General features: G+C 70.4%; 48 protein-coding genes, 1 tRNA gene and 2 pseudogenes (1 of these 51 running past the window's edge). 20 read left to right on the plus strand and 31 right to left on the minus strand.

The features are described 5' to 3' along the window. Positions 1-238 precede the first annotated feature (238 nt). A complete protein-coding gene (locus tag ABH940_RS07590) occupies positions 239-751 on the plus strand; it encodes a putative immunity protein (protein WP_370104883.1) in 513 nt (170 codons plus the stop codon). Positions 752-806: 55 nt separating this feature from the next. Here the strand turns inward: ABH940_RS07590 and ABH940_RS07595 are convergent. Together ABH940_RS07595 and ABH940_RS07600 are read right to left on the minus strand one after the other, a co-directional pair. Then, positions 807-1163 (minus strand): annotated as a pseudogene (locus ABH940_RS07595) (glycosyltransferase family 2 protein); the annotation flags it as partial. 325 nt (positions 1164-1488) lie between these two features. Further along, a complete protein-coding gene (locus tag ABH940_RS07600) occupies positions 1489-1914 on the minus strand; it encodes a hypothetical protein (RefSeq protein WP_370104884.1) in 426 nt (141 codons plus the stop codon). Positions 1915-2271: 357 nt separating this feature from the next. On the opposite strand from ABH940_RS07600, the gene istA reads away from it, so the two are divergent. Then, positions 2272-3543 (plus strand): IS21 family transposase, encoded by a 1272-nt coding sequence (istA, locus tag ABH940_RS07605; RefSeq protein WP_370104885.1) that lies wholly within the window; start codon positions 2272-2274, stop codon positions 3541-3543. Beyond that, positions 3540-4361, plus strand: coding sequence for an IS21-like element helper ATPase IstB (gene istB / locus ABH940_RS07610; RefSeq protein ID WP_370104886.1), 822 nt, complete (start codon positions 3540-3542; stop codon positions 4359-4361). The genes istA and istB overlap by 4 nt, the downstream gene beginning before the upstream one ends. 27 nt (positions 4362-4388) lie before the next feature. Here the strand turns inward: istB and ABH940_RS07615 are convergent, their stop codons facing one another. Further along, complete coding sequence (locus ABH940_RS07615) at positions 4389-5885, minus strand: serine/threonine-protein kinase (RefSeq protein WP_370104887.1); 1497 nt, start codon at positions 5883-5885, stop codon at positions 4389-4391. A gap of 153 nt (positions 5886-6038) precedes the next feature. Between ABH940_RS07615 and ABH940_RS07620 the strand changes: the two genes are divergently transcribed. Together ABH940_RS07620 and ABH940_RS07625 are read left to right on the plus strand one after the other, a co-directional pair. Next, a complete protein-coding gene (locus ABH940_RS07620) occupies positions 6039-10136 on the plus strand; it encodes a restriction endonuclease (protein ID WP_370105028.1) in 4098 nt (1365 codons plus the stop codon). Positions 10137-10482: 346 nt separating this feature from the next. Next, positions 10483-11358: a glycosyltransferase family 2 protein gene (locus ABH940_RS07625; protein ID WP_370105029.1), complete on the plus strand. Its 876-nt coding sequence runs from the start codon at positions 10483-10485 to the stop codon at positions 11356-11358. 11 nt (positions 11359-11369) lie between these two features. Here ABH940_RS07625 and ABH940_RS07630 read toward each other — a convergent pair whose 3' ends face one another. From ABH940_RS07630 to ABH940_RS07660, 7 genes and pseudogenes are all read right to left on the minus strand, one after another. Continuing rightward, a complete protein-coding gene (locus ABH940_RS07630; RefSeq protein WP_370104888.1) occupies positions 11370-11981 on the minus strand; it encodes a DUF6262 family protein in 612 nt (203 codons plus the stop codon). Next, positions 11978-14518, minus strand: coding sequence for a tyrosine-type recombinase/integrase (locus ABH940_RS07635; protein WP_370104889.1), 2541 nt, complete (start codon positions 14516-14518; stop codon positions 11978-11980). The genes ABH940_RS07630 and ABH940_RS07635 overlap by 4 nt, the downstream gene beginning before the upstream one ends. Further along, complete coding sequence (locus ABH940_RS07640; protein WP_370104890.1) at positions 14515-15597, minus strand: tyrosine-type recombinase/integrase; 1083 nt, start codon at positions 15595-15597, stop codon at positions 14515-14517. The genes ABH940_RS07635 and ABH940_RS07640 overlap by 4 nt, the downstream gene beginning before the upstream one ends. 232 nt (positions 15598-15829) lie before the next feature. Further along, positions 15830-16321: pseudogene (locus ABH940_RS07645) on the minus strand (glycosyltransferase family 2 protein); the annotation flags it as partial. 113 nt (positions 16322-16434) lie between these two features. Continuing rightward, positions 16435-17166 carry a CDP-alcohol phosphatidyltransferase family protein gene (locus ABH940_RS07650; protein WP_370064419.1) on the minus strand — a complete coding sequence of 244 codons (732 nt, stop codon included), beginning with the start codon at positions 17164-17166 and terminating at the stop codon, positions 16435-16437. 184 nt (positions 17167-17350) lie between these two features. After that, positions 17351-18412 carry an iron-containing alcohol dehydrogenase family protein gene (locus ABH940_RS07655; RefSeq protein WP_370063891.1) on the minus strand — a complete coding sequence of 354 codons (1062 nt, stop codon included), beginning with the start codon at positions 18410-18412 and terminating at the stop codon, positions 17351-17353. Beyond that, positions 18400-19155 carry a sugar phosphate nucleotidyltransferase gene (locus tag ABH940_RS07660; RefSeq protein ID WP_370063893.1) on the minus strand — a complete coding sequence of 252 codons (756 nt, stop codon included), beginning with the start codon at positions 19153-19155 and terminating at the stop codon, positions 18400-18402. The genes ABH940_RS07655 and ABH940_RS07660 overlap by 13 nt, the downstream gene beginning before the upstream one ends. Before the next feature lie 191 nt (positions 19156-19346). On the opposite strand from ABH940_RS07660, the gene idi reads away from it, so the two are divergent. Continuing rightward, a complete protein-coding gene (gene idi / locus ABH940_RS07665) occupies positions 19347-19913 on the plus strand; it encodes an isopentenyl-diphosphate Delta-isomerase (protein ID WP_370104891.1) in 567 nt (188 codons plus the stop codon). A 140-nt stretch (positions 19914-20053) separates the two neighbouring features. On the opposite strand, the gene ABH940_RS07670 is transcribed toward idi, so the two are convergent. Beyond that, a complete protein-coding gene (locus ABH940_RS07670; protein ID WP_370104892.1) occupies positions 20054-21103 on the minus strand; it encodes a calcium:proton antiporter in 1050 nt (349 codons plus the stop codon). Between the two features lie 192 nt (positions 21104-21295). Between ABH940_RS07670 and ABH940_RS07675 the strand changes: the two genes are divergently transcribed. The 3 genes from ABH940_RS07675 (at position 21296) to ABH940_RS07685 (ending at position 23860) form a co-directional block, all read left to right on the plus strand. Then, positions 21296-21784, plus strand: a complete 489-nt coding sequence (locus ABH940_RS07675; RefSeq protein ID WP_370104895.1) for a MarR family winged helix-turn-helix transcriptional regulator — start codon at positions 21296-21298, stop codon at positions 21782-21784. After that, positions 21781-23238 (plus strand): MFS transporter, encoded by a 1458-nt coding sequence (locus ABH940_RS07680; protein ID WP_370104896.1) that lies wholly within the window; start codon positions 21781-21783, stop codon positions 23236-23238. Before ABH940_RS07675 ends, ABH940_RS07680 begins: the two co-directional genes overlap by 4 nt. Positions 23239-23314: 76 nt before the next feature. Further along, positions 23315-23860: an isochorismatase family protein gene (locus ABH940_RS07685; protein WP_370063903.1), complete on the plus strand. Its 546-nt coding sequence runs from the start codon at positions 23315-23317 to the stop codon at positions 23858-23860. A 47-nt stretch (positions 23861-23907) separates the two neighbouring features. On the opposite strand, the gene ABH940_RS07690 is transcribed toward ABH940_RS07685, so the two are convergent. Further along, positions 23908-24672, minus strand: coding sequence for an SDR family oxidoreductase (locus tag ABH940_RS07690; protein WP_370063905.1), 765 nt, complete (start codon positions 24670-24672; stop codon positions 23908-23910). Between the two features lie 234 nt (positions 24673-24906). Here ABH940_RS07690 and ABH940_RS07695 point away from each other — a divergent pair, with 234 nt between their 5' ends. Beyond that, positions 24907-25611, plus strand: coding sequence for a L,D-transpeptidase (locus tag ABH940_RS07695; RefSeq protein ID WP_370104897.1), 705 nt, complete (start codon positions 24907-24909; stop codon positions 25609-25611). A 12-nt stretch (positions 25612-25623) separates the two neighbouring features. Here ABH940_RS07695 and ABH940_RS07700 read toward each other — a convergent pair whose 3' ends face one another. From ABH940_RS07700 to ABH940_RS07710, 3 genes are all read right to left on the minus strand, one after another. After that, on the minus strand, positions 25624-26835 hold the full coding sequence (locus tag ABH940_RS07700) for a trans-acting enoyl reductase family protein (RefSeq protein ID WP_370104898.1): 1212 nt from the start codon (positions 26833-26835) through the stop codon (positions 25624-25626). A gap of 16 nt (positions 26836-26851) precedes the next feature. Continuing rightward, entirely contained in the window at positions 26852-27562 is a 711-nt protein-coding gene (locus ABH940_RS07705) for a class I SAM-dependent methyltransferase (protein WP_370063911.1), read from the minus strand. 98 nt (positions 27563-27660) lie between these two features. Next, positions 27661-28242 carry a helix-turn-helix domain-containing protein gene (locus ABH940_RS07710; protein WP_370104899.1) on the minus strand — a complete coding sequence of 194 codons (582 nt, stop codon included), beginning with the start codon at positions 28240-28242 and terminating at the stop codon, positions 27661-27663. 92 nt (positions 28243-28334) lie between these two features. Here ABH940_RS07710 and ABH940_RS07715 point away from each other — a divergent pair, with 92 nt between their 5' ends. Next, on the plus strand, positions 28335-29381 hold the full coding sequence (locus tag ABH940_RS07715; RefSeq protein WP_370104900.1) for an NAD(P)/FAD-dependent oxidoreductase: 1047 nt from the start codon (positions 28335-28337) through the stop codon (positions 29379-29381). Between the two features lie 26 nt (positions 29382-29407). On the opposite strand, the gene ABH940_RS07720 is transcribed toward ABH940_RS07715, so the two are convergent. Beyond that, the gene (locus tag ABH940_RS07720; RefSeq protein ID WP_370063917.1) at positions 29408-29824 is read right to left on the minus strand and encodes a nuclear transport factor 2 family protein; all 417 of its coding nucleotides are present in this window, start codon (positions 29822-29824) and stop codon (positions 29408-29410) included. Between the two features lie 40 nt (positions 29825-29864). Continuing rightward, positions 29865-30788: a zinc-binding dehydrogenase gene (locus ABH940_RS07725; RefSeq protein ID WP_370104901.1), complete on the minus strand. Its 924-nt coding sequence runs from the start codon at positions 30786-30788 to the stop codon at positions 29865-29867. 166 nt (positions 30789-30954) lie between these two features. Between ABH940_RS07725 and ABH940_RS07730 the strand changes: the two genes are divergently transcribed. Continuing rightward, positions 30955-31977 carry a LysR family transcriptional regulator gene (locus ABH940_RS07730; RefSeq protein ID WP_370104902.1) on the plus strand — a complete coding sequence of 341 codons (1023 nt, stop codon included), beginning with the start codon at positions 30955-30957 and terminating at the stop codon, positions 31975-31977. Positions 31978-32022: 45 nt separating this feature from the next. On the opposite strand, the gene ABH940_RS07735 is transcribed toward ABH940_RS07730, so the two are convergent. The 3 genes from ABH940_RS07735 to ABH940_RS07745 form a co-directional block, all read right to left on the minus strand. Beyond that, complete coding sequence (locus ABH940_RS07735) at positions 32023-32229, minus strand: Rv0909 family putative TA system antitoxin (RefSeq protein ID WP_370063923.1); 207 nt, start codon at positions 32227-32229, stop codon at positions 32023-32025. Positions 32230-32479: 250 nt separating this feature from the next. Continuing rightward, on the minus strand, positions 32480-34333 hold the full coding sequence (gene asnB, locus ABH940_RS07740) for an asparagine synthase (glutamine-hydrolyzing) (protein WP_370063925.1): 1854 nt from the start codon (positions 34331-34333) through the stop codon (positions 32480-32482). Positions 34334-34685: 352 nt separating this feature from the next. Further along, positions 34686-34768 (minus strand) — tRNA-Leu (locus ABH940_RS07745). Between the two features lie 255 nt (positions 34769-35023). On the opposite strand from ABH940_RS07745, the gene ABH940_RS07750 reads away from it, so the two are divergent. Continuing rightward, complete coding sequence (locus ABH940_RS07750; protein WP_370063927.1) at positions 35024-35524, plus strand: ATP-binding protein; 501 nt, start codon at positions 35024-35026, stop codon at positions 35522-35524. A 16-nt stretch (positions 35525-35540) separates the two neighbouring features. On the opposite strand, the gene ABH940_RS07755 is transcribed toward ABH940_RS07750, so the two are convergent. Continuing rightward, positions 35541-36662, minus strand: coding sequence for an MBL fold metallo-hydrolase (locus ABH940_RS07755; RefSeq protein WP_370063929.1), 1122 nt, complete (start codon positions 36660-36662; stop codon positions 35541-35543). A 178-nt stretch (positions 36663-36840) separates the two neighbouring features. On the opposite strand from ABH940_RS07755, the gene ABH940_RS07760 reads away from it, so the two are divergent. After that, positions 36841-38514, plus strand: coding sequence for an ABC-F family ATP-binding cassette domain-containing protein (locus ABH940_RS07760; RefSeq protein ID WP_370104903.1), 1674 nt, complete (start codon positions 36841-36843; stop codon positions 38512-38514). Positions 38515-38544: 30 nt separating this feature from the next. Here the strand turns inward: ABH940_RS07760 and ABH940_RS07765 are convergent, their stop codons facing one another. Beyond that, on the minus strand, positions 38545-39228 hold the full coding sequence (locus ABH940_RS07765) for a winged helix-turn-helix domain-containing protein (RefSeq protein WP_370063933.1): 684 nt from the start codon (positions 39226-39228) through the stop codon (positions 38545-38547). 114 nt (positions 39229-39342) lie between these two features. Continuing rightward, positions 39343-39474 (minus strand): hypothetical protein, encoded by a 132-nt coding sequence (locus ABH940_RS07770; protein ID WP_370104904.1) that lies wholly within the window; start codon positions 39472-39474, stop codon positions 39343-39345. Between the two features lie 186 nt (positions 39475-39660). On the opposite strand from ABH940_RS07770, the gene ABH940_RS07775 reads away from it, so the two are divergent. Further along, positions 39661-41322 carry an MFS transporter gene (locus ABH940_RS07775; protein WP_370063937.1) on the plus strand — a complete coding sequence of 554 codons (1662 nt, stop codon included), beginning with the start codon at positions 39661-39663 and terminating at the stop codon, positions 41320-41322. A gap of 88 nt (positions 41323-41410) precedes the next feature. On the opposite strand, the gene ABH940_RS07780 is transcribed toward ABH940_RS07775, so the two are convergent. Next, positions 41411-41689, minus strand: a complete 279-nt coding sequence (locus tag ABH940_RS07780) for an isoamylase early set domain-containing protein (RefSeq protein WP_370063939.1) — start codon at positions 41687-41689, stop codon at positions 41411-41413. A gap of 147 nt (positions 41690-41836) precedes the next feature. Here ABH940_RS07780 and ABH940_RS07785 point away from each other — a divergent pair, with 147 nt between their 5' ends. Both ABH940_RS07785 and ABH940_RS07790 read left to right on the plus strand, forming a co-directional pair. Next, complete coding sequence (locus ABH940_RS07785) at positions 41837-42625, plus strand: thioesterase family protein (protein WP_370063941.1); 789 nt, start codon at positions 41837-41839, stop codon at positions 42623-42625. Positions 42626-42748: 123 nt separating this feature from the next. Beyond that, positions 42749-43570, plus strand: a complete 822-nt coding sequence (locus ABH940_RS07790; RefSeq protein ID WP_370063943.1) for an exodeoxyribonuclease III — start codon at positions 42749-42751, stop codon at positions 43568-43570. Between the two features lie 195 nt (positions 43571-43765). On the opposite strand, the gene ABH940_RS07795 is transcribed toward ABH940_RS07790, so the two are convergent. Together ABH940_RS07795 and ABH940_RS07800 are read right to left on the minus strand one after the other, a co-directional pair. After that, positions 43766-44167, minus strand: coding sequence for a VOC family protein (locus ABH940_RS07795; protein WP_370063945.1), 402 nt, complete (start codon positions 44165-44167; stop codon positions 43766-43768). Next, the gene (locus ABH940_RS07800; protein WP_370064421.1) at positions 44164-44679 is read right to left on the minus strand and encodes a cupin domain-containing protein; all 516 of its coding nucleotides are present in this window, start codon (positions 44677-44679) and stop codon (positions 44164-44166) included. Before ABH940_RS07800 ends, ABH940_RS07795 begins: the two co-directional genes overlap by 4 nt. A 362-nt stretch (positions 44680-45041) precedes the next feature. On the opposite strand from ABH940_RS07800, the gene ABH940_RS07805 reads away from it, so the two are divergent. Continuing rightward, positions 45042-46100 (plus strand): LacI family DNA-binding transcriptional regulator, encoded by a 1059-nt coding sequence (locus tag ABH940_RS07805; RefSeq protein WP_370104905.1) that lies wholly within the window; start codon positions 45042-45044, stop codon positions 46098-46100. Between the two features lie 28 nt (positions 46101-46128). Here ABH940_RS07805 and ABH940_RS07810 read toward each other — a convergent pair whose 3' ends face one another. The 5 genes from ABH940_RS07810 to ABH940_RS07830 all read right to left on the minus strand — a co-directional run bounded on the left by ABH940_RS07810 (position 46129) and on the right by ABH940_RS07830 (position 53927). Continuing rightward, positions 46129-47805 (minus strand): glycoside hydrolase family 13 protein, encoded by a 1677-nt coding sequence (locus tag ABH940_RS07810; RefSeq protein ID WP_370104907.1) that lies wholly within the window; start codon positions 47803-47805, stop codon positions 46129-46131. Positions 47806-47914: 109 nt separating this feature from the next. Next, entirely contained in the window at positions 47915-50587 is a 2673-nt protein-coding gene (locus tag ABH940_RS07815) for a discoidin domain-containing protein (protein ID WP_370104908.1), read from the minus strand. A gap of 56 nt (positions 50588-50643) precedes the next feature. Beyond that, the gene (locus ABH940_RS07820; RefSeq protein ID WP_370104909.1) at positions 50644-51534 is read right to left on the minus strand and encodes a carbohydrate ABC transporter permease; all 891 of its coding nucleotides are present in this window, start codon (positions 51532-51534) and stop codon (positions 50644-50646) included. 5 nt (positions 51535-51539) lie between these two features. After that, positions 51540-52484 (minus strand): carbohydrate ABC transporter permease, encoded by a 945-nt coding sequence (locus tag ABH940_RS07825; RefSeq protein ID WP_370063956.1) that lies wholly within the window; start codon positions 52482-52484, stop codon positions 51540-51542. Positions 52485-52541: 57 nt separating this feature from the next. Next, on the minus strand, positions 52542-53927 hold the full coding sequence (locus ABH940_RS07830) for an ABC transporter substrate-binding protein (protein WP_370063958.1): 1386 nt from the start codon (positions 53925-53927) through the stop codon (positions 52542-52544). A 260-nt stretch (positions 53928-54187) separates the two neighbouring features. Between ABH940_RS07830 and ABH940_RS07835 the strand changes: the two genes are divergently transcribed. After that, complete coding sequence (locus ABH940_RS07835; protein WP_370063960.1) at positions 54188-55183, plus strand: LacI family DNA-binding transcriptional regulator; 996 nt, start codon at positions 54188-54190, stop codon at positions 55181-55183. Between the two features lie 270 nt (positions 55184-55453). Then, positions 55454-57671 carry the 5' portion of a CBM35 domain-containing protein gene (locus ABH940_RS07840; RefSeq protein WP_370104910.1) on the plus strand. The gene runs 746 nt beyond the window's last position, so only the first 2218 of its 2964 coding nucleotides appear in the window; its start codon is at positions 55454-55456; its stop codon lies beyond the right edge, outside the window.

Here is a 57671-nt window from a genome sequence, read left to right on the forward strand (position 1 = left end):
CCTGGGACTCCGGGGACCCACCCCACCCATGGACGCCATCTCCGTCTTCACACCCGCCCCCGAACATCGAGGCGTCCATAGAACAATTATGACACTCCATTCAGCCCACACCAAGCCCCAGCCATCCCCCACACGAGTGAAAAACCCCAGGTCACAGCGAGTTTGACGCTACCTCGGAAGGACGCCGCGCCCCCGCCCCAACCTTGAGAGCCGCGCAGCATCGCAGTACGGTCGAACGGTGATCCTTCCCAAGGTCCGCGACCCGCGGTTCATCACTGTCCGCCGCGGTGGGACGCTCACGGACCCCGACCATCAGCTCCTGGCGATGTGGGCCGCCGACTGCGCGGAGCACGTGCTGCATCTCTTCGAGTCGGTGCAGCCATCGGACCTCCGACCGCGTCAGGCGATCGCGCAGGTTCGGGCGTGGGCGCGCGGAGAGATCAGGATGTCCGAGTCGCGCGCAGCGGGTGGCCATGCCATGGCTGCGGCACGGGTGTTGAGCGGAGCGCCGCGTCATGCGGCATTCGCTGCCGGCCAGGCCGCGGTGGTGGCGCATGTCGCTGCGCATGAACTGGGCGCTGCAGCCTATGCGATCAAGGCCGTGCAGGCGGCGGCACCTGCAGACGAGGCCGAGGGCGCCGGACGAATCGAGTGCCGCTGGCAGCGCGAACAGCTCCCGGATGCGATCCGCGAACTTGTCCTGGACGACCAGCGCCTGCGCAACGAGATCTGCTGGTCGGTCTTCGACTGAAGCGGAACGGCCGACGCCACCGGACACAGCCGGTGGCGTCGGCCGCAGCCGCGATTCAGATGATCGGCGGGCGGCCCAGGCGGGTCATCCGCCACACCGTCGACCAGCGCATCGGGCGGCGCGGGCCGGCGGGTTCGCGCCAGCCGGCGGCGAAGCCGCGGAGCCAGGCGCGGAGGGTGTCGCCGGACGGACGGCGCGCGACGGTGAGCAGGAACCACGCCCCGAGGTAGATCGGGACCAGCGGCGCGGGCAGGTTGCGCCGGGCGAGCCAGACGCGGTTGCGGGCGACGTTGTGGTTGTAGGTGGCGTGCCGCGAGGGAAGCGTGCGCGGGTGGCGCAGCACGACGTCGGGGCGGTATTCGATATTCCAGCCCGCGTCGAGGGCGCGCCAGGCGAGGTCGGTCTCCTCGTGTTTACCTGCCTCACCAGTGACCACTACCACCCTGAACTGCACGTCCATGTTGCACACATGTATTCATCAATCCATCTGGGCTCGGCATGGCAGAGTATCGGGATTCGGCGATGGCCCGGCGCAGAAGACGTACCTCCTCGTCGCTGAGCAACAGCTGTACTGCCGTCATATCGGTCATGCGGAACCCTTCGGTTCAGATCGAGCAGTGGGACGGGCCACCGGGCTGATGTGCAGTCACCAACTGTTGGACCCGATGAATCGGGGGTCCCCCGGGCATGGAACTTTCTTTTGGCAGGCCGGAGAGGGCGTGGCGTTGAGATGTTCGTTACTTGCTGGCCGTTCGCGCTTCCCATGTCTGCCTGTCCGAGATGCAGACGGAGACGGAGTGCTCGTACCAATTGGAAGCCTCTGGTAGATCGCTGATCATCGAGAGAATCCGCGGCTCGAACCTCAGAAGCGTCAGGGTCTTCCAACCGTGTGGGATCTCGTCCCAGCTGGCCCTGAACTGCTGGGTGACGGCGATGACGGTGATTGTCACCCAGGCGACGTCGCTCTGGTCGGCCCGCTGGAAGCAGCAATCGAAGCGTCTGCCGACTGGTACTTCTGCGTAGTTGAATGAGAGGAAGAGTGCTTCTTCGTTCGCGGCTCGGTGCCGGAAGACCTGGCCGATGGCCGCGAGGGCGTCCTTGTCGGCGCGGCTCTCGACCAGAAGCGTCCGACCAGCGAGCGGCGTGTCGTCTTCAGTCCTCACGCCGCCATTCTCGCCTCCTGCCACCGCCGGCGTCCGTCCGGCTCGGGGCTCTGTGGGGATTCCTCTGGGGCATCACCGTGAATGGTCTCCGGGGGGGGCGTACTTCGTCCAGGTACCTCCGGCTGCTGGCATATACCGTCGTGGCCTGCGCCTTGTAACGTCGGGATCGGTCAAGGTGCAGGCACCAGCCCGAGCCAGCCCGAGGGTTTCCGGTCAGACCGGGCCCTGCCGCCAACTTCCTGCAACCGAGCGCCTCTCGGCGACGGGTGAAAACTGACCGCCGAACGGCGGATCAACGGTGACCCACCTCGCGATCGTCTGATCATCCTGATCTTCATCAAGGGTCAGGAGGAGAGGGTGATTCACGTGGAGGACTGGGCCGAGATCCGTCGGCTGCACCGGGCCGAGGAGATGCCGATCCGGGCGATCGCCCGTCACCTGGGCATCTCGAAGAACACGGTGAAGCGGGCCCTGGCCACCGACCAGCCCCCGGTCTACCAGCGTCCGCTGAAGGGCTCGGCGGTCGACGCGTTCGAGCCCGCCATCCGCGAGCTGCTGAAGCAGACGCCGACGATGCCCGCGACGGTGATCGCCGAGCGGATCGGCTGGCCCCGCGGGCTGACGATCCTGAAGGAGCGGGTGCGCGAGTTGCGGCCCGCCTACCTGCCCGTCGACCCGGTCTCGCGGACCGTCTACCAGCCGGGCGAGCTCGCGCAGTGTGATCTGTGGTTCCCGGCCGTGGACATCCCGCTGGGCTACGGCCAGTCCGGACGGCCGCCGGTCCTGGTCATCGTCTCGGGCTACTCGCGCGTGATCACCGCCCGGATGCTGCCGTCCCGGCAGACCGGGGACCTGATCGACGGCCACTGGCGCCTGCTCGCCGACGGCTGGGGAGCCGTCCCGAAGACCCTGGTCTGGGACAACGAGGCCGGGGTCGGCAAAGGCAGGCTGACCAGCGAGTTCGCGGCCTTCGCCGGACTGCTGGCCACCCGAGTCCACCTCTGCCGCCCTCGTGACCCGGAGGCGAAGGGCCTGGTCGAACGCGCCAACGGCTACCTGGAGACCAGCTTCCTGCCGGGCCGGGTCTTCACCGGACCCACCGACTTCAACACCCAGCTCAGGGCCTGGTTGCAGATCGCCAACCGGCGGATCCACCGCTCGATCGACGCGAGGCCGGCGGATCGTTGGGAGGCGGACCGGGCCGCGATGCTGCAGGTCCCGCCGGTGTCGCCCCCGCACTGGTGGCGCTTCCACATCCGCATCGGCCGTGATCACTACGTCCGCGTGGACACCAACGACTACTCCGTCCACCCACGCGCGATCGGCAAGACCGTGATGGTCCGCGCGGACAACGAGGAGGTCAGCGTCATCGCGGGCAACGACGTCGTCGCCCGGCACACCCGCTGCTGGGCCCGCCACCAGACCCTGACCGACCCCGAGCACGCCGCCGCGGCCCAGGCCCTGCGCGGCGAAGCGATCCACCAACGGGCCGCCCGCGCGGCCACGGCCCGAGCCGCCCTGCTGGCCCCCGACAGCCTCGGCATCGAGGTCGAGCAACGCGAACTCGGCGTCTATGACCGCATGTTCACCCTCATCGAGGGCGGCGCCGGAAGGGAGGACACCCGATGACCGCGACCACGGCCGCCCCGGCCAAGACGGACGGCAAGACGACCCGCACCGGCCGACAGGCCGCCGCCGACCTGGCGTTTTGCGCCCGCGCACTGAATGCGCCGGCCCTGCTGGACGCCGCCGAGCGGCTTGCCGAACGCGCCCAGGCCGAGTCCTGGACCCACCTCGAATACCTGGTCGCCTGCCTGCAGCGCGAGGTCTCCGCCCGCGACAGCCACGGCGGCGAGGGCCGCATCCGCGCGGCCCGGTTCCCCGCGATCAAGACGATCGAGGAACTCGACCTCACCCATCTGCGCGGCCTGACGCGCCAACAACTCGCCCACCTGGGAACATTGGACTTCATAGCCGCCCGCGAGAACGCGATCTTCCTCGGGCCGCCGGGCACCGGCAAGACACACCTGGCCACCGGGCTCGCAGTGAGGGCCTGCCAGGCCGGCCACCGCGTCGCGTTCGCTACCGCCGCCCAGTGGGTCGACCGCCTCGCTGCCGCCCACCACGCCGGCCGGCTCCAGGACGAACTGGTCAAGCTCGGTCGCTACCCGCTGATCGTGGTCGACGAAGTGGGCTACATCCCGTTCGAAGCCGAGGCCGCGAACCTGTTCTTCCAACTGATCTCGAACCGCTACGAGAGGGCCAGCGTGATCGTCACCAGCAACAAGCCCTTCGGACGCTGGGGAGAGGTCTTCGGCGACGAGACCGTCGCCGCCGCCATGATCGACCGACTCGTCCACCACGCCGAGGTCCACTCCCTCAAGGGCGAGTCCTACCGCATGCGCGGCCGCGACCTCGGCCGCGTCCCCACCACCGACAACGACTGAACACGAGCACTGACGACGCGAAAAGGGTCAGATCTCGACCGACCAAAGTGGGTCACGGTTCGGCCGCCGCCGACAGCGCTCGGGCATCGTGGCGGGGTGAACCAGTTGCCGCGCCTGAGCCTCAGCGAGCCAGGTTGCCCATCGAGTGATGAACTCCTCTAGATCCCCGGCTTCTACTTCCGTGAAGGGCCAGGCCACCTGGTGAATGGCGGTCGAGCGCCCCAGCGCGGCTCGTGAGGTCGCGTCGGGGGCCATCGCGAATGGGTCGTACGGCTCGATGTCACCCAGCCTCTTGAGCGGGTGCGTCATGAAGGCCGTTTCGTACCACCGATACTGACCAGCCTGCTTCGCATCGCAGAACCACAGTGAGTGCTTGCGCCCGATGTAGCCACGGACCGGTGGAGTGGCCTTCACGGTGAGGGTAGCGTGTGCGATCACGTCGAACGGCGGCTCGGTCCCGTTACGCCACACGTCGCCGCTCACCGGTTCCACCGCAGAAAGGTGCAGTTCCCCGTCGCCCAGCTGGAAGGTCCATCCCACGCGGTCCGGCGTGAGCTTTCCTTCGCTGGCCTCCTCGGTAAGCGAGGTGCGGAACTCCCTGGAGATCGGGGCGAACGACTCCTGCGCGGACTGCAATAGCCCTGTCCGCCGGTCCTGTTCGGCCTGCTTGGTGGAGGCCTGAGCCTCCGCCGCCGCCCGCTGAGCTGCAACGTTCTGATTGGCCTGAGCCAGCCCGGTGAGGCTGGCGAAGCAGACCGGTTGAGCGATCCTGCCGAGCTTGCCCAGCAGCTCTGCGGGCGTCGGCCGGGACTGCGGGCTCTTGTACAGGCAAGCGGCGACCAGGGTCGCGAATGACGCCGGTGCGTTCGGCAGGGCCGTAGCCGGCTGACCGAGATGCTGGTCCCGGAAGTCGGAGTTGTCAGGTCCCAGGAACGGCCGAGCTCCGGAGAACATCTCGAACGCCATGATGCCGACGGCGTACACATCCGCGGCGATCGTCGCCCGCTCCAGGCGCCACCGCTCCGGCGCGAAATATGCGGCCGTCCCGATGTCCCTGGCGGTGTGGCTCTCGGTGGCGGCGTCGGCGAACCGGGCGGTGCCGAAGTCCGCCAGATGCCACGTGCCGTTCAACATCAACACGTTCGCCGGCTTCAGGTCACGGTGCACGACGTCGCCTTCGAGGTCGGCCAGGGCCGTCACGACGTCCGCCAGGATCGTCACGCACTCCTCCAGCGGCAGGGCCCCGCCGGCCTGCTCAAGGTGCTGGCGCAGCGATTTGTCGGCGCGCGGCATGACGATCGCGTAGTCGTTCCCGTACATGCCGCTGTCGATGATGGGAATGACGTTCCGCTTGCCCACCCCATCGAACAGCAGTTCGCGACTGGCGCCGGGGCGGTTCGCGATCAGCTTGATCGCAACCGGGTCGCCATCGGGGGACCCGGCGAGGAATACCTTGCCGTAGGTGCCGCTGTCCAGGAACGGGCCGAGCACCCATTCCTGCCTGTCGAGCTTCAGCCTGGTCACGAACCAACCCCTTGTCTTGCTCCACCATCGGCTACGTCGTGCCAGCTCCACGCAGGTCGGAAGATGCGGTCATCGCGCGACCGAGTGCTCCGAGATTGCAGCCGACATCCTGGCCAGTGACCGTAGCACATGGGGTGCTACGATATTGGTGTGATGGAAATGGGCTTCGGCGCGATGGTGCGGCAGGCGCGGCTCGCGCATAGCTGGAAACAAGCGGACCTCGCCAAGCGGGTCGGCATGAGCCAGCGCGCGGTGAGCAACTGGGAGCGGGGCGCGGCCGAGCCGGAAGACGCGGTCAAGGACCAGGTGCTCGCCGCGTTGGGGCTGCGCGACCCGGCTGCGGCGGGGGCGGTGCGCGCTGAACCTGTCTATCCGGGGCGTGCTCTGGTCGACGAGCTGCCGTTGGAGCAGCTGAGCCCAGAGGATTTCGAGGAGTTCATCGCCGATCTGATGGCGGCCTCCCATCCGGGGGCGTTCGTCAACCGCATCGGGAAGACCGGCCACACGCAAGACGGCTACGACGTGCACGTCAAGTCCTCGGGCGCGCTGGTGGTCGGGGTGCAGTGCAAGCGTGAGGCGCAGTTCGGGCCGAGGAAGGTCGCCGACGCCGTCGATGAGGTCCGCAAGGCCGCCACGAAGGACGGGGCCGAGCCAGTCGGCGCCTCGGTCATCGCCTTGTCCCGGATCGCCAGCCCGGACGCCCGCAAGGAGATGCGCAAGCATCCGGGGTGGGAGCTGTGGGACCGCAACGACCTGTCGCGCAAAGTGCGCGAGCTCAGCCTGGACCGCGCGGTCCCGATCGTCAGGCGGTTCTTCCCCCTGATGCTGACCGACTTCCTCGGCGTCGTACGCCCCGGCCCCTGGCTGGACAACCGGCAGTACATCGACCGTTGGTACGCCGACAAGATCTACACGCACCGCTGGCGCCTGGTAGGTTCCTCCGACGCCGTCGACATCCTCGCCGGGTTCGCTGCCCGCAGCCAGGGCGGCATCAGGCTGTTGACCGGCCTCGGAGGGTCGGGGAAGACGAAGGTGTTGACGGAGGTGTGTCGTCGCGCTGCCGCGGGCGGGGTCGCTGTCCGGATTCTGGAACCTGACACCGAGGTGGGCCCCGAGTCCTTCGAGCAGTTGCCCAGCGGCGCGCTGCTGGTAATCGTCGACGACGCCCACGACGAGAGCGTCCCGCTAGGCAGGGTCGTCGCCGGCGTTCAGGGGGCGAACCCGCAGGCGAACATCCTGGTGTCGCTGCGACCGTACGGGTCCGCACACGTCCGCACCGAACTGCGTCGCGTCGGCTTTCACAGCGCCGACATGCCGGAGATGAAGGTTCCAGAGCTGGACTTGGAGGCCGCGACGGAGCTGGCGTGTGAAGTGCTGGACGAGTCGTTGCGTCACTTCGGCCCGCAGTTGGCCGCCGCCGCTTCGGACTGCCCACTGCTTATCACGACCGGGGCCGCGTTGGTCAACCGCGGGGAGCTGAACCCGGAAGGATTCCAGGACGATCAGCGGCTGCACGCCGAGCTCATCGACCGCCTCGCCGAAGCGTTGACCGCGCAGTCCGAAGCCGACAATCCGGCACGCCGGGACGTGCTCACCGCGCTGGCCGCCTACCAGCCGGTTGATCTGTCCGATGCGCAGACCCGCACCTCCCTGGAGCAGCTGACCGGCTTGGACTTCGCTCAGACCGGGCCACTTGTGTCGGGCCTGGAGGACGCCGGGCTGGTGCTGCGCCGCGGTGCCACCGTGCGTGTCGTGCCCGATCTGTTGGGCGACGCGCTGCTGAGCCGGGCGGCCCGCCACCGTGGCGCGGAGGTGCCGACCGGGTATTTGGACAAGGCGCTGAGTGCGGCGCAGGGCACTGCGGTCCGGAACCTGATCGTCAACGCCGGGCGGGTCGACTGGCAGGCCGCAGACAGCGGCCCGGACGGCTCCGGCCTGATCGAGCCGCTGTGGCGGCTGGTGGAGGCCGCATTCCGCGACAGCGACGCCGCCGACCGCGCCGCCACCCTGGAACTGGTTGCCAAGATCGCGTTTTACCAGCCGCGCCGGTCCCTGCAACTGGTGCAGTGGGCGATGGCGCACCCGGCAAAGCCGGCAAGCAAGGGCATCGGGTTCGGATTCACCCACGCCTTCACCGACGACGACGTCCGTCAAGCGTTGGCACAGGTTCTGCGCCCGATTGCCTGGTACCCCGAGCTGTTCCCGAAAGCCGCCGAGCTGCTGTGGACGCTGGCGGCCGGTGACGGGCGCGAGCCCCACCGGTTCCCCGACCACCCCCGGCGGGTGCTCCAGGAGTTGGCGTCCTTCACTCGTCAGGGGCCGACCTGGTACCAGCGGACGCTGGTGGGACTGGTTGACCGCTGGCTGAACCGGTATCAGGGCACCGGGATCAGCAGCCCGCTGATAGTGCTGGGACCGCTGCTGGCCACAAGTGGCCACGATGAGCAGTGGACACCCGGTGCCCTGGTGTTCAAGCCCTACGCCCTGGTCCCCGCGCCGCAAGTCCTCGAGCTGCGCTCCGCCGTCCTCGGCCTCGCCTTCGCACAGCTGGGCAGCGACCGCCCGGACTGGGCCGCCGAAGCAGCCGGCCTCATCGGGGCCGCGTTCACGCTCGCCCCCGCCGGCTTCGGCCTGACGATCAGCGAAGAGCTGCAGCAGGACTGGTCACTGCACTTCGCCGAAGTGCTGCAGCGCCTGCACGAATTCCTCACCGATCATCCGTTGGGCCCCACGATGCTCGTCGCCGTCCGCGGCCACCTCCAGTGGACCGGTGAATACGGGCCCGAACAACTGCGCCGCCGCGCCCAGGCCATCGCCAAGGACATGCCGACGACCGCGGAACACCGGCTGGCCCGCGCCCTGCACGGCGGGCCCGTCGACCCGGTCGACAGTCCCGACCTGGTCGTCCGGGAGCAGCTGCAGCAGAGCCTGCTCACTGACGCCGTGTCCGGCATCGCCGACTGGCCGGACGAGCAGGTCGCCCACCAGATCAGTGCACTGCTGCGTGACGAGCGCGCGGTATTCGGCCCCGATACAGGCCGGGCTCGCCCCTTCATCTGGGAGCTGATCACCAAGCGGCCCTCGCTGGGCCCTGTCTTCTGCACACACGCCGCGGCCGAACCCGAAAGCCCGCTGCGTCCCCTGGTGTCGATTACGCTGTGTGCCATGGGCCAGGCCGGACAGCCCGAAACGATCAAGCTGGGCCGGCAGCTTGCCGACAACGACATCGAACTGGCCCGGCAGGTGGCGCACGCCGTTGGGCTGCAGCGCGGGCGCAACACCCTGCTTCCCGGCGAAGCCGACCTACTCAAAGCCCTCGCGAGCGACAGCGACCCCGTCGTCGCAGACGCAGCAGCCGGCGCCGCGCGCTACCTGGCCACCGCCGGACACCAGGAGCTCGCCGTCGAGCTGCTGTTCGCAGCCCTTCCGCACACCGGGCTGCATCAGATCGCGCTGGCATTCGGACCGCAGCCGTACGGCACACCGTCCTGGGCGTCGCTGCCCGAGCAGCGAAAGACAGCAGTCCTGCGGGCACTCGCCACCTGTTCCTCGATCGAGGACTATGAGACCGGCCAACTCCTGGCGCAGATCACGCTCACAGACCCGGGTCGCGTCGTCGAGGTACTCCAGTGCCGCGTGGAGCTCGCCGAGCAGGACCGGCCGCCGGAGTTCACGCCACTGCCTCCCGTCTGGCACACGATCCTGCCATTCCGCGAGAGTCCGCAGCTTCCCGAACTGCTGCGACAGGTCCGAGAGTGGCTGGCCGCCGCTCCCGGATCAGCGTGGCGCGCCTACCTGGGCAGCGAATTGTTCGCGCTGGTCGCAGGGCCGTTCGACGCACAGGCGCTGGAGGTCATCTACGACTATGTCGACCACCCAGACCCGGCGAAGATGCAGGTAGTGGCGGTCATGCTGCGAGGCGCGCCGCGGGAGCTGGCCTGGAACACCGAAGCCGTCCGCCGCATCCTGCGCGCGGCCGACCGATGCGGCCCAGAGAGCCTGACCTTGGTGCAGTCCGCGCTCATCGACGTCGGCGTTCACAGCCAGCGCCGCACCATGGCCGGAGGGCCGTTCGCCGCCGAGGCCGAGCTGCACTCCCGGGCGCAGACGCTGGCAGCCGCGTGCCTGCCCGGAAGCGTCGAGGAACAGTTCTACCAAGACCTGGCCGCCTCGGCCGCCCGCTCGGTGGACGCCTGGGCGGCGCTGCGCGAGGCCACGACCCCACCTGATGACCGTCGAAACTGGGGCTGAATACCGCGGCGGCGCTGCCCGCCGCCCGCCCGCCTCACCGCGCTGCAGGCTCTGCGGAAGGCGTTGCGCCTGCGCCCGGGCCAGCGGCTCCTGGCGATCGGCGGCAACGGCGGAGTCGGGAGCACTACGGTCCAGCTCGCCAAGGCGATGGGGGCCCACGTGACAGCGGTGGCCAGTGCCCCAGCGCGAAGTTCTGCTGGAAGGTCGGCGGTGGCGTAGGCGGCACTCCCGGTTCTACCGACTCGACGGCTGACTCCTCGCAGCTCGCTGGCCGCCCCTCGCTAACACGGCGGTGCCACGCACGGATAGCATGAACAGCCTCTTCTACCTGCTGGAGTCTGCCGCCATGCCATTGCCGCGTCTCGGGGTCGTCATCGTGACGATGGGAAATCGTCCGAAGGAGCTGGAGGCGTTGCTGGCCTCTGTCGAGATGCAGGATGTCCCGGCGACGCGCGTGGTGCTGATCGGGAACGCCACCCCCCTGACCGACGTGACGGCGGACGTGACGAAGATCCCACTGGAAGAGAACCTGGGCTGCCCGGGCGGACGCAACGTCGGCCTTGAGGCTCTGGCAGCTGCGGGGGATGTGGACGTGGCGATCGAGTTGGACGACGACGGACTCCTGATTGCGGATGATGTGTTCCGCACGATCCAGGAGCTCTATTCGGCGGACCCCGAGCTCGGCATCGTCGGCTTCAGGATCGCCGACGAGAACGGCCAGACCGCGCGCCGCTGGGTGCCGCGGCTGCGCCCGAAGGACCCGATGCTCCGCGGCTTGGTCACTGCCTTCCTCGGGGGAGCCCACGCGTTCTCCATGCCCATGCTCAAGGAGACGGGACTTTGGCCGTCTGCCTTCTTTTTTGGTCATGAAGAGTCGGATTTGGGGTGGCGCGCCCTTGACAATGGATGGAACATCGCGTATGAGCCGTCGCTAGTGTTGCAGCATCCGCTCACCGCCGCATCGCGACACGCGACCCACTTCCGGTTCACCGCCCGGAACCGCGTGTGGCTAGCGCGTCGGCGGCTCCCGATTCCACTGATCCCGGTCTACCTCGGGACGTGGATCCTCATCACCATGGCCCGAACGCGGTCGCTGGCCAATATCCGGGCCTGGTGGAGTGGTTTCTTCGAGGGATGGCGCACGTCGTGCGGTCCCCGGAAGCCGATGAAGTGGCGCACAGTCTGGCGAATGACGCGGCTGGGGCGCCCCCCGATCCTCTAGGCGTTGCGGCCTCACTCCTTGGTCGAGCGAAGGCTGCGGACTGTGCCGGGAGGCTGCTGTGCGATCAGCTGCGCCTGGTACTCGGCGATCCTCCGATCCTGAGATCGGTTGTTCTCGCGGGCGGCGGCAAGACGACTGGCAAGGGAGTGCTGCTCGGCGGTCGATGCCCGTAGCTGCTGCTTGAGGGTGGTGTTCTCGGTGGTGAGCCGTTGTACGGCATCAGCTGGCAGGTCCAGTTCCAGGTCTCGGATCCTGCCCATGAGTTCACCGATCTGACGGCGCTGATCCTGGAGCTCGGCAGCAGTCCGCCGAAGCGCGTCCTCGGCGTTCAGCGCCCTCTCCCGCCAGGATGCCTCCGCCGCATCTGCGGTCTCCTGCCTGCTGCGGGCCTGCTGGCCCTGGGATCCGGCAACAGCTTGGGCGATCAACTCCCGTGCTGTCGAGTTCTGGTAGAGAAAGCTGCGCGAGACACCGGCTCGGCGTTCTACCGCCCGGACGGTCACCGGGGCGCGCTCCTTGCGCATCACCTTCAAGGCGTCGCGCACTCGATGCAGCAGCCTCTCGGAGTGCTGTCGGCGCGCCTGGATGGCCGACTCCGCCTGTGCGGGCGTGCTGCCGCTCATGCGGCCTCATCCTCGTCGTCGGTGTTGCGGTCCTCGACCGGGAACCCCGTGTTCCACATGTGGCTGAAGTAGTCCTGCGGGCGCCGCAGGTCCATGGCGAGGGCTTGGTCGAGCAAGCCAAGGCCGGCCAGAGCCCTCTCAAGGCCGTCGATGGCGCGTGAGGTGGGCTCGAAGACCTTGTGCAGGTAGTCGGCTGTCACGTCGTCCGGGGCGCGCTCGGCGATGGAGTGCCACTGTTCGCGTTTGCGGCGCCAGTAGAGCAGGTCAGCGCCGGTCATGACGAGCTTGTCGCAGTTGTCGCAGTCCAGGTTCCGGGGGCACTTGCCGCCTTCGACGACCACTTGAGCAGTGCAGAGGCCGCCAAGAGTAGGGGTACAGCGTCTGCCGACATCGACGGCCAGAGCGAGCGCGTCCTGGTTGCTCAGCGGGTTCAGGGCGGTGTTGAACAGCGGTTCGCCGGGGTGCTCTGCCCCGGGGCCGCTGACCCAGACCCGCTGCAGGACGTCGTCCAGGTCAGTGCTGGCGATGTCGACGTAGTGCTCGGCCATCGCCTCGGAGACCTGGCCCAGGTACTTCTTGACGTGGGTGAGGGAGGCACCCGCCTTGAGAAGCTTAGTGGCGAGCGTGTGGCGGGCCTGATGGGGCACAGCTCTGCCCAGATCGAGGGTCTGCACCCACTCGCGGAAGGACACGCTGAAGAAGCCGTACGAGAGCGCCTTCGTCTCGTCGGGGTTCGCCCTGTTCGAGGGGAACAGGGCGATGGCCTCCTGCTCCAGCACGGTAGGCAGTCGTCCCTGCCGACGCTCGAAGCGTAGGAGCGTCGTGCGCCTCCTGGCATCGAGACGCTGGTAGAGGTACTCGGGGATGCGAATACCCTCGTCGAGGTTGCCGACTTTTGTCTGGTCGTGCCAGAGCATCGGGGCACCGTAGAGATGGGAGATGCAGTTGTAGCGGAGCCGAACAACCTCGTTGCCTCGGCGGCCGGTGTAGACCAGCGTCTCCCAGATGTCCCGCAGGCCCCGGTCGTTCCCGTCCCAGGTCCCTGCGAAGCGCTGAAGGTTGTCCTCGTTCGCCAAGGCCCGGACGAGGTCGTCGTCGAACGGTCGACGCTTACGGGGGGCGAGCCTTCCACCGCGCGGGAGGGCGGCGATGAAGGCCCGGTCCAGGCCGAGCTCATCACTTTCTCCGCGCTCGAGCAGTTCGTAGAGCACCTTGCGGATGTAGTTGAACGTCGTCCGGTTGCTCGCCGCGGTGACCACAGCCGGGGCGCCGTTGTAGCGCACGATCAAGGACGACAGCTTGGCAACGGCCCGATGGCGCTGATCGGCGGCGAACCGCTCGGCATGGGCAGCCGTCAGGAGGGTGGGGTCGTTCCCTGCTCGAGGCGCGTCTACAGCCAGGAACGTCCCGAGCTCCGAAATTGCTCGCCGTGCCGAGTTGACCGGGCCACTGCTGCGAGGGCAGTCGACGGACTGCAAGAGCCTGGCAAGGTGGTCCCAGAGCACGTCACGCAGCCAGGGCTGCTGCACGGCGGTCAGGTCGTAGACGGTGTCCCCTTGCGGGAAGCGACGCCCGAAGTGCTCGGTGTCGATGAAACCTGCGGCGCGGCTGTCCTCCTTGGTGTAATAGAGCGGCCGCAGGCGGCTCAGAATCTCTCGGGCGATCTGGTGGTGACGACTGCGGCCGTCCTCAAGGTCAAGCCCGGACAGGGAGTCGGCTTCTTGCGCCCGGCACGAGTTCGTCAGCGCACGTAGGTCGGTGAGCGTCCAGGCCGCAAGGCGCCTGTTGTCACGGGCATGAGCGTCCAGGCCCCAACGCAGTTCGGCGGCGGCCAGTGGACGCAAACCAGTGAGGACCACCTGCCCGATCCGGTAGGCCGGCGTTTCACGAGCGCACCATTCCTCGAAGGCGAGCAAGCCGGGCTCGCCGGTGGTTCCGAGCTCGCTGCCGGGACGCCCGGCCATACGATGACGATCCCGGTGTTGGGCGCACAGCCCGAGGTCACCGTCTGCCAGCAAGTCGCAGACGCTGACGCGGCAGGTCCCGAAGCCGTGCGGGTAGGGCTCTTGAGCGGCCATCCACACAGACAGATCGGCCGTGTCCGGATGTGTACGGGCCAGGTGACCCCACCGACCAGCGTGCATCAGGCAGAGTCTCGACGTCCGGGACGCGGCAGGCCGGTTGGGGCAGATCGCGCAGAGTTCCTGCGCCCCGCCCTCCTTCAACTCGAGGGGCTGGGCCAGCGTCAAGAAGGCCGCCATGGTCGCAGTCTCAGGGGCCTGTGCGAGATGCAGCTTCCACTTCTGCGCATGGCTGCAGCAGAGCTTTTCGGTGGAATTCCTGGTGCGCTCGCACTTGGGTACTGCGCATCCCCAGCCGTACTTCGGGTGATCGGCGGGGATGTCCAGCACATCCTCACCACGGAACAACGGGTCAAAGGAGGGGCCGTTGATCAGCGCCTCCAGAAGTTCCAGACGGTCACTGCCCAGCCGGCGATGAGGATCTGCTGCCGGTAGAGCACGGTGGACGGATCTCATTTGGTCTCACCCCACACGGTGTCCAGCGCGGAGACGAACTTTGAGTCTTGCAGGTCAGCGTGGCCGTAGACCTGCTCGACGGTCTGCGCGGACGCCCAGCCACCGGCCTCCTTCGCAACCACCGCATTGCCGCCGGCGGCGTCGAGGACGCCGCTGCCGAACTGGTGGCGCCACATATGCGGCTTGATCAGCCCCAGGTCCAACCGGTAGCCGGCCCGCCGCAGCAGCTTCCGAGCCGAATCCGTCGTCCACGGCATCCCCGTGTTCGGCCCGGCGAGGTTCACCAAGAGCATGCCGTGCTTGGCGTCTGACGGGTACTCAGTCGTCATGTAGTCGAAGTAGGTGTGCACCATCGCCGGACTCACCCGCCGGATCGTCCCGCCCCGGACGATCCCGTCTTCGACGGCCCAGTCCTGCTTCGTCTTCACTCGCGAGCAGTTCGGGTTCGTCTCGCGGTGACAGATGTGTACGTGAGCTGTAGAGCACTCGCCGCACCGTGTGTTCTCCCGCAGATGCAGGTCGACCAGGTGCAGACCGGTGAGTTCGCCGATGCGGAAGCCCCCGTCATCCAGCCAGGTCAGGAGCATCCGGTCCCGCGCCGTGCCGAAGTTCTCGAGCAGGACCTCTTTCGCGCCTTCCGGCGGCAGCTTCGGATGACGTCGCCGAACCGTTCGTTTCGGCCGCAGCTTGTTGACCGGCTTGTCGCGCAGCAGATGCCCCAGCACAGCCCGGTTGCGATCCGCCTTCGTCGGCAGCCGGGACCCGGCCAGCTCGCCCGCGAGCTGCTCGTTGACGCCCAGCTTTCCCTGGTGGACGTAGAAGCCCTTCAGCGCCGCCGAGGCGGTCTCCAGCGTGCGCTGCTGATAGGGCTTCTTGCCCGCCCGCCACGGCTGGCCGAACGGCCCCCTGAACTCGGCGCCGACCGCCCCCATGTACCGCTCAAGGTCGTAGAGCTTCACCGTCGCGGACGACAAGCCCTCGAACGGGAGCCATCGCAGATGATCCACCAGCAGGTAGGCGTAGGTTCTCGCGGTACCGACGTCGCACATCCGCAGGAAGCTGTCCGCCGTGCGGTGCACGGAACTGTCAGCTTCCAGGATTGTGTACTCGACCCGGCCGTCCTGCCGCGGGATCTCCTGAACCCGGAGATCCCCGATGACTGTCCGTCGGCTCACGCGCTATCACCCGCCCCACCCTCGCAACCTAGGTGTACATCACACACACGATGCACTCGTCCGGTTAACGAGGGTGGGACAGGCTGGGTAACGCCCTAGACACACATCAAGCACACAGCACAGGCAGGCAGGAAAACTCGTGGGCGTAGAAGAACTCACCCGGTAGCTGGCCCGCCGTCGCGAAGACAGCAGACCGGACGGCGCTCGCGCCGCCGAGGAACGTGGTGACCCGCGATGGGCGCATCGGGTCGGAGGCGCGCAGGCGAGGCACGTGGCGGCGCTGCGTGAGGCCCTCCTCGTCGGCGATGCGGAAGGAGACGATGCCGAGCTTCGGGTCGGCCGCGAAGGCCTCGCGCAGCTTCTCGGCGGAGTCGTCCAGCGTCAGCAGGCCGTCGTCGTCGAGGAAGAGGACGACGTCGACGTCGCGTCCGTCCGAGCCGAAGGCCTCGATACCGACGTTGCGTCCGCCCGGGATGCCGAGGTTCTCGGGGACCTCGACGCCACGCACGCCCTCGGGGAGTTCGGGCAGCGGCGCGCCGTTGGCCACGACCACGACCTCGACGGCCGGGCCGCGCTGCGCGGCCACGGAGTCGAGCAGCGCGCGCAGTTCGACCGGACGGTTGCCCATGGTGATGACGACCGCGCCGAGCTTCAGGTGGTCGGCCTTCGCCGCATCCGTGCTCTTCGCCGCATCCGTGGCCTTCGCCTCGTCCGCGTTCTTCGCCTCGTCCGCCACGGCGCTCACCGGAGCCGGCTCGAGAGGACGATGCTGAGCAGGTGCAGCAGGGTCTGCAGCAGCGCGATGCCCGCGAGGACGGCGACCGCGAGGCGGCTGAAGAAGAGCCCGCCGTGGACCGCGTCCGCGATGCCCGCCGCCAGGATGACGAGCGACGCCTCGACGCCGCCGATCAGACGGTGGAACTTGAGCGCAGAGGCCAGCTTCCGGGCCTTGGCGACGCCCGCCGCGCGCGGGACCGAGGCCGAGTCCTCGACCGCCGTCAGGCCGCGGCGGATCCGGGCGACGTCGACGAGGTCGGTCTCCGCCTTGATCAGGATCGCGCCGAGCGCGGACAGCGTGCCGAGGAAGGCCCAGAGCCAGGCCCGCGAACCGTCGTGCTGGAACAGGTCGGCGGCGCGGAGACCGAAGCCGGTCAGCAGCGCGGCCTCGGAAAGGTAGTGACCGATCCGGTCCAGGTAGACGCCGGTCGTGGAGGTCTGCTTGCGCCAGCGGGCAAGTTCGCCGTCGACGCAGTCGAGGCCGAGGTAGACCTGGATCAGCAGGGCGCCGAGGACCGCGCCCCAGATGCCGGGGAGCAGCAGGACCGCGCCGGCGAGCACGCCCGCGACCATCATCAGCCAGGTCAACTGGTTCGGCGTGACCGGGGCGTTGACCAGGTGGCGGGTCAGGCGCGAGGAGATCCGGCGCATGTAGATGCGCCCGGCCCAGTGCTCGCCGGAGCGGCGGTCGAGCAGGCCCTCCGGGTGCGCGACCGCGCGGAACTCGGCGAGCGACGGCTTGGGGCCCTTGGCCCTGGGCCGGCTCGCCGCGGACTGGTTCTCCACGGACTGGTTCTCCGCGGGCTGGTTCTCCGTGGGCTGGTTCACTGCGGACTCCGAACGAGCGGACTCAGCAGACTCAGACTCAGGAGAGGCGGAGTCAGGAGCAGACGTCTTTGACATAGGAGGTGTACGCGTCCCGGATGGCGGAGGTGTCGAGATCGAGGTGTTCCAGGATGGTGTAGCGGCCTGGACGAGTTTCCGGAGCATAGTGCACGGCTGCGACGAACTCCTGGTCGGTGAAGCCGATCTGGTCGGCCGTCACCGGGAGGCCGTGGCGGCGCAGCGACTGCACCATCTGGCCCGCCACCGGCAGGTCACCCCGCAGGTAGGTGGCGAAGGCGGCACCGAGGCCGCACTGTTCGCCGTGCTGGGCCTTGCGGTCCGGGTAGAGGATGTCGAGCGCGTGGTTGATCTCGTGGCAGGCGCCGCTGGCGGGGCGGCTGCTCCCGGCGACGTTCATGGAGATACCGGTGAGCACCAGCGCCTCGGCCAGCGCGATCAGGAAGTCGTTGTCGGCGATCGTGCCGGGGTGGCGCAGGATGGTCTCGCCCGCGGTGCGGGCCATGGCCGCGGCCAGGCCGTCGACGCTCTCGCGGGTCTCGCGCTGGGACAGCTCCCAGTCGGCGATACAGGAGATGTTGGAGATCGCGTCGCCGACTCCCGCCGCGACGAACCGCGCGGGGGCGCGGCGGATCACGTCGAGGTCGACGATCATCCCAATCGGGCTGGGCACGCCGTAGGAGCCGCGTCCGGCGTCGTTGTCGAGCGTCGAGACCGGCGAGCAGAGGCCGTCGTGGGCCAGGTTGGTGGCGACCGCGACGATCGGCAGGCCGACGCGGGCCGCCGCGTACTTGGCCACGTCGATGATCTTGCCGCCGCCGAGCCCGACCAGCGCGTCGTAGTGGCCGCCCTTGACCTGGTCGGCCAGCTTCACCGCCGCGTCGAGCGTGCCGTCCGCGACCGTGAACCAGGCCGCGCCCGGGAGCTGCGGCACGAGGCGCTCGCGCATCGCCGCGCCGGAACCGGCGCTGACCGCGACCGCGATCCGGCCGGACGCGGCGATGCGCTGGTCCGCCAGGACCGCGCCGAGGTCGTCGAGCGCTCCGGCGCGGATGTCGACGACCAACGGCGAGGGGACCAGTCGGGTCAGTACCGGCACGCGATCTCCCGGCCCTTGGCGAGGTCCTCGTGGTTGTCGACCTCGACCCAGGAGACCTCGCCGATCGGCTGGGTGTCGATGCGCAGGCCGCGGTCGATCATCTCCTGGTAGCCGTCCTCGTAGTACAGCTGCGGGTCGCGCTCCCAGGTGGCCTGCAGGGCCGAGGCCAGGTCGTCGGCGGCGGAGGGGTTGATCAGCGTGACGCCGATGTACTCGCCGGTCGCGTCGGCCGGGTCCATCAGCTTGGTGATCCGGCGGGCGCCCTTCTCGGGGTCGACCGTGACCTTCATCTCCTCGTCGGCCAGCTTCTTGACCGTGTCGAGGGCCAGCAGCACGCCGGGGGCGTGGCCCGCGGCCGTCATCCGGGCGTTGGCCTCGAGCAGGGTCTGCTCGACCGCGTGCGGGTGGATGGTGTCGCTGTTGGCGAGGATCACGCCCTCCCGGAACAGCTCGCGGGCGCACCAGACGGTGTACGCGTTGTTCCAGGCCTCGGCCTTGGGGTTCTCCACCAGGTGCAGGCGGACGCCGTGGCGCTGCTCCAGCGCGGTCTTGCGCTCGCGGATCGCGTCGGCGCAGTAGCCCACGATGATCGCCACGTCGCGCATGTCGACCTCGGCGAAGTTGCGCAGGGTGATGTCGAGGATGGTCCGCTCGCCGTCGACCGGCACGAGCGCCTTGGGGAGCGTGTCGGTGTAGGGACGGAGGCGGCTGCCTGCGCCTGCGGCCGGAACAAGGCCGATCATGTGGAGTCTCCAGTGCTTCGGTTTCGCTTCTCGCGGACGGTCGCCCCCCACCCCGCCGCGCAGATCATCATTGCGGACCGTAGCGCCGTGGGACAAGCCAAGGCCCGTCTGCTGGCCTTTTGCGGCAGACTGTACCCCTGCCGGGCAGCTACCGGGCCAGGCGTGGACGCGACCTCTGTGAAAGGTGATCCATGACCGCCACCACCGTGACGACGACGGACGAGATCCTGCTCGAACTGGTCGACGAGCAGGGCCGGACGATCGGCACGGCCGAGAAGCTCTCCGCGCACCAGGCCCCCGGCCGGTTGCACCGGGCCTTCTCCGTGTTCCTCTTCGACGAGCAGGGCCGGATGCTGCTCCAGCAGCGTGCGCTGGGCAAGTATCACTCCCCCGGTGTGTGGTCGAACACGTGCTGCGGCCACCCCTACCCGGACGAGCCGCCGTTCGTCGCCGCCGCCCGCCGTACCGCCGAGGAGCTCGGCGCGGCTCCGGTGCGGCTGCAGCAGGCCGGGACGGTGACCTACGACCTGCCCGACGAGGCCTCCGGGCTGGTGGAGCGCGAGTACAACCACCTGTTCGTGGGCGTGGCGGACTCCACCTTCACCCCGAATCCGGACGAGGTCGCCGCGACGTCCTTCGTCACGCCGGAGGAGCTGGCCGAGCTCCAGGGCCAGAAGACGTTCTCGGTCTGGTTCCCCACGGTCCTGGATGCGGCCCGGCCGACGATCCGCACCGTCTTCCCGAACGCGGGCTGGTAGTCCGTCCCGGAAAGCCACGAAGGGAGCCCCGGTCGCCCGCGCGGCCGGGGCCTCGTTGTCAGGAGGCTCCGGTGTCGCCGGCGGCTCCGGTGTCAGCGGGCTCCGGTGTCAGCGGGCTCCGGTGTCGCGCGGCTCCAGCGTCACGGGATGACGGCCAGCACCAGGTACGCGCCCAGGATCGACAGGTGCACGCCGCCCTGGAGCGGTGTGGAGCGGCCCGGAACGATCGTGAGAGTGCCGACGACCATGGTCAGCGCCAGCAGGACCATGTGCGTGGAGTCCAGGCCGAGGACGAGCGGGCCGCTCAGCCAGATCGAGGCTACCGCGACGGCGGGGACGGTCAGGCCGATGCTGGCCATGGCGGAGCCCAGGGCCAGATTGAGACTCGTCTGCACCCGGTCCCTGCGGGCGGCGCGGACGGCGGCGATGGTCTCCGGCAGCAGCACCAGCAGCGCGATCACCACGCCCACCACGGAGGACGGCAGCCCGGCGGCGGCGACGCCGTGCTCGATCGTCGGGGACTCGACCTTGGCGAGGCCAACCACCGAGACCAGCGCGACCGCGAGCAGCCCGAGGCTGGTCAGCACCTCGCGTCGGGTCGGCACGTGGGCGTGCTCGTCGCCGTCGATCACCTCGCCGGCCCGGGCGAGCGGGAGGAAGTAGTCGCGGTGCCGGACCGTCTGGGTGAGCACGAAGAGGCCGTAGAGCACGACGGAGGCGGTGGCCGCGAAGGCCAGCTGACCGGGCGCGAAGCGCGGCCCCGGGGTGCTGGTGGTGAAGCGCGGCAGCACCAGGCTGAGCGTGGCCAGGGTGGCGACGGTGGCCAGCATCGCGCCGGTCCCCTCGCTGTTGTAGACGGCCACGCGGTGCCGCAGTGAGGCGCTGAGCAGGCAGATTCCCATGATCCCGTTGCAGGTGATCATGACGGCGGCGAAGACGGTGTCCCGGGCGAGCGTCGCGTTCTTCTCGCTGCCGTCGGCCATCAGCGTCACGATCAGCGCGACCTCGATGGCGGTGACGGCCACGGCCAGGACGAGCGAGCCGAAGGGCTCGCCGACCTTGTGGGCGATCACCTCGGCGTGGTGCACGGCGGCGAGGACGCCGCCCGCGAGGAAGACGGCGACCAGCGCGACCAGCGCCCAGGGCAGTGCGCGGCCCCAGGTGGCCGCGAGGACGAGCAAGGCGAGCACCGGTACGTAGACGGTCCATTGCTGGGTATATCAGCGCAAACGATCACTCATGCCCATGAGACTGCCAGATTCATCACACTTCTCCCGCGTCGGCGCGACGACGGGCACTCAATGGACGACGGCCACTCAATAGACAGGGAAACTCAACAGGCAACCTTGCAAATTCACCTGTCGACCTTCTAGGGTGGTCGTATGGATACCACCGATCCCGCCGACCGCAACGATCCCGCCCGTCCCGCCGATCGCACCGAACCCGCTGCCCTTGCGGTCGAGCTGCACGGCGTGCTCGGGCTGATCGCGCGTCGGGCCCGGGCGGCGTCCGCCGAGAGCGAGCTCACCGCGTCGCAGCGCTCCGCAGCGGCGCGGCTGCTGCACGAAGGCCCGGCCACGACCGCTGATCTGGCGCGGGCCGAGTACGTGCGGCCCCAGTCGATGCGGTTGACGCTCGGCGCGCTGGAGGAGCGCGGCATGGTCCGCCGCACCCCGCATCCGACCGACGGACGGCAGGTGCTGGTCGAGCTGACCGACGCCGGGCGGGAGCAGATGCAGGCCGTGCTCCAGGCCAAACAGGACTGGCTCAGCCACGCCCTGGCCACCGACCTGGACGAGGCGCAGCGCGCGACGATCGCCGCCGCGCTGCCGCTTCTGCGCGCCCTCGCGGGCGAGGCGGCACAGGCGTGACGGCCACGTCGGACCTCTCGACACAGTCGAACTCCCAGGCGGACACACGCAAGGCGTTCAGCGGCACGATGATGACGCCGCTGCTGATCGGGGTCGCGCTCAACCCGATCAACTCGACGATGATCGCCACCGCGCTGGTCTCCATAGGTACGGCCTTCGGCGTCGGCGTGTCCAGCACCGCGTGGCTGGTCGCGATCCTCTACCTGGCCAGCGCCGTGGGACAGCCCACCATGGGCAAGCTGGCGGACCTCATCGGTCCGCGTCGGATCTTCCTGACCGGACTGCTGGTAGTGGTCGCCGCGGGCCTTGTCGGCGCGCTGGCACCGGCGTTCGGGTGGCTGATCGCCTCCCGGGTGCTGCTGGGCATCGGCACCTCGGCCGCCTACCCGTCGGCGATGGCGATGCTGCGCGCCGAGACCCGCCGCACCGGTGTCGAGGCGCCGCGCACGGTCCTCGGGCGACTCTCGCTCGCCTCGCTGTCCAGTGCGGCGGTCGGTCCGGTGCTCGGCGGCGCGCTGGCGGCGACGCTGGGGTGGCGGGCGGTCTTCGCGGTCAACATCCCGCTGGCACTCGTGGCGCTGCTGCTCGCGCTGCGCTGGGTCCCGGGCGACGCACGCGGGACGGCGCAGCAACAGGCCGACGGACAGCGGGCCGACGGACAACCGGCCCACGGACAGTCTGCCGACCGGGCGCGGACCCTGACGCTGATCGACCTGCCCGGCATCACGCTCTTCGCGGCCACCATCGCCACGCTCATGCTCTTCCTGATGAACCTGTCCCGGCCGCAGTGGCTGCTGCTGGGACTGGCGCTGGTGCTCGCCGCCGTCCTGGTCCGGAGGCAACTCCGGGCCCCGCACCCGTTCCTGGACCTGCGGCTGCTCGGCCGGAACCCAGGGCTGACCCGGACCTTCCTGCGCAGCGGGCTGACCTACCTGGTGCTCTACTGCATGCTCTACGGCTACTCGCAGTGGCTCCAGGACGGGCACGGCTTCAACGCCTTCCACGCCGGTCTGATCGCTCTGCCGATGTCCGCGACGGCCGCCGTCTTCTCCCTGCTCGGGGCGCGGACCAGGACGCTGCGCGCCCCGCTGGTCGCGCTGACGCTGCTGCTGACCGCCGGGTCCGCGCTGCTGCTGACGGTCGATCACCGGTCGTCGGTGCTGCTGCTGGTGCTGGTCAGCGCGCTCTTCGGGGTCGGGCAGGGGCTGGCGTCCAGTTGCAACCAGGCCGCCCTCTACGCCCAGGCGCCGACGGATGGCGTCGGGGCCGCGGCCGGACTGCAGCGGACCTCGATCTACCTCGGCGCGATCCTGTCGTCCTCCGTCATCGCGCTGCTCTACGGCACCCGCGCCACCGACGGCGGCCTGCACGGGGTCGCGGCGGTGATGGGCGTGCTCTGCGTCGCCCTGATCGCCCTCACCACCGCGGACCGCGCGCTGCGCCGACGGCGCTGAGCCGCACCCGACTACCTACCGACGCACACGAGTTCAACCCGTACGACACGTACAACGAGAAGAAAGCAGGCTGCACATGGCTGCCACCACGATCGACCCGACCACCGCCCTGGTCCTGATCGACCTGCAGAAGGGCATCGCCGCCTTCGCCAAGGACCACGGCATCGACGAGGTCCTGGCCAACTCCGAGCGCCTGGTCGCCGCGTTCCGCGAGCGCGGGCTGACCGTCGTGCAGGTCAACGTCACCGGCGGCGCTGCGGGACGCACCGAGCAGCAGCGCCCGCTGCACGACCTGCCCGCCGACTGGGCCGAGCTGATCATCCCGGCCGAGCCGGGCGACATCACCGTCACCAAGCAGACCTGGGGCGCCTTCCACGGCACCGAGCTGCACGCGGAGCTGGAGAAGCGCGGCGTGACCCAGATCGTTCTCGTCGGCGTCGCGACCAGCGTGGGCGTCGAGTCGACGGCCCGTGCCGCGTACGAGCACGGCTACCACGTCACGCTGGCCACGGACGCGATGACCGACATGGACCCGGTCTCGCACGAGCACAGCATCGCCCGGGTCTTCCCCAAGCTCGGCGAGACCGGGACCACGGAGGAGATCCTCGCCCTGCTGGGCTGACCACCTCTCTGGCCAGCCCCGGCTCTCTGATCAGCCCGGCTCGCTGCTCAGCCCCGGCCGAGGTACGGCATGCCCGTGGCCATGATGGTCATGAACGGCACGTTGACGTCCAGTGGCAGTGAGGCCAGGTGGACCACGGTCGAGGCGACATGGGCCGCGTCCATCACCGGCTCGACGGCGATCCGGCCGTCGGCCTGGAGGATGCCGTGGGTCATCCGCTCGGTCATCTCGGTGGCGGCGTTGCCGATGTCGAGCTGGCCCACGGCGATCCGGTGCGCGCGGCCCTCCAGGCCGAGGGACTTGGTCAGGCCGGTCATGGCGTGCTTGGTCGCCGTGTAGGCGACGCTGTTGGGGCGCGGGACGTGGGCGGAGATCGAACCGTTGTTGATGATCCGTCCGCCCTCCGGCCGCTGCTCGCGCATCAGCGCGAAGGCGGCCTGGGCGACGAGGAACGAACCGGTGAGGTTGACGTCCACGACCGCGCGCCACTGCGCCGCCGGGATCTCCTCGGCGGGCGCTGCCGCCCCGAACGCGCCCGCGTTGTTGAAGAGCAGGTCGAGGCGGCCGTAGCGGGAGCGGATCTGGTCGAAGACCCGGGCCACCTCGGCCTCGTCGGTGACGTCCGCGGGGGCCACGAAGGCCTCGGCGATCTCGGCGGCCGTCTCCTTGAGCGCGTCCTCGCGACGGCCGGTCAGCACGACCGTCCAGCCCGCCCTGCCGAGCGCCCGCGCGGTGACTCTGCCGATGCCCGATCCGGCGCCGGTGACCAGCGCGATCCGGCTCGGCCTCAGCTCTTCTTCCTCCACGGACATGCGGCTCCTCCCGTCGCTCTCACCGTACCGCTCGGTTCCCGGTACACCGGCCGTGACGCTGTCCGCGCGTCAGCGTGGCAGCGAGGCGGAGGTCACCCTACGCTGTTCGGACATCGAACGGTGATGCCATGTCAGTCGGCGGACACCGCCGCCCGCATGCCCCTTCGGGCCCTCCCCTCGGACCATCGGAGTCGTGCCGCCATGCCTCGTCCTTCCGCGTTCGTCCGCATTGTCATGAGAGCTGCCACCAGAGTCGCCACCGCAGCTGTCACCTCCGCAGCCGTCGCGTGCGGGTCACTGCTCGCCGCCGCACCGGCGCAGGCGTCCCCCGCCGCACCCCACTTCCCGGTCCCGGTGCGGCTCGGAGGCGCCGATCAAGTGATCACCGTCCAGGCGCATGGCAGCTACGCGACCGTCACCGCCTGGCAGTGGACACGCGGCGGCTGGCGCGTCGTCGTGCGCAGCACGGCGGCGCGGATCGGCGCACGCGGGGTGGTGAACGGGACGACGCGCGTGCAGGGCAGCTACCAGACGCCGACCGGCACGTTCTCGATCACCCAGGGCTTCGGGAACGGCCCCAACCCAGGCACCCGGATGCCCTACCACCACGTCACCGCGCACGACTGGTGGGTCGAGGACCGGGCCTCGCGCTACTACAACCGGATGCGCACCGACACCCTCGGGGGCTTCCGGCTGACCGAGGCCGGGGTGGACGGCAGCGAGCACCTGGCCGAGTACCCGGTGCAGTACCACAACGTGCTGGTCATCAACTTCAACACGGACCCGGCCGTGCGCGGGCGCGGCGCGGGCATCTTCCTGCACGACCTCAGCACGAGCGGCGGCCCGACGGCGGGCTGTGTGGCCGTGCCGTCGGGCGTGCTGACCACGATCATGCGCTGGATCGCACCGGCCGATCATCCGGTCATCGCGATCGGTTGATCGCGTGCGTTCCTACCGCCCGGGCGCGCGTTCCGGTCGGCGGTCGAGGACGCGGAAGGTGATGCCTGCGGCGACCAACCGGTCGATCAGCGCGGTGCCGCAGGCGGCTGCCGTGGTGAGCTGGCCGGACGTCTTCGGGAGGTCGTCGAAGGCGAGGCAGAGGGCGGTCTCGGCGAGCATCTTCGCCGTCTCGCCGTAGCCGGGGTCGCCGCCCGCGACCTCGGTCCACACCTCCCGTCCGCCGCTGCGGCCGACGAATCTGACGGTGAACCAGCTCCGTGCCCGCCGGGCCGCGTCCGGTCCGGCCCCGGACGGGCGGAGCGAGGTCAGGGCGCGCAGCAGCGGCGGGACCTGCGCGGCGAGCGCCATGCCGACCACACCGACCAACCCGCCCGCCGCGACCGGCAGCCGCTTGACCGCCGCGTAGTGGCCGTAGCGGAAGTCGGTCCCGTACTCGGGCCGCGCGGCGGCGGAGCGGAGCACGATCTGCGGGTCGATGGACGGCATGGGGATCACCCAGGCGTGCGCGTCCTTGGACCAGCGCGGGCCGACCGCCGCGCCGCGCACGGTGCGGCCGGTCGGCCGTCCCTCCGCCACCCGGCGGGCGCGGGCCGCCTGGAGTGTCTGCCGGCCGCGCGCGAAGGCCGTCAGCGCGGAGGCCAGCGTCCCGCCGGAGAAGGTGCCGGAGACCCGGACGAACCCCTCGACGGCGACCTGGTCACCCGCGCTGTCCGCCGCGTCGCCGCCTGCGTCCCTGAGCGCGCTGACGGTGAAGAGCGCGCCCAGGTCGTGCGGCACCGAGTCGAAGCCGCAGGCGTGCAGCAGTCGGGCGCCGGTGGCCACCGCGCGGTCGTGGTAGCGGGTGTACATCAGGTCGACGAACTCGGGCTCGCCGGTGAGGTCCACGTAGTCCGTGCCCGCCTCGGCGCAGGCGGCGACCAGCGGTTCGCCGTACTGCTGGTAGGGGCCGACGGTGGTGATCAGCACGCGGGTCGAGCGCGCGACGGCGGCGAGCGAGTCGGGGTCCGCGCTGTCGGCGACCAGGACCGGCAGGTCGGGCAGGTCCAACCGCTCGCGCAGGTGCTCCAGCTTCTCCCGGTTGCGGCCCGCCACCGCCCAGCGGCAGCCCTCGGGTGCGTGCCGGGCCAGGTACTCGGCGGTCAGGCCGCCGGTGAACCCGGTGGCACCGAACAGAATGACGTCATACGTGCGTTCCGCCTCCATGCCGCGCACTCTAGCGCTACTCCGCAGTAGCAAGCATCGGCTTGTCAGCAAGAAGCGACTTGTAGGCAAGAAGGCAGACCGATGTGCGCGTCGGGTCCTGCCCCTGGACCAGTCGGGCGTCGACGGTGAAGCCCGCCTTGCCGAGCTGCGCCGCGACGTCCTCGGCCCGGTGGCGGTGGAGGACCAGGTCCACGTCGTGGCCGTAGGGGCAGTCGAGCTGCTTGCGCCCGCCGGTCCCACCGTGGAAGCCGAGCAGCAGCTGTCCGCCCGGGACCAGGACCCGGTGGAACTCCGCGAAGGCGGCGGGGAGTTGATCCGGCGCCGTGTGCACGAGCGACCACCAGGAGACGAGTCCGCCGAGGCTCGCGTCCGCCAGGTCCAGCCGGGCCATCTCGCCGACCTCGAACCGCAGTTGCGGGTGGCGCTGTTCCGGATGGCGCTGTTCGGCGATCCGCACCATCTCCGGGGACAGGTCGACGCCGAGCATAGGGAGTCCGAGCGCGTGCAGATGCGCCGTCACATGACCGGGGCCGCACCCGACATCGGCTACGGGCAGCGCCAACTCGCCCTCACGGGCCACGCGTTCGGCGAAGGCGGCGAGCATCGCCCGGCCGACGACGTCCTGCTCGAAACGCTCGGGCACAACGGCGGCGTAGGTCTCGGCCACCGTGTCGTACGCGCCGCGCGTGCGCTCCACCCGGTCCGCTTCGCTCACGACATCGCTCACGCCGCAGGACCCTAACAGCGCGGGGGCGGATTCCGGGGCGCTAGGCTCTCGTCACGTACGTGTACGCGCGGAAGCCTGGCTGCGACCGGCGGGCCGAACTAAGCCTTCGGGCGGGCGCGGACGTGGGCGCGTTCGCCCTGCTTGCCGAAGAGGCTGAGGAACTCGACCGGCTCGGCGTCGGCCCGGCCGAACCAGTGCGGCAGGCGGGTGTCGAACTCGGCCGCCTCGCCGGGCGTCAGGACGAGATCGTGCTCGCCCAGGACCAGGCGCAGGCGCCCGTTGAGGACGAAGAGCCACTCGTAGCCCTCGTGCGTCTGCGGTTCCGGCTCGTCGCGGCGGCTGGCAGCGGGGATCACCATCTTGTACGCCTGGATGCCGCCGGCCCGACGGGTCAGCGGCAGCACGGTCATCCCGTGGTGGGTGATGGGGCGCAGATGGACGCGCGGATCGCCGGTCGGCGGCGCGTCGACGAGCTCGTCCAGGGTGACACCGTGCGCGCGGGCCAGCGGCAGCAGCAGCTCCAGCGTGGGCTTCCGACTGCCGGACTCGAGCCGGGAGAGCGTGCTGACGGAGATGCCTGTGCTCTCGGAGAGCTCGGCGAGCGTGGCCTGCCGCTGCTGCCGCAGGGCACGCAGCCGGCGTCCGACTCCGTCGAGTGCGCGGTCCAGATCCTCGTCCATGGATCCAGCCTGCCTCGCTCTTGCCGGATCGGCAACGTGGCTTGCCGTCCGGTCCGGGCCGGTCGCACCGTGGGCCGCAGGAGGTGGTCACCATGACCCGCAGTACCGATCTGGAGACGTACGACACCCTGGAGAACATCCGCGACGCCTACGACGTGGTGGTGGTCGGCGGTGGCGCGGCCGGGCTGAGCGGTGCACTGATGCTGGCCCGCTCGCGCCGCACGGTCCTGGTCGTCGACGCGGGCGAACCGCGCAACGCTCCGGCCGAGGGCGCGCACGCACTGCTCGGCCTCGACGGGATCCGTCCCACGGATCTGCTGGCACGGGGCCGCGCGGAGGTGCGCGGCTACGGCGGACACGTCGTCCCCTGCGCGGTGACGGCAGTGACGGCAGTGACGGCGGGCACGGCGGTGACGCAGAGCACCGAAGGCTTCCGCATCGCGCTGGCCGACGGCCGCAGCGTCGGGGCGCGGCGGGTGCTGGCGGCGACGGGGCTCGTCGACCAGCTGCCCGACATACCGGGCCTGCGCGGGCGGTGGGGCAAGGACGTGGTCCACTGCCCGTACTGCCACGGCTGGGAGGTCCGCGACCAGGCGATCGGCGTGCTGGCGACGGGGCCGTTCTCGGTCCACCAGGCGTTGCTGTTCCGGCAGTTGAGCGACGACGTGGTCTTCTTCGCCCACAGCCGCCCCGCGCCGACCGGAGAGGAGGCCGGGCAACTGGCCGCGCGCGGGATCCGGGTCGTGACGGGCGCGGTGGCAGCGGTCGAGACCGGGACCCTGGGGTCCGGCGCCGAGCGGGACCGGCTGACGGGCGTCCGGCTGGCCGACGGGACGGTCGTCCCGCGCGAGGCCCTGGCGGTGGCGACCCGGATGGTGGCCCGCGCCGACTTCCTGGCCCCGCTCGGCCTGCGGCCGGTGGTACACCCGTCGGGCGTCGCCGAGCACATCCCGGCCGACCCGACCGGTCAGACCTCGATCCCCGGTATCTGGGTCGCGGGCAACATCACCGACCCCACCGCCCAGGTCAGCCACTCCGTCGCGGCGGGCGCGACGGCCGGTGCGCGCATCAACGCCGACCTGGTCGCCGCCGAGGCCCGCGCGGCCGTCGCCGCACGGGCTTCGTCGGCAGCATCCTGACGTACCGTCAGAATGCACACCCAGGCTCACTCGGCGAAGAGCGTCTGCGCGACATGGAGGGTGTCGGCGTACTCGCGGACCGAGGTGATCAGGCCGTCCCGGACCGTGAAGACGCCGACGCAGCGGTTGTCGTAGCGGTGGCCGTGGGCGGTGGTGCCGGTCGAGGTCCATTCGGCGACGACCTGGTCACCGTCGGCGATGAGATTGGTGAGGACGACCTCGGGGGTTCCGTCGGGGGCGAAGAGGGCGCCGGCGCCGACGAGGAAGTCGTTGACGATGGCGTCGCGGCCCTGCCAGACGCGGCTGAGCGGGAGGGTGGTGCCCGGGTAGGTCCAGGTGGCGTCCTCGGCGAAGCTGGCGACGATGGTGTCCAGGTCGCCCTTGGCGACGGCCTCGACGTAGGCGGCGACGACGGCGCGGGGATCGGTGGTGGCGACGGTCATGGCAGAAGCTCCTCAGATGCGGGTCAGGCAGGAATTCGGTTCAGGCGACGGTCAGTACGGCGTTGCCGCGGATGCGGCGTTCGCTGAGGTCGGTCAGGACGTCTGCGGTGCGGGTCCAGTCGGCGACCAGGCCGATCTCGGGGTGCAGCCGGTCCTCGGCGACCAGGCGGACCAGGGTGGCCAGGTCGTCGCCGTAGGCCTCGCCGGGGGCGGCTGCGGCGTAGCTGAAGTGACGGATCGTCACTCCTGCTGCGCCGCGCAGCAGGTCGAAGAAGTTCAACGTCACGGGCTCGCGGCTGGCCTGGCCGAACCAGATCAGCGTCCCGCCCGGGACCAGGCGGTCGAGGGCGGCCGGGAGGTTGCTGCCGCCGGTCGACTCCAGCACCAGGTCGAACGGTCCGGTCACCGCCTCAACTGTGGGCACCACGGTCGCGCCGAACTCGCCCAGCCGGGCCCCGCGTTCGGGCGAGGAGCTGACGGCGGTCACCACCGCGCCTGAGGCGACCGCGAGTTCGACGAAGTAGTGGCCGACGCCGCCGGACGCGCCGGTCAGCAGCACCCGCTTGCCCAGGACCCCACCCGTGGCGCGCAGCAGGCGCAGGGCGGTGAGCCCGGCCAGCGGGAGCGCTGCGGCCTGACGGGTCGTCACCCGCTCCGGCAGGCTGGCCACCGACGCGGTCGGCACGGCCACGTACTCGGCCCAGCCGGAGGCCGGCGGGTGGGCGACGACGCGCTCGCCGACGGCGGGGCCGCTGCCGTCCGCCGCAGACTGGACGACGAGTCCGGCGACGTCCTTGCCGGGCCGCCAGCCGGGCGGCGGGCTCTCCAGCAGGAAGGTCTCGCCGCGGTTGACGGAGTAGGCGTCGACCTTCAGCAGCAGTTCGTCGGCCTTGGGCTCGGGCTGCGGCAGTTCGGCGAGTTCGACGGTGCGGTCCGCTCGTCCCGTCGCGATGAAGCCCTTCATGGTGCGTCCCCTTCTCCTGAGTTGCTTTCGCCTGGGTTGCCGCCGGGATCTCCCGGGTTCTCCCGCGTTCTCCCGACGGGAACCAGCAAACCTCGCCGGCGGCTACCGCTCCAACAACCGGAACGCGGGCACGACAACCGATGTTTGTGGGCGAGAATGACGGACCATGACCGCAGTCGATCTTGACCTGGCCCAGGTGCGCGCCTTCGTCGCCGTCGCCGAGCAGTTGAGCTTCAGCCGCGCCGCGGAGTCGCTCGCGCTGACGCAGCAGGGGCTGTCCAAGCGGATCGCCCGACTGGAGGAGGCGCTGGGCGCCCGCCTCTTCGACCGCGAACGGACGGGTGTCCGGCTGACCGGGGACGGGGAGCGCCTCCTGGAACCCGCGCGGACGGCGCTGGCGGCCGGGGACGCGGCGGTCGACGCCGTGCGGGGCGGCCTGCGGCCGATCCGGTTGGACGTGTGGGGGCACCTCTTCGAGCCGCTGCGCACGGTCCGCGAGGCGCTGGCGGGAGAGGGGGCCCCGCAGGTGGAGGTGGGCCCGGGGCGCGATCTGCCGGGCGTGGCCGCCGCGTTGACGCGCGGGGAGACGGGCGTGGGGTTCGGGCGCTTCCACCCACTGGACGACGGCGCGGAGCGCGTGCTGGCGCACCGGCTGGTGCGGCTGGAGCCGGTGGACGTGGTGCTCGCCGCCGACCACCCGCTGGCCCGCTGCGCGGAGCTACGGCCGTCGCAGCTCGCGGAGTTGACGCTGGTGCCACCCGCGGCGGCCGGTCGACTGGACTTCCTGGGGCGGTTCGCGGAGCGGTTCGGAGTCCCGCTGCTGGCGGGTGAGGCCAACCTGGGCCTCGACCACCTGCTGGCGCGGGTCCGCGCGACGCCGAACGGCTGCACACTGCTGCCGTCGGAACTGCCGCTGGACCTGGGCAGCCCAACTCCCGGCGGTCCCGCAGGACTCACGGTTCCCGCGGGTCCGGCGGGTCTCGTCACGGTGCCGCTGGTCGACCCGACGCCGCTCTACGCCTGGTCGTTGGTGTGGCACCGGGACCGTCCGGTCCCGGGCCTCCCCCGTCTGCTCCGTGCGTTCGCGGACGCCGGTCGCAGTCGTCGCTGGCTGGAGTACCAGCCCGGCCGGGACTGGCTGCCCGAGTCCGACCGCGACGCAGCGTTGACCGGAAGTCAGGAGCCGTGACCCGGCGCGTGGGTCACTGCGGTGCTGTGCTCGACAGCACCGGACTTACTGGTTCTGCTGGCCCTGCTGGTCCTGGCCGCCGCCGTAGGTCTGCTCGAGCTGGTCGAAGCCCTGGTTGATCTCGCTGTCGAAGTGGTTGCCGGTCTCCTGGTCGGCGAAGTTCTCGGCCTGCTGGACACCCTCGTCGACCAGCGACGGGTCCTGCTTGGCGAAGTCCTCGGCGTCGCGCGCGATGTCACCGAAAGCGCTCATGGGTGGACCGCCCTTCTGTGTGTCGGCCCTGCCGCGGATTGCGGAGGTCCGGTTGGTGGAGGGACTGACTCCGGTTGAGCGTAGTCGTCACCCTGCCGACGCGACGGCCAACCGCGCGTTCACACCTGAGTGTTTACCGAGCCTTTCCCAGGGTCTTTCCCAGTGCCCGACCCTCTTTCCAACTGCTCGACAGAGACGGCCTCCCGGTCCAGGACCGGGAGGCCGTCAGCTGCGTTTGGTCACCGCGCCGTCAGACCTCAAGGGTGACGTCGTAGTTGCGCAGCCAGGTGTCCATGGCCAGCACGACCTCGGCGGAGTTGCGCAGGTCCGGGCCCGGGGCGGTGGCGACGGCGTCGCTGACCGCGCCGAGGTCGAGCAGGTCGCGGACCGGCGCGTTGCGGTCGGCGAGCACGTCCCGCAGGTCGTCGCGGAGCACCTCGGCGTACGAGGGGTCCTGGGTGGACGGGTAGGGGCTCTTGACGCGTTCGGCGACCACGTCCGGCAGGACGTCGCGGGTCGCGGCACGGAGCAGGGACTTCTCCCGGCCGTCGAAGGTCTTCATCGCCCAGGGGGCGTTGAAGACGTACTCGACCAGTCGGTGGTCGCAGAACGGGACGCGGACCTCGAGGCCGGTGGCCATGGAGGCGCGATCCTTGCGGTCGAGCAGGAACTGGACGAAGCGGGTGAGGTGCAGGTAGCTGATCTCCCGCATCCGGCGCTCCAGGCCGGTCTCCCCCGCCAGCCGCGGCACCTCGGCGAGGGCCTCCTGGTAACGGGCCTGCTGGTAACCGGGGATGTCGACCTTGCCGAGCAGCCCGGGGGCGAGCAGCGCGTCACGGCTGAGCCGGGTCGGCTGGGCGGCGAAGCCCCGCTGGATGGCCCAGAGCCAGGGGAACGTGTCGGCAGCGACGGCCTCGGGGTCGTGGAACCACGCGTAGCCGCCGAAGATCTCGTCCGCCGACTCGCCGGACAGCGCCACCGTCGTCTGCTCGCGGATGGCCTTGAAGAGCAGGTAGAGCGAGGTGTCGCCCTCCCCCATCCCGATCGGCAGGTCGCGGGCGAGCAGGACCGCGTCGCGGTGGTCCCGGTGCGTCAGGGTGGCGGTGTCGAGGACGATGTCGCGGTGGTCGGCGGCCACGTGCTCGGCAAGGGCGTGGGCGTAGGGGCCGTCGGGCGTGGCGCGCATCGCGTCGGGGCGGAAGTTCTCCGTCTGGCCGACGAAGTCGACCGCGAAGGACCGGATCGGCCCGTTCCCGTTCTCCCGCAGCGCCTTGGCGGCGAGAGCGGTGATGGCGGAGGAGTCGAGACCGCCGGAGAGCAGCGTGCACAGCGGCACGTCCGCGATCAACTGCCGTGCCACGATGTCGTCGAGGAGCTCGCGCACGTGGTGGACGGTGGTGTCGACGTCGTCGGCGTGCTCCTGCGCCGTCAGCGCCCAGTACCGACGCTCGGTCAGGCCGCCGCGACGCACCCGCAGGGTGTGGCCGGGGCGCAGTTCGCGCATGCCGCGGTAGACGGCGTGGCCGGGGGTCTTCACGACGGTGAGCAGCTCGGCCAGGCCCTCGGCGTCGACGACGGCACGGGCGAGCGGGTGGGCGAGGATGGCCTTGGGCTCGGACCCGAAGAGGACGCCGTCCGGAGTCGGGTAGTAGTACAGCGGCTTGATGCCCATCCGGTCGCGGACCAGCAGCAGCTCCTCGCTGCGCGGGTCCCACAGCGCGAAGGCGTACATGCCGTTCAGGCGCTCGGTGAAGCTCTCGCCCCACTCCAGGTAGGCGTGCAGCGCCACCTCGGTGTCGCTGACGGTGGTGAAGGCGTGGCCGCGGGCGGCGAGCTCGGCGCGCAGCTCACGGTAGTTGTAGATCTCGCCGCTGTAGGTGGTGGCGAGCAGGGTGCGACCGTCGTGGGTGACGGTCATCGGCTGGGCGCCGCCTTCGAGGTCGATGACGGCCAGGCGGCGGTGCCCGAGGGCCGCGTGGGTGTCCAGCCACACGCCGCCGGCGTCGGGGCCGCGGTCGTTCATGGTGGCGTTCATGGCGGCGAGGGTGGCGTGTTCGTTCGTCAGGTCCCGGTCGTAGGAGACCCATCCCGTGATCCCGCACATATGGCTCGGTTGCCCTTCTGCAAGGGTCGACGTTCCACCCCGGATGGGCGGGGCGTCGGCAGTCCGCCGGTGGGAGCGGACATGATCACGCTAGGTCGATTGGGTGTAGTTCGCAATTATTAGCCTCCGTCAGGGTCATGTTCCAGACAAACCGTGGCGTGGGGCTTGAGCTCGGCAGACGCAGTGGAACCCGCAACGGGTCTCGCCGGACACCGACCCCGGCGGGGCATCGGTCCGTGCACGGATCTGACGCGATCCAGACGGTCGGCACGCCGGGCGATCGCGGGCACCGACAAGCCGTCAGAAAACAGCAAAGGACCCTCCCGGTCGAAACCGGTAGGGTCCTTCTGTGTGCGCGAGGGGGGACTTGAACCCCCACGCCCCGAAGGGCACTAGCACCTCAAGCTAGCGCGTCTGCCATTCCGCCACCCGCGCAGGTGACCACCGCGGTGACCCGCGCTGACGTGGTCAACAATACCAAGAAAACAGAGTGCTCCTGACCGCCCTCCCGGCCGGTCGGAAGCGGTCGGTTCCGCAAGCAGGATGTCACTCGCCGTGCAAATAGGGTCACTTTGCGCGCTCATGCCGCCCGCACCCGGGTGCACGGCTGTGATGGGACGACCTTGTCCGGTCACCGGCAGCCACGCGCGCGAGCAGCGCGCCACCGACCCGAGGATGGCGGAACGAACGATGCATGTCCGCGGAGACCAGCCCTGCGAGCCACCGGGCACCCAGCGTGGATGTGGAGCACCTCCCGGCGTGGAGGGCGTGTGGCGCTTCGCCGCGCCCGCGGTGGACGTGTCGGTGTCGCAGGCGCGGCACGCGGTCCGGGACCTGCTCCTCGCCCAGGGGTTCGCCGGGCCCGGGTACGCGGAGCTGCTGGACGGGATCCTGCTGATCGTGTCGGAGCTGGTGACCAACTCGGTCCGGCATGCCGCGCTGCTCTCACCACAGCTGGTCGTGGAGATCGTGCTCTCCGCCGGGTGGGTGCGGCTGTCGGTGGAGGACAGCCACCCCTACCGGCCGAAGGCACTCTCGGAGGACTTCAACCGCCTCGGCGGGCGCGGACTGCTGCTCGTCAAGGCGATCACGGCGGAGGCGGGCGGCGCGTGCGACGTGGACCGGACCCTGACCGGAGGCAAGATCGTCTGGGTGCAGCTGCCGATCCCCCGCCCGCGCATGGGCACCTGACCGCCGGACTCCACCATCACACCACCGCACGCCACCAGTGGTCCAGCTTCGGCGGTGCGTCCGCGAGGACCCGCTCCCCCGGACGCGGGACCGCCACCGGCACGCCCGCCGCGTCCGCCGCGTCGCAGAGCCGCTCGACCGGCTCCGACCAGTCGTGCAAGCCGAGCACGAAGGTGCACCAGTGCACCGGGACCAGCAGGCCGCCCCGCACGTCGAGATGGGTGCGCAGGCCCTCCTCCGGCGTCATGTGGATGTCGGGCCAGTGCTCGCTGTAGGCGCCGATCTGAATCAGCGTCAGATCGAAGGGCCCGTACTGCTCGCCGGTGCGGGCGAAGCCGTCGAAGAAGCCGGAGTCACCGCTGTAGAAGACCTTCTTCTCCCGGCCCAGCACCGCCCAGGAGCTCCACAACGTGCCGTTGTTCGAGAAGCCGCGCCCGGAGAAGTGGTACGCCGAGGTGCAGACCAGGCGCAGGCCGCCCACCTCCGCCGACTCGTCCCAGTCCAGCTCGATCACGCGCGAGCGCGGCACTCCCCAGCGCTCCAGGTGCGCGCCGACGCCGAGCGGGACGACGAACGGCATGTTCTGGATCCGGGCCAGCTGCTGGACGGTGTGCAGGTCGAGATGGTCGTAGTGGTCGTGCGAGATCAGCACCGCGTCGATCTCGGGCAGCGCCTCCAGCTCGACCGGCGGGTTGTGCAGCCGGCGCGGGCCGACCGACTGGGAGGGCGAACAGCGCTCGCTCCAGACCGGGTCGATCAGCACCCGGTGGCCCTCGATCTCCAGCAGGGCGCTGGAGTGGCCGAACCAGGTCACCGCCAGCGACTCCGAGGCCTGGGGCGCGATGTCGCGGACCAGTGGGATCGGTCGGGACGGCTTGCGCTGCTGCTTGCCGAAGAGCAGCTCCCCGGCGACGCCGCGCGCCTCGGGACGCTCCAGGTCACCGGAGCGGTCGGGGCCGGGCGGATTGTGGAAGACCCCGTCCCGGTACTGCGGGGACGCCGCCAGGCGGGCGGCCCGGCCACCGGCCTTCGGGTCGCCGCCGAACGCCAGCGGGATCTCCCGTGCCGCCCACGCCACGGCCGCCGCACCGGCGGCACCGACCCCGGCCGCGATCTTCCCTGCCCGGTTGAGTCCCATGCCTGGCCCTTTCCTTCGTGCACCGTTCCGTGTGCACCGTTGCGCCGTGCACCGTTTCGCGTGCACAGTCGAGTCCCCGCGACGCCCCCGCTTCAAAGGCCCGCACCTTCGGCCAACGGTCGACCGGAGCGCACTGTTCCCTGACAGCTGTGCCTGGGCCAGTAGGATCACTGTTCTGATGACTGCCACACTCGTCGCCAAGGAACTCGCCGCCGGTCACGGCGAGCGCTCACTCTTCGCCGGACTGGACCTGGTCGTCGCCCCGGGCGACGTGGTCGGGCTGGTCGGTGTCAACGGAGCCGGGAAGTCCACGCTGCTGCGGACCCTGGCCTCCGCGTCCGTTCCGGAGTTCGGAGCCGTTCCCGAGCTCGGGGCCGCACCCGAACACGGGACCGTGAGCCTCAGCCCGCCGACCGCCACCGTCGGCTACCTGCCGCAGGAGCCGGAGCGGCGTCCCGGTGAGACGGTGCAGGAGTTCCTTGCCCGCCGTACCGGCGTCGCCGCCGCGCAGGCCGCGCTGGACGCGGCGACGCAGGGCCTGGTCGACGGCGCTCCCGGCGCGGACGACGCGTACGCGCTGACGCTGGACCGCTGGCTGGACCTGGGCGGCGCGGACCTGGACGAGCGGGCCGAGGAGGTCGCGGCGAGCCTCGGTCTGACGGTGGGTCTGCAGCAGGAGATGGCCTCGCTCTCCGGCGGCCAGGCCGCCCGCGCCGGGCTGGCCTCGCTGCTGCTCAGCCGCTACGACGTCTTCCTGCTCGACGAGCCGACCAACGACCTGGACCTGGACGGTCTGGAGCGGCTGGAGGCCTTCGTCACCGGCCTGCGCGCCGGGACCGTCCTGGTCAGCCACGACCGCGAGTTCCTCACCCGCACCGTGACCAGCGTGCTGGAGCTGGACCTGCACCAGCAGCAGGTGCGCCGCTACGGCGGCGGCTACGCCTCCTACCTGGAGGAGCGCGAGCGCGCCCGGCGGCATGCGAGGGACGAATACGACGAGTACGCGGGAACGGTGGCCGACCTGGAGTCACGCGCCCGGATGCAGCGCTCCTGGATGGAGAAGGGCGTCAAGAACGCGCGCCGCAAGAACTCGGACAACGACAAGGTCGGCAAGGCGTTCCGTACCGAGTCCACCGAGAAGCAGGCCGCCAAGGCGCGGCAGACGCAGCGGCTGATCGAGCGGCTGGACGTGGTCGAGGAGCCGCGCAAGGAGTGGGAGCTGCGCATGGAGATCGCGGCAGCGCCGCGTTCCGGCTCGGTGGTGGCGACGCTGCGCGGGGCCGAGGTCAAGCGCGGGGACTTCCGGTTCGGGCCGGTGGACCTGCAGATCGACTGGGCGGACCGGGTCACGATCACCGGCGCCAACGGCTCCGGCAAGTCGACGCTGTTGGCCGCGCTGCTCGGACGGCTGCCGCTGGACGCGGGCCAGGCCTCGCTCGGGCCGGGCGTGGTCGTCGGCGAGGTGGACCAGGCGCGCAAGCTGTTCCACGGCGACGTGCCGCTGCTGGAGGCCTTCGGCGCGGCCGTGCCGGAGCTGTCGCCCGCCGACGTGCGGACGCTGCTGGCGAAGTTCGGGCTCAAGGCCGCGCACGTGATGCGTCCGGCCGCGACGCTCTCGCCCGGGGAGCGGACCCGGGCGGCCCTGGCGCTGCTCCAGGGCCGCGGGGTGAACCTGCTGGTGCTGGACGAGCCGACGAACCATCTGGACCTGGTCGCCATCGAGCAGCTGGAGTCGGCGCTGGCCTCCTACAACGGCACGCTGCTGCTGGTCACCCACGACCGCCGGATGCTGGACGCGGTCGCCACCACCCGCCGGATCTCGGTCGAGGCCGGACGGATCAGCGAGAGCTGAGCCGCCCGGCGCGCCCCCTCCGGCCCGCGTTCAGCGGGACGTGGGGACGTACTTGTAGCCGACCCGACGGACCGTCACGATCTGTGCGCGGTAGTCGGGTCCGAGCTTTCGCCGCAGCCGCGCCACGTGGACGTCGACGGTGCGACCGTCGCCGACGTGTCCGTAGTAGCCCCAGACCGCCTCGACCAGCCGGTCGCGGCTGTGGACGCGGTGGGGGTGGGCGGTGAGGTGCGAGAGCAGCTCGAACTCCAGGTAGGTGAGCTCCAGTTGCTCCCCGTCGAGGTGGGCGGTGCGCAACTCCCGGTCGACCAGCAGGCCGTGGGAGGAACGGGACGAGAGGGACGGCTCCCGCGTGGGCACGGTGGCGGGCGCACGCACGGTGGCAGGCACCGGCACGGTGACGGTCACCGGCACGGTAGTGGGCCCGGACACGGGCGCCGGCGCCGGCACGGGTTCCGGGGTGGTGCCCGCCGGGACCAGCAGCAGGTAGCCGACCAGCGGGGTCTCCTGCTCGCCGAGCCGCAGCCCCGCCAGGACGTGCTCGGGCAGCCGGTAGACACCCGGCTTGGCCGCCGCTGCCGGTGAGGCCGCCGACTCGTCGGGGCGGACGGAGCGCAGCCGCGGCCCGGCAATGGAGGAAGCCGTAGCAGCGGCGGAAGCGGCAGCAGCAGCCGCACCGGCGGAGGAGACAGGGGTCAGGACAGAGACAGTCATCGCAGACTCGATTCGCGCGTGGTGGGCCACCCGTGACTGAGGACGGGTGACGACGGACGCGGGCGTGGTGCTGCTTCTGCGCGCCGGGAGAAAGGCCTGGTCAGCCCGGAAGGATCAGGCCTGCGCGCCGGTACAGCGGCAACAGGTCTGGTCGAAGTGGAACTGCTGGCGCGACGGCCAGAACGGCTCAAGGACGGGCAGAGCCGCCCCTGCGCGCTGCGCGCCGCCGTCGATGTCCAGGTCCATGGCCCCATTCAACCAGAAGACCGCCGCACACGAACACCCGGATCCACCGGAATCCCGCGCCACGCTGCGGCGACGCATGCCTTCCCTTCTTTCTGACGACCTGTTAGATACATCACCCCACCCCCGTCTCCCACCCTGCGGACGACCCGTCCGGGGTCTCCGCACCCCAGGCACCGAGGAGCCGCCGTGACCTCCGCACCGGACCACGTCGAACCAGCATCCGCACCCGAACCGGACCCGGCCGCGACCGGCGGCGACGACGCCACCAACCGCCTTGAGGGCGCCCCGCGTTGGCGCATCTTCGCGGTCATCGCGGTGGTCGTGCTCTTCGCCGAGATCGCCGCGCTGCAGTACACGATGGTCGCCTCGGCGGCCCGGCAGATCGCGCCCTCCTTCCCGGGCGTCGGGGCCAACATCAGCTGGATGGTCATCATCTTCGGACTGGTCGGCGGGGCCACCACGCCGCTCTTCGGGAAGATGTCGGACCTGTGGGGCAAACGGCGGATGATGCTGGTCTCCGGCGTCTCCTTCGCCGTCGGCACCCTCATCTGCGCGCTGACGGCCACCTGGTGGCTCTTCCTGGTCGGCCGGGCGCTGGAGGCGGTCGCCATCTCCGCGCCGACCGTCGCCTACGGGCTCTTCCGCGACATCCTCCCCAGACGCTACATACCGGCGGCCATCGGCGTGGTGGCCACCGGGCTCGGCATGTCGGCGCTGGTCGCGCCGCTGCTGGGCGGCTGGCTGCTCGACGCCTTCGGGTGGCGGGCGCTCTTCTGGTTCCTGCTGATCTTCGTGGGCGTGATGATCCCGCTGATGGTCTGGGTGGTGCCGGAGAGCACGCTGCGCAGCAGCCAGCGTCTGGACGTGGCGGGCGCGCTGCTGCTGGGCGTCGGCGTCGGACTGGTGCTGGTCTACCTCTCCAACGGCGCGGTCTGGGGCTGGGGCCGGTGGAGCGCGCTCGCCTACCTGGTGGGCGGGCTGGTCCTGCTGGGCGTGTTCCTGGCGGTCGAGCGGGTGGTCAAGGACCCCATCATCGACATGAAGCTGCTCCTCTCCCCCAAGGTGCTGATGGTGCTGGGCGCGGCGACGCTCGGCAGCATGGTCATCGGGATCCAGGGCTACAGCATCCCGTACATGACCCAGACCCCGACCGCGCAGCAGCTGCACGGCCAGATCCTGCAGCAGGCGCTGGCCGGGACCAGTGGTCAGAAGCTGCCGCCGGCCATGGCGCCGCTCTTCCACACCGTCTTCAACTCCACGCTGGCGTACGGGCTGGGCGCGACGCTGCTGATGTACGGGGTGTACTCGGCGATCTACTCCGGCGGGTTCGGGATGCTCTCCGGCGCGGGCCTCGGCGAGATCGCCCGCAAGACCGGGCCGCGACTGCCGCTGGTCATCGCCATGGCCGCCTTCACCGTCTCCACGGTGCTGTACGCGTACCTGCCGCACTCGAAGTGGCAGTACGGGCTCTTCGCGGCGGTCTTCGGCATCGGCTTCGGCGCCTTCTACGCCGCTTGTCCGAACCTGCTGATCGAGGCGGTTCCGGCGCGCCAGCAGGGCATCAGCGCGGGCATGCTGGGCGTCGTCAACAGCATCGCCACGGCCGTCGGGACGGGCGCGCTGACCGCGTTCCTCAACGCCAACCCGCTCAAGGTGGAGGTGCAGATCCCGGGAATCCCGGAGAAGTTGACCGGGAACGGCTTCAACACCATTCCGGGGCTCAACGGCTGGGGCGGCTACCACGACGGCCTGCTGCTGGCCGCGGTGTGCGGCGCGGCCGGCCTGGTCGTCGCGCTGCTGATGCGGCACGGCCGCACGCCTGCCACCGGCGGCGCGATCAGCGACTGAGGTCGGTGCGGCAGGCGGGCCGGAGCTCCCGGCCCGCCTGGCCGATGTCGCGTCAGTCCAGCCCGCCGCGTCAGTCCAGCCCGCTGTGTCAGTCCAGCCGGATCAGGCTGCCCTGCGGGTCGATCCGGTCGGCGTTCTCGTCGTCGAACCAGACGCCGCCGGTCGCCAGGTAGCGGAACCGGTGCTCGCCGGGCGGGAAGGAGACGCTGACGGTGCGCGTCCCGTCCCGGCGCGGCACCAGCTCGGCCACCCCGGGCTGCCAGCCGTTGAAGTCGCCGACCACACTGACGATCCCGTCGGGTGCCGCGCCGTCCAGACGGAACGTCACCCTGGTCCTGCCGCCGAACAGTCGGGTCCGCGTGAGCATCGCGTCGCCCTCCCCTTTGCCTGTGCTGTTGCGCTACTGCTGCCGTGTTTGCCTGACTCCCCGGACAGCTTTCCTGGGACAGCATGGCGGACCGTGGGCGCGGGCAAAAGGGAGCCCCCGAACCGAGGCCTTGGTTACCTTGTAGTAGTGACTGCTCCCGCCTTCTTCCTGCCCCTGGCCGACGACCGGTTCGCCGCCACCGCGCTCACCCGAGGCCCGTGGAGCCCGGACGCCCAGCACGCGGGGCCGCCCGCCGCACTGCTCGGCCGTGCCGTCGAGGACCGTCCCGGCGCCCGCGAGGGCTTCCGCGTGGTCCGGATGACCTTCGAGATCCTCCGTCCCGTGCCGGTCGGCGAGGTGACGGTGGCCCTGCGCGAGGCGGAGTCGGGCCGCAACGTCGAGCGGATCGAGGCCGAACTGCGCACCGCCGAGGGCAAGACGGCGATGCGCGCCGTCGCCATGCGGATGCGCGTCGACGCGGCCCGGACGCTGCCCGAGGTCGAACAGCCGCTCCCGGTCGCGGGCCCGGAGGACTCCGAGCCGGAGGTCTTCCCGGTGCCGTGGGACGAGGGCTACCACACCTCGATGGAGCTGCGGTTCGCCCACGGCGGGCTGGCCAGGCCCGGTCCGGCGGCGGCCTGGTTCCGGATGCGGGTGCCGCTGGTGCCGGACGAGGAGCCGTCGGGCCTGTGCCGGGTGCTGATCGCCGCTGACTCCGGCAACGGCATCTCCGGCGAGCTGGACATCCGCCGCCACAGCTACGTCAACGCGGACCTGAGCGTGCACCTGCGGCGTCCGCCGGTCGGCGAGTGGGTCGGCCTGGACGCCCGCACGTCGCTGGACCAGGGCGGCATCGGCCTGGCCGACACTCTGCTGCTGGACGAGAAGTCGGTGATCGGACGTTCCGCGCAGAGCCTCTTCGTCAGCGCGCGCTGAACCGACCGGCCGGACGCACCCAACCGACCGGCGTGCGGCGGGGTGCAGAATGGTCGGCGGCCCGACCGACGCCGGACGACACAAACGCCCGGCCCACGACCAGCCCACGACCAGCAGGGACCCATGCGCTCCACGACCAGGACCACGACCACCGTCACCACCGTCAATGTGAACGGCCTGCGGGCCGCGTCCGGCAAGGGCTACGTCGAGTGGCTCGAGGCCACCGAGGCCGACGTCGTCTGCCTGCAGGAGGTGCGCGCCGAGCCGAAGCAGCTGGCCGCGCACGTCGTCGAACCGGCCGGCTGGCACGTGCTGTGGGCGCCCTCCACCACGGCCAAGGGCCGCGCGGGCGTGGCACTGCTCTCCCGGCACGAACCGCAGGCGCGCCGGATCGGCTTCGGCTCCGACGAGTTCGACGGCTCCGGCCGCTACGCCGAGATCGACCTGCCCGGCCTGACCGTGGCCAGCCTCTACCTGCCCTCCGGCGAGGTCGGCACCGAGCGGCAGGACGAGAAGGAGCGGTTCATGGGCGAGTTCCTCGACCACCTGAAGGCGCTGCGCGAGCGGGCCGCGTCGCAGGGCCGCGAGGTCGTCGTCTGCGGCGACTGGAACATCGCACACCAGGAGGCCGACCTGAAGAACTGGAAGGCCAACCAGCAGAAGGCGGGCTTCCTGCCCGAGGAGCGCGCCTGGCTGTCGCGCGTCTTCGACGAGGTCGGCTACGTCGACACGGTCCGCAAGCTCCACCCGGACGTGGCCGGACCGTACTCGTGGTGGTCCTACCGCGGTCGCGCCTTCGACGGCGACGCCGGGTGGCGGATCGATTATGTTGTCACAACCCCGGGGATCGCGGCGAAGGCCGTGTCAGCCGTGGTGGAGCGGGCAGCCACGCACCCGGAGCGCTGGTCGGACCACGCGCCGGTCACGGTGACCTTCGAGCTCTGACGACGGCGCGCGAGTGAGCGGTTCGAGCTGTACTTCGAACTCCTAGATCCGTTTCTCGTCCGCTTGTGCACCCGTTGGCACCGGCATCCGGGAAACCTGACTTGGCATCAGGCCCATGAGCAGCTGACGGCCCCTCACCCTCGACATCGAGAGTGAGCGGCCGTCCTGGTTTCGGCCTGTCAACGGCAGCGAACTTCAGGTGTTCCACGAGCGCGAGCAGAGGACCAGGCGGTAGCCGTCCGGATCGACGACGGTGACGCCGTACTGGTCCCAGTAGGGGTTGTGCGCCGCGGTGCGGGTTCCGCCTGCGGCGACCAGGCGGTCGACGAGGGCATCGTCGACCGAGGCACCGAGATAGAGGACGAAGAGGTCGTCCGCTGTGGGCGTGGGCTCCAGCGGCCGCTCGGGGTCGTGAGTGAGCTCGAAGTGCCAGGAGCCGCCCGGGAATCCGAGCATCACCAGATCATGCTCGCCGGAGACACGCTCGGTTGTGCGCCACAGAACGTCGAGACCGAGGCCCTCGACGTAGAAGCGCTCGGCCGCCGCAAGGTTCCGGGAGGGGCGGGCGACCCGGATACGGGTCTCTGGGGTGATCACGCCGAGGCCTCCAGCGTTGCGCGCCAGACTGGGCTGTCGACGTAGTGATTGTCGAAGCGCTCCGAAGTCTCGGCGAGCCGGCTCGGGGGCTCCTCACCGCGGGTGACCTGTCCCAGCAGACGCAAGTAGTCGAAGCGGTCCATGCCTGGCGTGAAGACGCACAGCACGTCGGCGCCCGAGCCCGGGGCGGCGCGGAAGGCGTGCGGGGTGCCCGGCGGCACAGCGAGGAAGTCACCCTGGTGCAGGATGGTCACTTCAGCGTCGAGCAGCACCTGGAGCGAGCCGCTCAGTACGAAGAACAATTCCCAGGCGCGCGTGTGGAAGTGGGCAGGCGCGCCGATGGCACCCTCGACGAAGGTCGAGCGGTAGCTTGTGAACGCGCCCGCGGTCTGGGCCGAATCAGCGAAGAGCGTCATCACAGCACTGGGGTCGGCGCAGGTCTCCGCCTCGCCACCGCGCGTGAGTACTGTCCCCGCGGTGATATGGCCGTTCAGGCCGTGATCCAACGTCATGATCGTGACCCTACCGATCAGGTATGACAAGAGCAGCCCGCGCGAGAACGCTGTCGCCGCCGAGTGGGACTTCGGGACCACGGCGCTCACCGCGGCAAATCGTCGCCGATAGGTGCCCCCCGGCGATCGCCTCGCATGTCAGCGTGACTGACGCGGCCTCCTGGGCGAGCGGCTGGAACGGGTCGGCCGGACCGGCCAGTGACCTGGGCGAGTGGGGTCGCCACCTTCTGAACCCTCGCCCAGATGACCGGCCTTGTTCGGATCTTGCATGTCCAGCGCATACTGCACGCAAGAACCAGGTTTTTTGGAGTAACCATCGCCGAAATCTGTGCAAGACACCGATGATCGGCGACGATCTGCTCATGACTCGCAGACTCGCGGAAGTGGCCAGGAAGGTCGGCGTCAGTGAGGCGACGGTGAGCCGGGTGCTCAACGGCAAGCCCGGCGTGTCCGACGCCACCCGCCGATCCGTGCTCACCGCCCTGGATGTGCTCGGCTACGAGCGTCCCACACAGCTGCGCGGCGTGCGGGCCCGGTTGGTCGGGCTGGTGGTGCCCGAGCTGCAGAATCCGATCTTCCCGGCACTGGCCGAGGTGGTCGGCGGGGCGCTGGTGCAGCTGGGATTCACCCCCGTGCTCTGCACCCGGACGGCGGGCGGTTTGACCGAGGCCGAGTACGTGACGATGCTGCTCGACCAGCAGGTCTCCGGTGTGGTGTTCAGCGGTGGGTTGAGCGCCGAGGAGTACCAGCAACTGCTGGGGCGCGGTGTGCCGGTGGTGCTGCTGAACGCGGCCGTCGACTACGCGGCCCTGCCGCCCGCCCTGATCAGGGATCCGGTGAGCGGGAGCAGGCTGGGGTTCCCGCAGGTGTCCACCGACGACTCGGCCGCGGTGGAGCAGGCCTTCAACCATCTGTGGGCACTGGGTCATCGCCGGATCAGCCTGCTGGTCGGACCGGCCGACCACATGCCCTCGCGCCGCAAGGCCGAGTCGTTCGCCCGCCTGTGCCACCGGACCGGCACCGATCACCGGGGGCGGATCGGCCACGCGCTCTTCTCCTTCGAGGGCGGCCAGGCCGCTGCCGCGGACCTGCTGGCCGACGGCGCGACAGCGGTGATCTGCGGCAGCGACATCCTGGCCCTGGGCGCGGTGCGCGCCGCGCGCCGCCGCGGGCTGGAGGTGCCGCAGGACGTCTCCGTGATCGGTTACGACGACTCCCCGTTCATGAACTACACCGATCCGCCGCTGACCACGCTCCGGCAGCCGATCGACGCGATGGCCCGCGCCGCAGTGACCCTGTTGGTCAACCAGATCGGCGGCGGCGCACCGACGCCGAAGGAGCTGCTGCACGAACCCGAGCTGGTGGTTCGCGGGTCCACCGCGCCGCCGGCCCCGGCGGAGGCCCGGCTGGCCCGGGTCTGAACGACCCGGGTCCGGCCGGGAGGCCGCGTCAGCCGCGCAGCCACACCGCCGTGTCGGGCGGCAGCGCCACCCCCCGGCCCTCGCCCTCGCCCTCGCCCTCCAGTGGGCCACTGGCCAGGAGCGCAGACTCCCCTTCCGGCAGGGGGATGTCCTGCGCGGACAGGTTCACCAGGCACCGGAACCCCTCGCCCCGGCGGAAGTTGAGCACCCCCGTCACCTCCGGCTCGCCCAGCCAGGCGAACTCCTCACCCTGCAAAGCCGGTTCGGCCCGGCGCGCGGCGAGCGCGCGCCGGTAGAGCCCGAGCACGGACGCGGGATCCGCGTCCAGCGCCTCGACGGTCAGCGCCGACCACGCGTCGGGCTGGGGCAGCCATGGGGCCGCCTGCGCACCGTCGGGGCTGAACCCGAACGGGGGTCGGCCACCGGACCAGGGCAGCGGCACCCGGCAGCCGTCACGGCCGATGTCCGCGCCGCCGCTGCGGAAGAAGAACGGGTCCTGACGGGCCTCGTCCGGGATCTCGTCGACCTCCCAGAGTCCCAGCTCCTCGCCCTGGTACAGGTAGCAGGAGCCGGGCAGGGCCAGGTTGAGCAGCAGGGCCGCGCGGGCCCGCCGGGTACCGAGGGCGAGGTCGGTGGGGGCGCCGTGCTGGGCGGGGCTGCGGCCCATCGCGGTGTCGGCGCGGCCGTAGCGGGTGACGTGCCGGGTGACGTCGTGGTTGGAGAGGACCCAGGTCGCCGGCGCCCCGACGGGCGCGTGGGCGGCGAGGGTCGCGTCGACGACGGAGCGCAGCCGCTGGGCGTCCCAGGGGCAGTTGAGGTAGTCGAAGTTGAACGCCGCGTGCATCTCGTCGGGGCGCAGGTAGGCGGCGAAGCGGTGCGGGTCCGCGAGCCACACCTCCCCGATCAGCGCTCTGGGTTCGTCGTAGGAGTCGGCGACGGTCCGCCAGGCGCGGTAGATGCCGTGCACCTCGTCCCGGTCGACGAAAGGGTGGGGGGTCGGCGGTGCGGACTGGGCGTGGGTCGGGCCGAAGGAGGGCAGGGCCGGGTCCTTGGCGGGCATGGTGGCGGAGTCGATCCGGACGCCGTCGACACCCCGGTCGAACCAGAACCGCAGCACGGACTCCAGTTCCTCACGCACCTTGGCGTTGTTCCAGTGGAGGTCGGGCTGCTCGGCGGCGAAGAGGTGCAGGTACCACTCCCCGTCGGGCACCCGCGTCCAGGCCGGGCCGCCGAACTCCGACCTCCAGTCGTTGGGCGGCAGTTCGCCGTCCTCGCCGCGACCCGGCCGGAACCAGAACAGTTCCCGTGCCGCCGACCCCGGTCCCGCCTCCAGCGCCTCCTTGAACCAGGCGTGCTGGTCGGAGACGTGGTTGGGGACGACGTCGACGATGATCTTCAGGCCCAGCTCGTGCGCCTCGGTGATCAGCGCCTCGGCCTCCGCCAGCGTGCCGAAGGCCGGATCGATCCGGCGGTAGTCGGCGACGTCGTAGCCCGCGTCGGCCATCGGCGAGGCGTACCAGGGGTTGAACCACAGCGCGTCGACGCCGAGCCCGGCGAGGTAGGGCAGCTTGGCGCGGACGCCGGCCAGGTCTCCGATGCCGTCGCCGTCGGCATCGGCGAAGGAGCGGACATAGACCTGGTAGATCACGGCGGTGCGCCACCACCGGTCGTCGCGATCGCCAGCAATGCGTGTACGGACCGTCATGAAGAGGTGCTCCTTGCGTCGGTGGCGTGCGTGTGTCGGTCGTTCTCCGGGCGGGGCGCCCGGGACGCGGGGTCAGGGTCCGCGTCCCGGGCACCGGCTCAGGGGGCGATCAGTCGAAGATCTCGAACTCGGACAGCTGGGCCGCGGGCCAGCCGGTGTTGCCGGTGATCGAGAGCTGGAGGAAGCGCTCGTCCGTCCCCGCCGGGAGCGTGATGGTGACGGTGTTGCCCGCGTTCGGGTCGAAGACGTACCCGGTGGAGGGCAGGAGCGTGGACCAGGTGCTGCCGTCGTTCGAACCGAGGACTTCGATCGTCTCGGTGCGCGTTCCCCAACCGGCGGGCAGGGTCAGCGTGATGGTGCGTTCCTGCTGGGTGGTGCCGAGGTCGGCGGTGAGGGTCTGCGGGAAGCCGGTGCCGTCCTGGCTCTCCCAGTAGGAGCCGTCATTGCCGTCGTTGGCGTTGGAGGCCGGGAAGCCGGGCAGGGCGCTGCTGGCGCTGAGCGTGGCGTTCAGCGCCAGGTTGCTGGGCGGCGCGACGCCGCCGTCGCCGCCGATCGGGTCGGTGCTGCCGACGAGTTGGACGCTGGTCGGCGCGCCGCCGCCCGCTCCGCCGGGGACGGTGAGTGTGCCCCGGGTGATGCCCTGGCTCTGCGCGGTGAAGACGACGTCCAGCACGCACCACGCTGCGGGGTCCGTCGGGGAGGCGGCGTCGAGGGCCGTTCCGCAGGGGTGCTGGGCATCGGCACTGACGGTGAAGCCCGCACTGGCGGTGACCTGGCCGAGTGCCGCCGCCGTGGCCGCGGTGTTCATCACGACCACCTTCTGCGCGGGTGTGGCCTGCCCGACGGTGGCCGCCTCGAAGGTGGTGGTTCCCGGGTAGGCCCACAGCGGTGAGCGGGCGGGCAGGCCACAGACGGTACTGTCCCGCCAACCGGCGTTGCCGCCCGCGTCCTTGAGCTGGAAGCCGGCGCCGCAGCTGAACACTCCGGCGATGCCGACGCCGCTCGCGTGCGTGCCGGAGACGGTGACCGAGCCCGGTGCCTGGTCCTGGAAGACGTAGCTGCCGACGCCGCGGACGCGGTTGTCGTCGACGGTCACGTTGCTGACGGTGTATCCGGCGCCGGGCGGGGTGGTGACGGCCGATCCGACGTAGGCGTTGGAGTTCTGGAACATGAGGGCGGAGTACGGGCTGTCGAGGATGTCGTTGTCCCGGATCTCGACCGGGGCCGTCATGTCGCCCTGCTGCGGGTCGAACCAGATCGCGCCGACGCCGTAGTCCCAGCCCGGGTCCCACTGTCCGGTGCGCACCAGGGTGTTGCCGGTGACCAGCAGCGGTCCGCTCATCGGGACGGAGCCGAAGCGCTGCCCGATGCCGATGCCGCCGCCTCGGGTGACGGTGTCCTGGAGCAGGTTGCCGCTGATGACGTCGTGCGCGCCGGAGCCGTAGACGCCGACGTTGTTGGCCAGGCCGGGCGAGTCGACGGTGTTGTGGACCAGTGCGTCGTCGGTGTCGCCGTAGTTCTCGGCCCACAGGGCGAGACCGTCGTCCTGGGTGTTGCGCAGGAAGTTCTGAGTGACCAGGGCGTGGGTGACCGGGCCGTCGGCGGCGTTGAGGTTGATCCCGTCGGCGGTGGTGTCCTGGATCCGCAGATGATCGAGGGTCAGGCCGGTGCTGGGGCCGATGATCCAGGCGCCCACCTTCTCGTTCTGGATCCAGACGTGGGAGATCCGCGAGTCGCTGAAGCCGCCGTTGAAGCCGGTGTCGGCGCTGTTGCTGTCGTCGCGGACGTCGACGTTGCCGAAGATCGCCAGGCCGGAGATGTCGACGTGCGTGCTGGGCGGGTTCTGCTTCCCGGCGAAGGAGACGTTGTGGCCGGTCAGGACGGTGTCCCACTCCCCCGCCCCGGCGATGGCGACGTTGTCCACGTTCAGCGGCCGACTGAGCGTGTAGGTGCCCGGCGGCAGGTAGAGGCCCTGGCCGGAGGCCGAGGCGGCGTCGATGGCGTTCTGCAGCGCGGTGGTGGTGTCGGTGGCGCCGGTGTTGTCGACGCCGTACGGCGCGGCGGTGGCGTCCAGGTACCCGGCGGGTCGGGCGGTCGGCGGCGCGACCTCCTCGAAGTCGGCGGTGTTGACGACGTACCAGGGGGCGTTGTCGCCGGGGTCCACCTGGAGCCTGACCACTGTGCCCGCGGGGAGGGTGCGGTCGAAGCGGTAGCGGACGTCGTTGTAGAAGTCGTGCGGGACCTGGCCGTCGGGCCGGCCGACGCTGGGGTTGTTGCTGAAGGGGTAGGTGCCGTAGAGCCAGCTGAACTGGGAGGTGAGCGGCAGCGCGGTCGTGGCCTTGCCGTCGACGTACAGCTCCAGGGGCGCGTCGATGCCGCCGCCGTGCAGCGAGTCGGGCAGGGCGTAGTGGAAGTCCACGGCGTTGGCGGGACGGGTCAGCGTGAAGCTGACGTAGCGGCCCTGGCCGACGAGTTGGACGGCGGTGCGGCCGGTGGCCTCGGAAGCGAGGGTGCCGTAGCGGTAGTCGGAGCCGAGGACCGTGCCGTTGGTGCGGGCGTACGGGCTGGTCGCCGCGTTCTGCTCGGTGAACGGCACGTCGGCCCCCGCCTGCCGACCGGACATGGCGGTGGTCGAGGTGTGCACGGCGGCGTCGGAGGCAGCAGCCGTCGCGGCGTTCGCTCCGGTCGCGGGGAGGACCGCCAGCGGGAAGGCAAGCAGGATCGCGGCGAGCGCGGGCAGGTCGGTTCTGCGCCGCGGACGCGCGGCGCTGCGGGAGGTCATGGATTCGGCTCCGGGGGTGGGCGCTTGAGTGCACGGGGCAGAGGCGCGCGGGGCGGTCAGCCCTTCATCGAACCGGCGGTGAGTCCGGCCATGATGTTGCGCTGGAAGAAGAGGAAGAACACGATCGTCGGCACGCTGGCGATGGCGAGCGCCGCCACGAAGACGTTCTCGGGTATGCCGACGTGGAGTTGGTTGATGCCGACGTTGACGGTCTGCGCCGAGGTGTCGGTGAGCACCAGGAGCGGCCAGAGGAAGTCCTTCCAGACCGCGACCACCGCGAAGATGGAGACGACTCCTAGGATCGGCCTGGACATCGGCAGCACCACGGACCACAGGGTCCGCAGCGGTCCGGCGCCGTCGATCGCGGCGGCGGCCAGCAACTCGGTCGGGATCGAGTCGAAGAACCGCTTGAGCAGGAAGATGTTGAAGGCATTGGCCACCGACGGCAGCCAGATCGCCCAGGGCGTGTTGAGCAGGCTCCAGTGGAGGAAGGGGATGTCGTTGGCGGTCAGGTAGGCGGGCAGCACGATGACCGTGGTCGGGATCATCAGGGTCGCGAGCATCGCGAACAGGACCACGTTGCCGAAGACCGGCCGCAGCTTGGACAGCGCGTAGGCGGCGGCCACGTCGAAGACCAGTTGGAAGGCGAGCGCACCGAAGGCGTAGACGGTGGTGTTGAGGATCAGCCGGCCCAGGTCCAGGTCCCGCCAGGCGGTGGCGTAGTTGCTGACGGCCGGCGATGCGGGCAGCAGCGACGGCGGGGTCTGGATGATCTGCTGCGGGGACTTCAGGCCGCCGCTGACCATCCAGTACATCGGGAAGAGGAAGGCCAGCGCGAAGAGCGCGACCAGGGCCCAGAAGACGGTCCAGTAGACGGCGCGGCCGAGCGGGCGGGCGAGTTGGGCCTGCGAGACCAGGGTGCGGGTCGGCGTGTCGAAGGCGGACATCGGGCCTACTCCTCCTCGGCGCGGCGGCTGAGCCACAGGTAGCCGCCCGCGAACGCGATCAGGACGAGCAGCAGGAGCACGCCGAGCGCGGCGGCGCTGCCGTAGTTGTTGTAGTTGAAGGCGTACTGGTAGATCAGGTAGACCACCGAAGTGGTGTCGTTGGCAGACCCGGTGATCACGTAGGGCTCCAGGAAGACCTGCATCGTCCCGACGATCTGGAGCAGCAGCATCATCGAGAGGATCAGCCGGGTCTGCGGCACCGTCACGTGCCAGACACGGCGCAGCAGTCCGGCGCCGTCCAGTTCGGCGGCCTCGTAGAGCTCGCCGGGGATCCCCTGCAGCGCGGCGAGGTAGACCAGGACGGTGCCGCCCATGTTGATCCAAGTGGAGAAGAGCACCAGGCAGAGCACGGCCAGCGCGTGCGAGGACTGGAGCCACTGGACGCTCGGCAGGCCGACCGCGTGCAGCACGGCGTTGAACAGGCCCGAGTCGTCGGGGGTGAAGAACCACTTCCACAGGAACGCGGCGGCCACCGGCGGCATCATCACCGGGAGGTAGACCAGCAGCCGGAAGTACGAGCGGGCGTGCCGCAGTTCGTTGAGCACGACGGCCAGGGCGAACGGCACGGCGTAGCCGACGACGAGGGCGAAGAGGGTGAACAGCCCGGTGGTGCGCCAGGCGCTCCAGAAGTCCGGGTCGGCCAGCACCCGATGGTAGTTGTGCAGCCCCACCCACTTGGTGTCGCCCGCGAAGTTGGTGTACTGGAAGCTCATGATCACCTCGCGGATCATGGGCCACCAGGAGAAGACCGCGAAGCACAGGATCGCGCCGGCCAGGAAGAGGTACGCACTGGCGTTGCGTCGCAGCTTGCGGCCCAGGGAGCCGCGCCGGGAGTGCTCGGTCGCCCGCAGGTCGCGGGCCACCGCCCGGGTCAGGTTGATCGTCGCCATGGGTGGGGCTCTCGTCTCGTCGTCGCCGTCACCGTCGTCGTGGGGCCGGTGACGGTGTCACTGCTGGGCGTTGGCCAGGACGCTGTCGGTGGCGTCGCGGAAGGTGTCCAGCAGCTGCTGCAGGTTCGCGTTGGGGTTGGTGAGCACCGCGTCCATCGCCTTGTCGCCCTGGGCGTAGATCGCCTGGGCCTGCGGCGGCTCGACGATGAGCTTCATGTTCGGCAGCGCGGCGACGTAGGTGGCGAAGTTCTGGGTGGGAATGTTGGCGTACTTGGCCATGGCCGCGGCGTCGGCCGCGGCCGTCGCCCCGGTCCACAGGTCCGGCTCGGGCAGGCCGACGGGCTCCTTCTGCTCGGCGCGGCGCGGGTAGTTGAAGTTCTGTCCCACTCCGGAGGTGAGGAACTCGTAGTTGATCCACTTGATGCCGGCCTCGATCTGGGCCGCGGTGTCCTTCTTGTTGAACATGTAGCCGTCGCCGCCGACCAGGGTGGCCTGCTGGCCCGGCATCGGGCCGACGGCCATCTGGTCGTAGGGCACGTTGTACTGGTCGTGGATGGTGGTCAGGGTGATCGGGTCACCCACGTACATGCCGAGCTTGCCCGTGGCCATCATCTGCAGCAGGTCGTTGTACTGGAGCCCCTGCTTGGTGCCCATGACGTTGTCGGTGAAGCGCAGCTTGTGCAGGAACTGGAGCACCGCGAGGCCGTCGGCGTTGTCGAAGTTCGCCGACTTGCCGTCGGGGGTGACCATGGTGCCGCCGCGTGAGTAGAGCTCGGCGGTGAAGTGCCAGCCTCCGGTGTTGGCGGCGCTGTAGTCGGCGTAGCCGACGGTGCCGTTGCCGAGTCTGCTGATCGCGATGGCGTCGGTCTCGACCTGGTCCCAGGTGGTCGGCGGCTTGTTCGGGTCGAGCCCGGCCTTCTGGAACAGGGCCTTGTTGTAGACCAGGCCGAGGCTGTAGTTGCCCTTGGGGATGCCGTAGAGGTCGCCGGAGCTGGTGCCGCCCTGCCGGTAGATGTCGGTCAACGCGGGCTGGATGTCGGAAAGGCCGTGGATCTGGCCCGCGTACTGCTGGATGTCGGCGGCCTGACCGGACGCCACCACGTTGGCGCCGTCGGTGAAGTAGGCGTAGAAGACGTCGTCCATCTTGCCGCCGGCCAGTTTGGCGTTGAAGGTGGCCGGGTCGTCGCAGGGGTTGGCGTCGTCCCCGTTGACGGTGATGTTCGGGTTGGCCTTCTCGAACGTGGCGACGTCGGCGAGCCAGTTGGCACGCGGCTGCGCCTGGGTGGTGGGCGGCTCGCAGCCGACGGTGATGGTGACCTTGCCGCTCGCGGCGCCCGAGCCCGAACTGGAGCTGGCGCAGGCGGAAGCGGTCAGGGCCAGACCGGTCGCCAGGGCGACTGCTGCGGCGGTGCGGACTCTGCTGGCTGCTCTGATACCGGTCATCTTCGGTCCCTGAAGGTGAGGATAGGATGCGGAGGAGATCGCCCGAGGGCGGGGCCGTGCAGGGAAGTGGCAGGTCAGGGCCGCGCCCCGGGTGCAGGGCGGCGGTCTCGGCCCGGTGTGCAGCACAAGCTACGGGCGACCACGACGGCATGCAATACCGAAACTTATATGCGCAAGAACCAGACGTCTGGACGCAAGTTGACGCAGGATCAGCGCAAGCGACTGTAGGGATCTGACGGTCGGTATGACATAGTGCCCGCATGACTCGCAGACTCGCGGAAGTGGCCGACAAGGTCGGCGTCAGCGAAGCGACGGTCAGCCGGGTGCTCAACGGCAAGCCGGGCGTCTCCGACGCCACCCGCCAGGCCGTGCTGACCGCGCTGGACGTGCTCGGCTACGAGCGCCCCACCCAACTGCGAGGCGTACGCGCCCGGTTGGTCGGCCTGGTGCTGCCGGAGCTGCAGAACCCGATCTTCCCGGCGCTGGCCGAGATGGTGGGCGGGGCGCTGGTCCAGCTCGGCTTCACCCCCGTGCTGTGCACCCGCTCGGCCGGCGGGCTGACCGAGGCCGAGTACGTCACCATGCTGCTGGACCAGCAGGTCTCCGGCGTGGTCTTCTGCGGCGGCCTCAGCTCCGAGGAGCACCGGAACCTGCTGGACCGCGGCGTGCCGGTGGTCCTGCTCAACGCCGCCGTCGACTGGGCCGGCTTCCCGCAGGTCTCCACCGACGACGGCGCCGCCGTCGGACAGGCCTTCAACCACCTGCACGCGCTCGGACACCGCCGGATCGGCCTGTTGATCGGCCCCGCCGACCACACGCCCTCCGAGCGCAAGGCCCGCGCCTTCGCCGCACTGGCCGCACGCGCGGGGCTCGACCTCACCGGCCTGGTCGGCCACGCGCTCTTCTCCTTCGAGGGCGGCCAGGCCGCCGCGGGCGAGCTGATCCGGGCCGGGGCCACGGGGATCATCTGCGGCAGCGACATCCTCGCCCTCGGCGCGATCCGCGCCGCCCGCCGGGCCGGGCTGGAGGTGCCCCGCGACTTCTCCGCCGTCGGCTTCGACGACTCGGCGTTCATGAACTACACCGACCCGCCGCTGACGACGCTGCGTCAGCCGATCGACGCGATGGCCCGCGCCGCGGTCCAGCTCCTGGTCAACCAGATCGAGGGCAGCGCGCCCACCCCCAAGGAACTGCTCCACGAACCGGAGCTCGTGGTCCGCGGGTCGACCGGACCCTGGCGCGGCGAGGCGACGTAATCCGCGGCAAGGAACGGACGAATTCCGCCTCCGATTTTCAGGGCGTACACGGACCGAGGGTCGGCGCTCCAGGGCGTTGCCGCAGGTAGCAGTCGCTTGCAAGCTCTGACTGCTGACCTGACGTGAATTCCTCCGGAATTTGCGGCGAGTGCGCGATTCATTGTGCGGTGGTGTCGGCGGGGCTACCGTGCCGTCGTCCCCGGCTCCTCCCACCCCTGGAGCGACATGCCCGCCTCATCCTCGGGGCTTCGGCACGGCCGCATTCTCCCTGTGGCCGTGCTCGCCCTCCTCTCCCTGCTGTTCACCCTCGCGGTCGGCCTGGGCAGCGCCCCCGCCGCGCACGCCGATTCCACGGTCTACGAGGCCGAGAACGCCGCCCTCTCCGGCGGCGCGGTCGTCGGCACCGACCACACCGGCTACACCGGCACCGGCTTCGTCGAGGGCTACACCGACGCGAACAAGGGCGCCGCCGACACCGTCTTCACGGTCAACGCCGCGACAGCGGGCGCGTACATCTCCACGCTGCGCTACGCCAACGGCACCACGGCGACGATGACCCTCTCCGTCTACGTCAACGGCACCAAGACCAGCCAGATCTCACTGCCCGCCACCGCCGACTGGAACACCTGGGGCACCGTGCAGACCCCGGTGACCCTCACCGCGGGCAGCGACACCATCGGCTACAAGTTCGACACCACCGACAGCGGCAACGTCAACCTCGACAACATCACCCTGGCGTCGGCTCCGGTGGCCCCGCCCGGCCAGTACGAGGCCGAGAACGCCGCCCTCTCCGGCGGCGCCGTCGTCGGCACCGACCACACCGGCTACACCGGCACCGGCTTCGTCGAGGGCTACACCGACGCGAACAAGGGCACCGCCGACACCGTCTTCACCGTCAACGCCGGGGCGGCCGGGGCCACTCCGGTGTCGCTGCGGTACGCCAACGGCACCGGCTCGACCATGACGCTGTCGGTCTACGTCAACGGCACCAAGATCCAGCAGGACCAACTGCCGGTGACAGCCGACTGGAACACCTGGACCACGGTCACGGACACACTCACCCTGGCCGCGGGCAGCGACACCATCGGCTACAAGTTCGACACCACCGACAGCGGCAACGTCAACCTCGACAACATCACCGTCGGCAGCGCCTCCTCCCCCAGCCCGACGCCCACACCCACACCGACGCCGACACCCACGCCCACGCCCACGCCCACGCCCACCTCTACGGGCGGTGGCGGTTCGGCGCAGGTCTACCAGGCGGCGAGCGCCTTCTGGACCGGCGGCCCGGCACTGGCCACCACCCTGTCCGGCTACACCGGCAGCGGCTACCTGACCGGCTTCACCGCCACCGGCTCCGTCGTCGACTTCACCGCCGACGTACCGAGCGCCGGCAACTACCCCGTGACACTCTCGTACGCCAACACGTCCGGCTCGACGCAGACCATCTCGCTCTACCTGAACGGCGTCAAGAACGGACAGCTCAGCCTGCCGGCCGGGTCCGGCTGGCTGACCTCCTCCCAGACCGTGGCGCTGCGCTCCGGCCTCAACCTGATCGCCTATCAGACCGACAGCGGCGACAGCGGCAACGTGGCCGTCAACAGCGTCGCCGTCACCGGCGGCAACCCGCTGGCCGCGCAGGGCGCGACCGTCCCGTACACCGAGTACCAGGCCGCCACCGCACAGACCAACGGCACCGTGCTGCCCTACAGCACGACCTACCCCAGCCTCCAGGCCGAGGCGACCGGCCGCCAGGCCGTCCAGCTCACCGCGACCGGCCAGTACGTCCAGTTCACGCTGACCCGGCCCGCCAACGCGATCGTGCTGCGCTACTCGATCCCGGACAACTCCGACGGCTCCACGGCCACCGCACCGCTCGCGCTCTACGCCAACGGCACCAAGGTCCAGGACCTGAGCCTGACCACGCAGTACTCCTGGCTCTACGGCGGCGGCTACACCGACACCCACACCCCGAGCAACGGGCCCGCCCACCACTTCTACGACGAGACCCGCGCCCTGATCGGCAACTGGCCCGCAGGCACCGTACTCAAGCTGCAGAAGGACGCCGCCGACACCGCCTCCTCCTACACCATCGACGTCCTGGACGCCGAACAGGTCGACCCCGCCGCCACCATGCCCGCGACCGGCTACGTGCCGGTCACCAACTACGGCGTGACGCCCAACTCCGGGGCGGACGACACCAGCGCGATCAACAGCGCCCTCGCGTCCCTGTCCGGGACCGGCACCGGCCTGTGGTTCCCGGCCGGAACCTACCTGATCTCCGGACAGATAAGCTTCGCCAACGTCTCGATCCGCGGCGCGGGCGAGTGGTGGACCACCCTGCAGTCCACCGCCCCCAACGGCTCCGGCGGCCTCTTCGCCACCGGCGGCAGCAGCCAGGTCGCCGACCTCACCGTCGACGGCGACCAGACCTTCCGCAACAACAACTCCGGCGCCGCCGGCATCGAAGGCAACTTCGGCCCCGGCT

This window comes from Streptacidiphilus sp. BW17 (assembly GCF_041262485.1).
In the GTDB taxonomy this organism is placed as follows: Bacteria; Actinomycetota; Actinomycetes; order Streptomycetales; family Streptomycetaceae; genus Streptacidiphilus.

Coding starts and splice junctions, on each gene's coding strand:
- ABH940_RS07750 (WP_370063927.1), top strand. CDS start 35,024: ATGCATGTCCGCGGAGACCAGCCCTGCGAGCCACCGGGCACCCAGCGT.
- idi (WP_370104891.1), top strand. CDS start 19,347: ATGACCGCCACCACCGTGACGACGACGGACGAGATCCTGCTCGAACTG.
- istB (WP_370104886.1), top strand. CDS start 3,540: ATGACCGCGACCACGGCCGCCCCGGCCAAGACGGACGGCAAGACGACC.
- ABH940_RS07725 (WP_370104901.1), bottom strand. CDS start 30,788: ATGAAGGGCTTCATCGCGACGGGACGAGCGGACCGCACCGTCGAACTC.
- ABH940_RS07690 (WP_370063905.1), bottom strand. CDS start 24,672: ATGTCCGTGGAGGAAGAAGAGCTGAGGCCGAGCCGGATCGCGCTGGTC.
- ABH940_RS07810 (WP_370104907.1), bottom strand. CDS start 47,805: ATGACGGTCCGTACACGCATTGCTGGCGATCGCGACGACCGGTGGTGG.
- ABH940_RS07760 (WP_370104903.1), top strand. CDS start 36,841: ATGACTGCCACACTCGTCGCCAAGGAACTCGCCGCCGGTCACGGCGAG.
- ABH940_RS07620 (WP_370105028.1), top strand. CDS start 6,039: ATGGAAATGGGCTTCGGCGCGATGGTGCGGCAGGCGCGGCTCGCGCAT.
- ABH940_RS07800 (WP_370064421.1), bottom strand. CDS start 44,679: ATGACGTTGGATCACGGCCTGAACGGCCATATCACCGCGGGGACAGTA.
- ABH940_RS07735 (WP_370063923.1), bottom strand. CDS start 32,229: ATGAGCGCTTTCGGTGACATCGCGCGCGACGCCGAGGACTTCGCCAAG.
- ABH940_RS07660 (WP_370063893.1), bottom strand. CDS start 19,155: ATGATCGGCCTTGTTCCGGCCGCAGGCGCAGGCAGCCGCCTCCGTCCC.
- ABH940_RS07780 (WP_370063939.1), bottom strand. CDS start 41,689: ATGCTCACGCGGACCCGACTGTTCGGCGGCAGGACCAGGGTGACGTTC.
- ABH940_RS07770 (WP_370104904.1), bottom strand. CDS start 39,474: ATGGACCTGGACATCGACGGCGGCGCGCAGCGCGCAGGGGCGGCTCTG.
- ABH940_RS07715 (WP_370104900.1), top strand. CDS start 28,335: ATGACCCGCAGTACCGATCTGGAGACGTACGACACCCTGGAGAACATC.
- ABH940_RS07835 (WP_370063960.1), top strand. CDS start 54,188: ATGACTCGCAGACTCGCGGAAGTGGCCGACAAGGTCGGCGTCAGCGAA.
- ABH940_RS07630 (WP_370104888.1), bottom strand. CDS start 11,981: ATGAGCGGCAGCACGCCCGCACAGGCGGAGTCGGCCATCCAGGCGCGC.
- ABH940_RS07625 (WP_370105029.1), top strand. CDS start 10,483: ATGCCATTGCCGCGTCTCGGGGTCGTCATCGTGACGATGGGAAATCGT.
- ABH940_RS07710 (WP_370104899.1), bottom strand. CDS start 28,242: ATGGACGAGGATCTGGACCGCGCACTCGACGGAGTCGGACGCCGGCTG.
- ABH940_RS07790 (WP_370063943.1), top strand. CDS start 42,749: ATGCGCTCCACGACCAGGACCACGACCACCGTCACCACCGTCAATGTG.
- ABH940_RS07765 (WP_370063933.1), bottom strand. CDS start 39,228: ATGACTGTCTCTGTCCTGACCCCTGTCTCCTCCGCCGGTGCGGCTGCT.
- ABH940_RS07685 (WP_370063903.1), top strand. CDS start 23,315: ATGGCTGCCACCACGATCGACCCGACCACCGCCCTGGTCCTGATCGAC.
- ABH940_RS07720 (WP_370063917.1), bottom strand. CDS start 29,824: ATGACCGTCGCCACCACCGATCCCCGCGCCGTCGTCGCCGCCTACGTC.
- ABH940_RS07675 (WP_370104895.1), top strand. CDS start 21,296: ATGGATACCACCGATCCCGCCGACCGCAACGATCCCGCCCGTCCCGCC.
- ABH940_RS07755 (WP_370063929.1), bottom strand. CDS start 36,662: ATGGGACTCAACCGGGCAGGGAAGATCGCGGCCGGGGTCGGTGCCGCC.
- ABH940_RS07825 (WP_370063956.1), bottom strand. CDS start 52,484: ATGGCGACGATCAACCTGACCCGGGCGGTGGCCCGCGACCTGCGGGCG.
- ABH940_RS07695 (WP_370104897.1), top strand. CDS start 24,907: ATGAGAGCTGCCACCAGAGTCGCCACCGCAGCTGTCACCTCCGCAGCC.
- ABH940_RS07700 (WP_370104898.1), bottom strand. CDS start 26,835: ATGGAGGCGGAACGCACGTATGACGTCATTCTGTTCGGTGCCACCGGG.
- asnB (WP_370063925.1), bottom strand. CDS start 34,333: ATGTGCGGGATCACGGGATGGGTCTCCTACGACCGGGACCTGACGAAC.
- ABH940_RS07815 (WP_370104908.1), bottom strand. CDS start 50,587: ATGACCTCCCGCAGCGCCGCGCGTCCGCGGCGCAGAACCGACCTGCCC.
- ABH940_RS07730 (WP_370104902.1), top strand. CDS start 30,955: ATGACCGCAGTCGATCTTGACCTGGCCCAGGTGCGCGCCTTCGTCGCC.
- ABH940_RS07635 (WP_370104889.1), bottom strand. CDS start 14,518: ATGAGATCCGTCCACCGTGCTCTACCGGCAGCAGATCCTCATCGCCGG.
- ABH940_RS07805 (WP_370104905.1), top strand. CDS start 45,042: ATGACTCGCAGACTCGCGGAAGTGGCCAGGAAGGTCGGCGTCAGTGAG.
- ABH940_RS07830 (WP_370063958.1), bottom strand. CDS start 53,927: ATGACCGGTATCAGAGCAGCCAGCAGAGTCCGCACCGCCGCAGCAGTC.
- ABH940_RS07820 (WP_370104909.1), bottom strand. CDS start 51,534: ATGTCCGCCTTCGACACGCCGACCCGCACCCTGGTCTCGCAGGCCCAA.